This window comes from Pantoea sp. RIT-PI-b (assembly GCF_001187905.1).
GTDB lineage: Bacteria > Pseudomonadota > Gammaproteobacteria > Enterobacterales > Enterobacteriaceae > Pantoea > Pantoea nemavictus.
Genome location: NZ_LGIS01000016.1, coordinates 115,343 through 160,750 on the forward strand (window position 1 = coordinate 115,343; position 45,408 = coordinate 160,750).

General features: G+C 55.7%; 41 protein-coding genes and 1 pseudogene (1 of these 42 running past the window's edge). 17 read left to right on the top strand and 25 right to left on the bottom strand.

What is annotated here, in order from left to right; translation table 11 throughout:
• Together betB and betA are read left to right on the top strand one after the other, a co-directional pair.
• Nucleotides 1-1,309: the 3' portion of a betaine-aldehyde dehydrogenase gene (gene betB / locus AC790_RS10155; protein ID WP_049851695.1), read on the top strand. 164 nt of this gene lie to the left of the window's left edge; the window shows 1,309 of its 1,473 coding nt (coding positions 165-1,473); its start codon lies beyond the left edge, outside the window; it ends in the stop codon at nt 1,307-1,309.
• A 15-nt stretch (nt 1,310-1,324) separates the two neighbouring features.
• Nucleotides 1,325-3,004 (top strand): choline dehydrogenase, encoded by a 1,680-nt coding sequence (gene betA, locus AC790_RS10160; protein WP_049851696.1) that lies wholly within the window; start codon nt 1,325-1,327, stop codon nt 3,002-3,004.
• A gap of 199 nt (nt 3,005-3,203) precedes the next feature.
• Here the strand turns inward: betA and AC790_RS10165 are convergent, their stop codons facing one another.
• The gene (locus AC790_RS10165) at nt 3,204-4,337 is read right to left on the bottom strand and encodes an MFS transporter (protein WP_072093417.1); all 1,134 of its coding nucleotides are present in this window, start codon (nt 4,335-4,337) and stop codon (nt 3,204-3,206) included.
• Nucleotides 4,338-4,474: 137 nt separating this feature from the next.
• On the opposite strand from AC790_RS10165, the gene AC790_RS10170 reads away from it, so the two are divergent.
• On the top strand, nt 4,475-5,224 hold the full coding sequence (locus AC790_RS10170) for an IclR family transcriptional regulator (protein ID WP_007890151.1): 750 nt from the start codon (nt 4,475-4,477) through the stop codon (nt 5,222-5,224).
• On the opposite strand, the gene AC790_RS10175 is transcribed toward AC790_RS10170, so the two are convergent.
• The 5 genes from AC790_RS10175 to AC790_RS10195 all read right to left on the bottom strand — a co-directional run bounded on the left by AC790_RS10175 (nt 5,221) and on the right by AC790_RS10195 (nt 8,522).
• The gene (locus AC790_RS10175) at nt 5,221-5,532 is read right to left on the bottom strand and encodes a cupin domain-containing protein (protein WP_007890152.1); all 312 of its coding nucleotides are present in this window, start codon (nt 5,530-5,532) and stop codon (nt 5,221-5,223) included. The two genes, AC790_RS10170 and AC790_RS10175, sit on opposite strands and share 4 nt — an antisense overlap.
• Nucleotides 5,533-5,674: 142 nt before the next feature.
• Nucleotides 5,675-5,890 carry a YdgH/BhsA/McbA-like domain containing protein gene (locus tag AC790_RS10180; protein WP_007890153.1) on the bottom strand — a complete coding sequence of 72 codons (216 nt, stop codon included), beginning with the start codon at nt 5,888-5,890 and terminating at the stop codon, nt 5,675-5,677.
• A 196-nt stretch (nt 5,891-6,086) separates the two neighbouring features.
• A complete protein-coding gene (locus AC790_RS10185; RefSeq protein WP_007890154.1) occupies nt 6,087-6,302 on the bottom strand; it encodes a YdgH/BhsA/McbA-like domain containing protein in 216 nt (71 codons plus the stop codon).
• A gap of 121 nt (nt 6,303-6,423) precedes the next feature.
• A complete protein-coding gene (locus AC790_RS10190) occupies nt 6,424-7,317 on the bottom strand; it encodes a dihydrodipicolinate synthase family protein (RefSeq protein WP_049851698.1) in 894 nt (297 codons plus the stop codon).
• A gap of 116 nt (nt 7,318-7,433) precedes the next feature.
• Entirely contained in the window at nt 7,434-8,522 is a 1,089-nt protein-coding gene (locus tag AC790_RS10195; protein WP_049851699.1) for a YncE family protein, read from the bottom strand.
• A 462-nt stretch (nt 8,523-8,984) separates the two neighbouring features.
• Between AC790_RS10195 and fhuE the strand changes: the two genes are divergently transcribed.
• Nucleotides 8,985-11,147: a ferric-rhodotorulic acid/ferric-coprogen receptor FhuE gene (gene fhuE / locus AC790_RS10200; RefSeq protein ID WP_072093418.1), complete on the top strand. Its 2,163-nt coding sequence runs from the start codon at nt 8,985-8,987 to the stop codon at nt 11,145-11,147.
• Between the two features lie 416 nt (nt 11,148-11,563).
• Here the strand turns inward: fhuE and AC790_RS10205 are convergent, their stop codons facing one another.
• Nucleotides 11,564-12,115, bottom strand: coding sequence for a C40 family peptidase (locus AC790_RS10205; RefSeq protein WP_007889009.1), 552 nt, complete (start codon nt 12,113-12,115; stop codon nt 11,564-11,566).
• A 239-nt stretch (nt 12,116-12,354) separates the two neighbouring features.
• Nucleotides 12,355-13,329, bottom strand: coding sequence for an isopenicillin N synthase family oxygenase (locus AC790_RS10210; protein WP_007889007.1), 975 nt, complete (start codon nt 13,327-13,329; stop codon nt 12,355-12,357).
• A gap of 507 nt (nt 13,330-13,836) precedes the next feature.
• Here AC790_RS10210 and AC790_RS10215 point away from each other — a divergent pair.
• On the top strand, nt 13,837-14,805 hold the full coding sequence (locus AC790_RS10215) for an ABC transporter substrate-binding protein (protein ID WP_049851700.1): 969 nt from the start codon (nt 13,837-13,839) through the stop codon (nt 14,803-14,805).
• A gap of 6 nt (nt 14,806-14,811) precedes the next feature.
• A complete protein-coding gene (locus AC790_RS10220; RefSeq protein ID WP_049851701.1) occupies nt 14,812-16,230 on the top strand; it encodes an amidohydrolase family protein in 1,419 nt (472 codons plus the stop codon).
• Nucleotides 16,231-16,237: 7 nt separating this feature from the next.
• On the opposite strand, the gene AC790_RS10225 is transcribed toward AC790_RS10220, so the two are convergent.
• A complete protein-coding gene (locus AC790_RS10225; RefSeq protein ID WP_049851702.1) occupies nt 16,238-17,758 on the bottom strand; it encodes an MDR family MFS transporter in 1,521 nt (506 codons plus the stop codon).
• A gap of 79 nt (nt 17,759-17,837) precedes the next feature.
• On the opposite strand from AC790_RS10225, the gene AC790_RS10230 reads away from it, so the two are divergent.
• From AC790_RS10230 to AC790_RS10255, 7 genes and pseudogenes are all read left to right on the top strand, one after another.
• Nucleotides 17,838-18,515 carry a TetR/AcrR family transcriptional regulator gene (locus tag AC790_RS10230; protein WP_049851703.1) on the top strand — a complete coding sequence of 226 codons (678 nt, stop codon included), beginning with the start codon at nt 17,838-17,840 and terminating at the stop codon, nt 18,513-18,515.
• A 147-nt stretch (nt 18,516-18,662) separates the two neighbouring features.
• Complete coding sequence (hipB, locus tag AC790_RS10235; protein ID WP_049851704.1) at nt 18,663-18,905, top strand: type II toxin-antitoxin system antitoxin HipB; 243 nt, start codon at nt 18,663-18,665, stop codon at nt 18,903-18,905.
• Between the two features lie 20 nt (nt 18,906-18,925).
• Nucleotides 18,926-19,051, top strand: a pseudogene (locus AC790_RS24175) (HipA N-terminal domain-containing protein); the annotation flags it as partial.
• Between the two features lie 210 nt (nt 19,052-19,261).
• Nucleotides 19,262-19,828: a peroxiredoxin gene (locus tag AC790_RS10240; RefSeq protein WP_049851705.1), complete on the top strand. Its 567-nt coding sequence runs from the start codon at nt 19,262-19,264 to the stop codon at nt 19,826-19,828.
• A 15-nt stretch (nt 19,829-19,843) separates the two neighbouring features.
• A complete protein-coding gene (locus AC790_RS10245; RefSeq protein ID WP_049851706.1) occupies nt 19,844-21,079 on the top strand; it encodes a protein-disulfide reductase DsbD in 1,236 nt (411 codons plus the stop codon).
• A gap of 17 nt (nt 21,080-21,096) precedes the next feature.
• On the top strand, nt 21,097-21,654 hold the full coding sequence (locus AC790_RS10250) for a sigma-70 family RNA polymerase sigma factor (RefSeq protein ID WP_049851707.1): 558 nt from the start codon (nt 21,097-21,099) through the stop codon (nt 21,652-21,654).
• The gene (locus tag AC790_RS10255; RefSeq protein ID WP_049851708.1) at nt 21,641-22,270 is read left to right on the top strand and encodes an NrsF family protein; all 630 of its coding nucleotides are present in this window, start codon (nt 21,641-21,643) and stop codon (nt 22,268-22,270) included. The genes AC790_RS10250 and AC790_RS10255 overlap by 14 nt, the downstream gene beginning before the upstream one ends.
• A gap of 40 nt (nt 22,271-22,310) precedes the next feature.
• On the opposite strand, the gene yiaK is transcribed toward AC790_RS10255, so the two are convergent.
• Nucleotides 22,311-23,330 (bottom strand): 3-dehydro-L-gulonate 2-dehydrogenase, encoded by a 1,020-nt coding sequence (gene yiaK / locus AC790_RS10260; protein ID WP_049851709.1) that lies wholly within the window; start codon nt 23,328-23,330, stop codon nt 22,311-22,313.
• Nucleotides 23,311-24,876 (bottom strand): MFS transporter, encoded by a 1,566-nt coding sequence (locus AC790_RS10265; RefSeq protein ID WP_049851710.1) that lies wholly within the window; start codon nt 24,874-24,876, stop codon nt 23,311-23,313. The genes yiaK and AC790_RS10265 overlap by 20 nt, the downstream gene beginning before the upstream one ends.
• Before the next feature lie 427 nt (nt 24,877-25,303).
• Here AC790_RS10265 and yahO point away from each other — a divergent pair, with 427 nt between their 5' ends.
• Entirely contained in the window at nt 25,304-25,573 is a 270-nt protein-coding gene (gene yahO, locus AC790_RS10270; RefSeq protein ID WP_007888991.1) for a DUF1471 family periplasmic protein YahO, read from the top strand.
• A gap of 136 nt (nt 25,574-25,709) precedes the next feature.
• Here yahO and AC790_RS10275 read toward each other — a convergent pair whose 3' ends face one another.
• Nucleotides 25,710-26,777, bottom strand: coding sequence for an SDR family oxidoreductase (locus AC790_RS10275; RefSeq protein ID WP_049851711.1), 1,068 nt, complete (start codon nt 26,775-26,777; stop codon nt 25,710-25,712).
• A gap of 100 nt (nt 26,778-26,877) precedes the next feature.
• On the opposite strand from AC790_RS10275, the gene AC790_RS10280 reads away from it, so the two are divergent.
• Nucleotides 26,878-27,780 carry a LysR family transcriptional regulator gene (locus AC790_RS10280; protein WP_049851712.1) on the top strand — a complete coding sequence of 301 codons (903 nt, stop codon included), beginning with the start codon at nt 26,878-26,880 and terminating at the stop codon, nt 27,778-27,780.
• Nucleotides 27,781-28,564: 784 nt separating this feature from the next.
• Here AC790_RS10280 and AC790_RS10285 read toward each other — a convergent pair.
• The 7 genes from AC790_RS10285 to AC790_RS10315 all read right to left on the bottom strand — a co-directional run bounded on the left by AC790_RS10285 (nt 28,565) and on the right by AC790_RS10315 (nt 36,740).
• Nucleotides 28,565-29,215, bottom strand: a complete 651-nt coding sequence (locus tag AC790_RS10285) for a methionine ABC transporter permease (protein ID WP_049851713.1) — start codon at nt 29,213-29,215, stop codon at nt 28,565-28,567.
• Nucleotides 29,199-30,299, bottom strand: coding sequence for a methionine ABC transporter ATP-binding protein (locus AC790_RS10290; protein ID WP_009128400.1), 1,101 nt, complete (start codon nt 30,297-30,299; stop codon nt 29,199-29,201). The genes AC790_RS10285 and AC790_RS10290 overlap by 17 nt, the downstream gene beginning before the upstream one ends.
• 2 nt (nt 30,300-30,301) lie before the next feature.
• Nucleotides 30,302-31,108: a MetQ/NlpA family ABC transporter substrate-binding protein gene (locus AC790_RS10295; RefSeq protein ID WP_049851714.1), complete on the bottom strand. Its 807-nt coding sequence runs from the start codon at nt 31,106-31,108 to the stop codon at nt 30,302-30,304.
• Between the two features lie 20 nt (nt 31,109-31,128).
• A complete protein-coding gene (locus tag AC790_RS10300; RefSeq protein WP_049851715.1) occupies nt 31,129-32,490 on the bottom strand; it encodes an LLM class flavin-dependent oxidoreductase in 1,362 nt (453 codons plus the stop codon).
• The gene (locus tag AC790_RS10305; RefSeq protein WP_049851716.1) at nt 32,487-33,689 is read right to left on the bottom strand and encodes an SfnB family sulfur acquisition oxidoreductase; all 1,203 of its coding nucleotides are present in this window, start codon (nt 33,687-33,689) and stop codon (nt 32,487-32,489) included. The genes AC790_RS10300 and AC790_RS10305 overlap by 4 nt, the downstream gene beginning before the upstream one ends.
• 9 nt (nt 33,690-33,698) lie before the next feature.
• On the bottom strand, nt 33,699-34,904 hold the full coding sequence (locus AC790_RS10310) for an SfnB family sulfur acquisition oxidoreductase (protein ID WP_049851717.1): 1,206 nt from the start codon (nt 34,902-34,904) through the stop codon (nt 33,699-33,701).
• A gap of 405 nt (nt 34,905-35,309) precedes the next feature.
• Complete coding sequence (locus AC790_RS10315) at nt 35,310-36,740, bottom strand: hypothetical protein (protein WP_049851718.1); 1,431 nt, start codon at nt 36,738-36,740, stop codon at nt 35,310-35,312.
• Nucleotides 36,741-36,934: 194 nt separating this feature from the next.
• Here AC790_RS10315 and AC790_RS10320 point away from each other — a divergent pair, with 194 nt between their 5' ends.
• Complete coding sequence (locus AC790_RS10320; RefSeq protein ID WP_049851719.1) at nt 36,935-38,329, top strand: amidase; 1,395 nt, start codon at nt 36,935-36,937, stop codon at nt 38,327-38,329.
• A 118-nt stretch (nt 38,330-38,447) separates the two neighbouring features.
• On the top strand, nt 38,448-39,395 hold the full coding sequence (locus AC790_RS10325; RefSeq protein WP_049851720.1) for a helix-turn-helix domain-containing protein: 948 nt from the start codon (nt 38,448-38,450) through the stop codon (nt 39,393-39,395).
• Here the strand turns inward: AC790_RS10325 and AC790_RS10330 are convergent, their stop codons facing one another.
• From AC790_RS10330 to AC790_RS10355, 6 genes are all read right to left on the bottom strand, one after another.
• Complete coding sequence (locus tag AC790_RS10330) at nt 39,396-39,962, bottom strand: ANTAR domain-containing response regulator (protein WP_049851721.1); 567 nt, start codon at nt 39,960-39,962, stop codon at nt 39,396-39,398.
• Nucleotides 39,963-40,178: 216 nt separating this feature from the next.
• Complete coding sequence (locus AC790_RS10335) at nt 40,179-40,883, bottom strand: ABC transporter ATP-binding protein (protein WP_009128387.1); 705 nt, start codon at nt 40,881-40,883, stop codon at nt 40,179-40,181.
• Nucleotides 40,876-41,607 carry an ATP-binding cassette domain-containing protein gene (locus AC790_RS10340; RefSeq protein ID WP_049851722.1) on the bottom strand — a complete coding sequence of 244 codons (732 nt, stop codon included), beginning with the start codon at nt 41,605-41,607 and terminating at the stop codon, nt 40,876-40,878. Before AC790_RS10340 ends, AC790_RS10335 begins: the two co-directional genes overlap by 8 nt.
• The gene (locus AC790_RS10345; RefSeq protein WP_049851723.1) at nt 41,604-42,635 is read right to left on the bottom strand and encodes a branched-chain amino acid ABC transporter permease; all 1,032 of its coding nucleotides are present in this window, start codon (nt 42,633-42,635) and stop codon (nt 41,604-41,606) included. The genes AC790_RS10340 and AC790_RS10345 overlap by 4 nt, the downstream gene beginning before the upstream one ends.
• A complete protein-coding gene (locus AC790_RS10350) occupies nt 42,635-43,504 on the bottom strand; it encodes a branched-chain amino acid ABC transporter permease (protein ID WP_049851724.1) in 870 nt (289 codons plus the stop codon). The genes AC790_RS10345 and AC790_RS10350 overlap by 1 nt, the downstream gene beginning before the upstream one ends.
• Nucleotides 43,505-43,515: 11 nt before the next feature.
• Nucleotides 43,516-44,757, bottom strand: a complete 1,242-nt coding sequence (locus AC790_RS10355) for an ABC transporter substrate-binding protein (protein ID WP_049851725.1) — start codon at nt 44,755-44,757, stop codon at nt 43,516-43,518.
• Between the last annotated feature and the right edge of the window lie 651 nt (nt 44,758-45,408).

The following is a 45,408-nucleotide window of genomic DNA, read 5'->3' on the forward strand; positions in this document are numbered from 1 at the left end:
CGGCCAGCGTATCTGGGCGGCAATGACCGCCACCGAGCGCTCGCGCATTCTGCTGCGAGCCGTTGCTATCCTGCGTGAACGCAATGACGAGCTGGCGGAGCTGGAAACCCTCGATACCGGCAAACCCTACTCTGAAACCTCCGCCGTGGATATCGTCACCGGCGCCGATGTGCTGGAGTATTACGCCGGACTGGCGACCATCATCGAGGGTGAACAGTATCCACTGCGCGACACCAGCTTCTTCTATACACGTCGTGAGCCGCTGGGCGTAACGGCGGGTATCGGCGCGTGGAACTATCCGATTCAGATCGCGCTGTGGAAATCTGCACCGGCGCTGGCTGCCGGCAACGCAATGGTCTTCAAGCCAAGCGAAGTCACGCCGCTCAGCGTGTTGAAACTGGCCGAAATTTACACCGAAGCCGGCCTGCCAGACGGCGTATTTAACGTGGTACAAGGCGCCGGACGTGAAGTGGGCCAATGGCTGACCGAACATCCGCGCATTGCGAAGATCTCGTTCACGGGCGGCATCGAAACCGGCAAAAAAGTGATGGCGAGTGCGGCAGGATCAACGCTTAAAGACGTGACCATGGAGCTGGGCGGCAAATCCCCGCTGCTGATTTTACCGGATGCCGATATTGAGCAAGCCGCAGATATCGCCATGATGGCGAACTTCTACAGCTCCGGCCAGGTGTGCACCAACGGTACACGCGTCTTCGTGCATCGTTCGCAAAAAACGGCGCTGGAACAAGCGCTGCTGGTGCGCGCTCAACGTATCCGTCTCGGTCAGCCAATGGATGCCGATACAAATTTTGGTCCGCTGGTGAGCTTCGCGCATATGGAAAATGTCCTGCGCTACATCGAACTCGGTAAGCAGGAAGGCGCTAACGTCCTGATTGGCGGTGCGCGCGAAACGCAGGGTGCCTACGCGCAAGGCGCATGGGTACAGCCGACCATTTTCACCGATTGCGAAGATCATCACACCATCGTCAAAGAGGAGATCTTTGGCCCGGTGATGAGCATCCTGACCTATGACGACCAAGAGGAAGTGATTCGCCGCGCGAATGATACGCACTTTGGCCTGGCGGCGGGTGTGGTAACCCGAGATCTGGCCACCGCACACCGCGTGATCCACCGCCTTGAAGCGGGCATCTGCTGGATCAATAGCTGGGGCGAATCACCGGCGCAAATGCCGGTTGGCGGTTATAAGCAATCCGGTGTTGGCCGCGAAAACGGTATTTCAACCCTTGCCCATTACACCCGTATCAAATCTATCCAGGTTGAACTGAACCCGTTCAGCTCCGTGTTTTAATCGAAGGAACGCATGATGAGCATCACCAGGGAGTATGACTACATTATTATTGGTGCCGGTTCAGCCGGTAACGTGCTGGCCACGCGCCTGACCGAGGACGCGAACGTCAGCGTGCTGTTATTAGAGGCCGGTGGCCCGGATTACCGTCAGGATTTCCGCACGCAAATGCCTGCGGCCCTCGCCTTCCCTTTGCAGGGACGCCGCTATAACTGGGCGTATCAGACCGATCCTGAACCGCATATGAATAATCGTCGCATGGAGTGCGGACGCGGCAAAGGACTTGGCGGTTCGTCGCTGATCAACGGCATGTGCTACATCCGTGGCAATGCAATGGATTACGATAACTGGGCGAAGCAACCGGGTCTGGAAAACTGGAGCTATCTCGACTGCCTGCCCTACTTCAAAGCCGCAGAGCGCCGCGATATTGGTGGCAATGATTATCATGGCGATTGTGGCCCTGTAAGCGTAACCACCCCTAAATCCGACAATAACGTGCTGTTCCACGCGATGGTGGAAGCCGGCGTGCAGGCGGGCTATCCGCGTACCGATGATCTGAACGGTTATCAGCAGGAAGGGTTTGGTCCGATGGACAGAACGGTGACGCCGAAAGGCCGTCGCGCCAGTACTGCGCGCGGCTATCTCGATCAGGCCCGTTCACGTCCCAACCTGACGATAGAAGTGCACGCGCTGACCGACCGCATTGTGTTTGATAACAAGCGCGCCTGTGGCGTCAAATGGCTGCAAAAAGAGGTGCCGCATGAGGCGCGTGCGCGTCGTGAAGTGCTGCTGTGCGCGGGAGCGATCGCCTCACCTCAGGTGTTGCAGCGTTCGGGCGTAGGTCCAGCGGACTTATTGAAAAGTCTGGATATTCCGTTGGTTCACCACCTGCCGGGCGTGGGCGCCAACCTGCAGGATCACCTGGAAATGTATCTGCAATATGAGTGTAAGCAGCCGGTTTCACTGGCGCCTGCGCTTAAACTGCACAATCAACCTGCGATTGGTGCCGAATGGCTATTTAATGGCAGCGGTATCGGTGCCAGTAATCAGTTTGAAGCGGGTGGATTTATTCGTTCTGACGAAGAGTTCGAGTGGCCGAATATTCAATATCACTTCCTGCCGGTAGCGATTAATTACAACGGCTCGAACCCGATTAAAACGCACAGCTTCCAGGCGCACGTCGGTTCAATGCGATCGCCCAGCCGTGGACGCGTTCACGTCACGTCGAAAGATCCTAACGCGCATCCGAGCATCTTGTTCAACTACATGTCGGACGATCAGGATTGGCGTGAATTCCGCGCAGCGATTCGTCTTACCCGTGAAATTATCGCTCAGCGTGCCCTGGATCCGTTCCGTGGCCGCGAGATATCGCCGGGTTTGGCGGTACAAAGTGACGAAGAGCTGGATAAATTCGTGCGCGAACACGCAGAAACCGCTTATCACCCGTCGTGCTCGAATGCCATGGGCTATCACGACATGGCCGTGGTGGGTAATGACGGTAAAGTGCATGGCGTTGAAGCTCTGCGCGTGGTGGATGCCTCGATCATGCCGCAAATCACTACCGGTAACTTAAACGCGCCGACCATAATGATCGCCGAAAAAATTGCCGATATGATTCGTGGTCGTCCTGCTTTACCGCGCGTAACAGTGCCTTACTACGTTGCCAATGGCGCGCCGGTGCGCTGCCAGCCGCAGTAATCAAATCAAGCTGAAAGGGTTCATTGAATATGAACCCTTTTTTCTGCGGATTGGTCCGCCTTCCACGTAAAAAAACCAACCACTCAAGGTTATCCACAATCCCCGTGCGTAGAGTCGACGTTATCCTGTGGATAAAACTCGCATCACTGCATACAGCGCTCGTTGCACGCATGCGGTCATTTTTCGCACGATTCATTAATCAGAGGGAGGATGCCCGACCAACTTTGCCCATGGCAAAAACGTTGATTGCCGCGAGCACCGCCGCTGCCACAAAGGCGCTGGCGAAGCCTCCGGGCAGCCAGGCCATGAATGCCGCGAGAAACTGACCAGAGAAGATTGCCATCGATAAACGTGCCAGGTGGCGCCCCCTTGCGTGTGGCTGGCTGATGTTCACCGTCATATGATTAACCAGCGGAATCGACAAGCCGAACCCCATCCCCAGCAATATACCGCCCGGAATAAACAGCACCATGTTAGGAGCCGCGGCAAACTCCAGATGCGCCAGCAGATAACAGACAAATGCCATCACTAACGTCGTATAACTGCCGAATCGCTGCGCGACATCCGGCATGATCGCCGCCGCCAGCACCGCCACCAACGAAACAAACGAGAGAAAATAACCAATGTGCGCGGCATCAATCCCCATCATGGCAAAGCGCTGCGGCAGCATAATGACGGCGGTAAAAAAGCACATCATCGAACAGAGCGCGGCCAGCAACACCGGGCGCAGTTGGCGATCGCTGTTCTGCGCTGAATGATTAATCTCCAGAGAAGCTGGCGGCTGCGGCGGACGCGGCACGGTGATCACCACCATTAGCAACATCAGCCAGGCAAAAAGATAGAGAAAATAGGGCCAGCGCCAGCTAATGGAAGCCAGAATGCCGCCCAGAAAAAGAAACAGTACGCCGCCTAACTCTATGGCCATGCCCTGCCGCGCCATCATCGCTAAGCGAGTCTCTCCCGCGTAGAAACTGGCAATCAGGCTGGTGCCCGCCGCCATCACGACCGCCGTGGCGCCTCCCAGCAGTAAACGGTCGATAACTTGCAGCCCTGCGCCTGGTAACCACGCGCCGGCGACACCGAGCAAGCCATAACAGAGCAATCCGATCAGCAAAAGCGTATAAGCGCCCCAGCGATCGATGGCGCGGCCCGCGAACGGACCCGCCAGCACCACGCCGAGTGAAGGGAGTGTGACCAGCCAGTTGGCCATATTACTGACGCCAAGCTGTGCGGCGATTTCGCTAAGGCCGGGCACGATGACACATCCCACCATAATCGTCAGGCAGCTGACCGCCAGCAGCGAAAAGGCGCCGGTTCGTTTAATGGATGACACACACTCTCCTGATGTCCGAATAATGGACATAAAACCAAATAATGGACACCAGTGTTGGAGGAATTGCTAGCGCTGTCAATCACCGCACCGCAACATGCTATAGTGATGCCAGCTAAAATCGCGCGGAATGATAAAAAATGAGTGTGGAAACAGAGAGTAATGGATCACAAGTTATTGCGCGCGCTGCAACCATTCTGCGGGCGCTGGAAGATCGTCCGGCGGGATTATCGATCGCCGCGTTAGCGAAGATCACCGACCTGCCGCGCACTACTGTGCATCGGCTGGTGTCTTCATTGATCGCGCAGCAGCTTTTATTGCAGGATAGCGACGGCATCAAACTCGGCCCGGCACTGGCGCGTCTTGCCGCCTCAGCACATACCGATATTATTACGCTGTCGCAGCCAGCGATGGCGACGCTGGGACGCCGCACACGCGAAACGGTTGACCTCTGCGTCTGGCGCGGCACGCATACCGTGCTGGTGAGTCAGGTGGTTTCGGATCAGGAGTTGCGCGTGGCGTCGCCGGTCAGCACCGCATTTCCTTCGCACTGCGCGGCGCATGGCAAAGCATTACTGGCGGAGCAAGCAGAAGATACGCTGCAGGCGCTGCTGCCACAGTTGCAGGAGGTTCGAACCGGGAAGACGATGCAGGATCGTAAGCTGCTGCTTAAAGAGATAGCGATTATCCGCCAGCAGGGTTATGCGGTTGATCGCGAAGAACATGCACGCGGAGTGTGCGGCATCAGCGTGGCGCTGCAAACCGGCGTCGGCGAGCGCTATGCCTTAGCCATTGCCGCACCGGCATTACGTTTTGATGAGCAGTTTGCGCATTTACTGGCTGCACTGCTACAAGCAAAAGCGGAAATTGAGGCGCTGCTGGCGCGTTAAATCGAATCTTCTTTTTCAATCACCAGAACGCGTGCTTCTCCCTGCGGATGTGCCACATGCTCAGTACCGATGCTGGCGTAAAAGATGTCGCCCGTATTGAGCAGCACTTTCTTCACGTCACCGCTTTCGCGGTAATGCATTTCCACCGCACCATCCAGCACCGCGAAGACCTCTTCGCCATCATTGATATGCCATTTGTAGGGTTGATTCGTCCAGTGTAAGCGCACGCTGGTGCCGGCGAAGTTAGCGATGTCTAAGGCTTGCCAGGCTTTGGGCGGGGTGAAATTTTTAGTGATGATGGTTTTCATGCGATGTCCGATTAAGTAAGTGCTGCGTTGATGATACACACAGTATTGAGCTGTCGCGGGACACACGCAGACCATTTACGGACATTCAGAAACAGCAAAGCCGCCCGTAGGCGGCCTTAACACAACTACTTGTGTAGCTAACTTATTTGTACAGCTCTGCAGTCATGTGTACGCGGTTGTTGGTGTTAGCTTCAGTAATTTTGTACTGAGCGCCCTGCTCTTGTGCCTGAGCAGCAATTTTGGCTTCTGCACCGTCAAGGGTAGAAGACTCAACGGATACGCTCTGTGCAAAGCTGGCAGCAGACATCATTGAAAGAGCAGCAACAGCGGCGATAGACAGTGTTTTGATGGTTTTCATGGTCATAATCCTTAGTGGTTTAAATAAGAAGGCTGTGTGCCTTCGATGGAAACAATAATAACCCTAGTTATCGTTTCAAGATTAACCATTAGTGCGATCACGATAACTTACGTAACTATACGCTTAGATGGGTTTCATATACAAAAAAGGCCGCCCGTAGGCGACCTGTTCTGGCATATCCGTATGCAACCATCCGTTATTTGTAAAGTTCAGCAGTCATATGCACAACATTACCGTTGCTGGCTTCCAAAATTTTGTACTGCTCGCCATTCTGTTTAGCCTGCGCAGCAATTTTAGCTTCAGCACCATCAAGAGTAAGTGAAGTGGCTGAAACAGTTTGTGCGAAGCTAGCAGCAGACATCAGTGAAAGAGCAGCGGCAGCAGCGATAGTCAGTGTTTTAATCGTTTTCATGGTCATATTCCTTTGGTTGTTTGATGTGAAAGCTGTGCGCCTTCGATGGAAACAATAATAACCATTGAAACTATTACCAGATTAACTATTAGTGCGATCACAGTTAATCAGCTAACTATAACTATGCCAAATCCAGCTTGGCGATCACTTTTTGTATCTCTGCCACATCCGCCGCCGCCAGCGAGCGCAACGGTCGCGGTAAACAATTCATCTCAGTTAATCCCAGGATGCCCGCTGCCGCGGCGATGACGCGCAAACTGCCGCCGTGTCGGGTAAATAGCGCCCAAAGCGGATCCAGACGCTGCGCCTGGGCAGCAACGGCCGCGAAATCTCCAGTCATCGCAGCATCAGCCAATGCTTTGGCGGTACGCGGGAACAGTCCACCACATACCGAATACCACAGGTCGCAACCGGCGATCAGACCGGGTCCCGCAAACGCATCGCCGCTGACGCCAATCGTGACGCTGGCGGGTAATTGAGCGCGCAGCGACTTTACACGTTGCGTGGCGGCGGCAATATCTGCCGGTACGCCTGGAATTTTGATTGAGGCGATATTGGGCAGCGTAGCGATTCGCGCATGCAGCGCATCGGAAAACACAACGTGGGTGGTACCAGGATTGTCGTAAATGCAGATCGGCAGCGAAACCTGTCGCGTGACATCCTGATAAAGCCCAAACACCTCTTCATCACTGAGTTTCTGGTAAGAAAGCGCCGGTAATAATAACGCGCTGGCACCGGCCTGCTGCGCATCATCTGCCAGTCGCAACACTTCATCTGTGCTCATCGCGCCAATGCTCACCATCACCGGAATATTATCCGCATGCTGCACCGCCAGCGTCGCAATACGCTTGCGCTGTTCACGCGTGAAATAGGCATAACTGCCGGTTGAACCCAGCACGCCGAGCGAATCCACTTTCGCATCGGTTAAGCGTTTGAGGATGTTGAGAAACGCTTTTTCGTCAATACCTGAAGCATTCAGCGGAGTTAGTGGAAACGCACTCAGTCCTGTAAACATAGCCAGCGCCTTATAGAGAGATAAAAGTGAGAAAAATCATATCCAGCAAGGTTATAAGCCATCAGAAACAAAAATGCCCTCTTCCGAGGGCATGATTTTACGCTGAAACTAAAATCTTATTTCAGGGCGATACGTGCAATCTGATCCTGGCCTTTGGTTGAGGAGTCTTTGTTGAACTCCGCTTTCAACGTGACATACAACGTATTGTTATCTGGGCCAATCAGCAGGCTGTTTGGATTATTATCAAACGACCAGCTGTTTTTCACTGCGTAAGTTGTCGCATCGAGCTGCAACACTTTCTTCGATTCGCGCTGGCTGATGTAGATCTCATTACGCTTGGCGTTGAACTTGATACCCAGCGCATCACCTTCAATACGTTTAATCACTTTGCCGGTGCGCTCATCAAACACCAGCGTAGCTTTGCCTTTGGAATCGTCGGTGACAAACAGACGACCGGTTGCAGGATCTTCCGCCATATTCAGGAACAGGTACTCTTTGCCGTCGCCTGCAGTCCAGCGCTTCTCAATCTTGTGGTTACGTGGATTGATCACCAGAATCTCGCCCGCGCCGTTGGTGGCGTAAATGCGCTCAGTCAGCGGTGAATAGATGATGCCGGTTACCCATTTGCCCGCATTCTGGATGGTGGCCTTCAGCTTGAAGGTTTTCACGTCAACTACCGAGATATAACCCGGATCGGCCACGCGACCAACGTACAGCTCATTGCCATGCCACAGCACTTCACGTGCGCCTGCTGGATATCCTTCTTTATCTTTCTTGCCCGGGAAGACTAAACGTTCGAGCACTTTGCCGCTGTTCGCATCCACTTTTGAGATCGCGCCGTCCAGTGAGTTGGTGGTGTAGAACACGCTACCTTGCTCATCAATCGCGGTGCCGAAGTTTTTCAGATCGGTATGCGTTACGCCCTTCGTCTCTAATGAAGTGGGGTCGAGACGATAAATCACGCCACCGTTGACGTCTTTAAAGCTCTGCGCGCTGGCAACGTATAACGCTTTCGCAGCTGGCGAGTACGCCATTTCATACAGGCCATCGCCTAAAGTGCGTTGGGTCAGCGCAGTATCAACCGGCTTAGCGGTGGCGGCTGGCGCTTCGGCTTTTTTAGCAGGGGCCTGGCATGCGGTCAGGCTGCATGCGGCGACGATTGCAGCGGCAACGGCGGCTTTGCGCGGGCTAAATAACGATTTCATGCTCAACTCCATCAATGGATGAACGGCTCCGTTACGCGTCTACGCGCACGGAAGAATACAAGAAGAATGAGAATCATACGCATTAGCATGAACTTAGCAACTTTCTCGACGCTTTAAGCTGTCCTGCGTTATTTCATGCGCAGGCTAACGCCCTTTCTCAACCAATTTTTGCGCTAAAACTTCCTGTATTTGCCAGCAATATAATGAAAACGTGAGTTATTAACGGGTTATATCTACGCATATCTTATTGATATAATTCATGTTTACATATTATTACAATTACAAATGAAACCTTCCGAGATTCTTTAAAGCAAATGATTATCATTGGCCTTCTCATTAAATGCGTAGTGGCATCTTACGCGACCTTCCTTCTGCCCTCTTAGGCTGATGCGTAAGGACGCACACCATAAAAAACTGAAGCGAATCAGCTTCATATAACTTGCGTTATCTACAGGAATTTTTATGTCAGGCATCAGGAAAACCTTCACCGTCTCCATGCTGGCTATGGCGATTCATGCCCTGCTTAATCCAGCATTGGCGCAGGCCGCAGCCAGCAGCAGCGAGAATCAGCAAGATTTAGTGGTCGATGCCTCCGCCGCTGGCGAGGGTGATAACAATGAAAAACAGGATTACGCAGTGAAAACCACGCGAGCCGGCACCAAAATGCTGCTGACTCCGCGTGATGTTCCGCAATCGTTGAGCGTGGTAACGCAGCAGCGTATGCAGGATCAGAATCTGCAATCGGTAAACGATGTGCTGACCAATGCCACCGGCATCTCCACCAATCTGATCGACAGCGAACGTTCGGAATACTATTCACGCGGCTTTAGGGTCAGCAACTTCTCTTTCGACGGCATCCCAACCTCGGTCAATGACACCTGGAATTACGGTGATGCCGCGTCTGATACCGCGATTTACGATCGGATTGAGATCGTGCGCGGCGCCACCGGTTTGATGAGCGGCGCGGGAAGCCCGTCAGCCTCGATCAACATGGTACGCAAACACGCCGACAGCAAAACCTTTACCGGCAGCGTAAGCGCCAGCTATGGCAGCTGGAATAAACAGCGTTACGTTGCCGATCTCTCGGCACCGCTGAATCAGGATGGTAGCTTACGCGGGCGCGTAGTAACCGGTTATAGCGATGAAGACAGCTGGCTTGACCGCTACCATAAAACCAAAAAATTCCTTTACGGCGTGATAGATGCCGACATCACCGAGCACACCACGCTGTCGCTGGGCTACGACTACGAAGATGCCAACACCGGCAATCCTACGTGGGGCGGCTTGCCGATGTTCTATAGCAACAACGCCACCACGCATTACGATCGCAGCCTCAACTCCGCGGCAAACTGGGCGCGCTACAACACCAATTCACGCAAAGTGTTCGCCGACATCGATCATAACTTTGATAACGGTTGGAACATTCACGTCAATGGCACGCACGCGGAAAACACCTTCAACGATAAGTTGCTGTATGTGATGGGCAGTGCCGATCAGGATAGCGGTGCAGGCACCACCGGTTACGGCAGCATGGATCGCGGCAAACGTCAGATGGACTCCTTCGACGGTTACGCCAGCGGCCCGTTTGAACTGCTTGGTCGCCAGCATCAGTTGATGGCGGGCGTCAGCTACAGTCGCCAGCATAACGCGACCTACAGCCAGGATGGCGTTACCGATCTGGAAAACTATGACATCGCCACAGGCGATATGGGCATTTTCAATAACAGCTGGAACGGCAATATCGCCGAGCCACAGTGGCAAGGTTGGTACCAGAATGCGGACGATACTATCCGCCAGAAATCGGCCTACACCGCCGCGCGTTTCTCGCTGGCCGATCCGTTGTCGCTGATTATTGGCGCGCGCTATACGCAGTGGAGCACCAACGGCAGCAGCGGCAACATGACCAAAAACAACACCACGCCATACGCCGGGTTGGTGTATGACATCAACGACACCTGGTCAGCGTACGGCAGCTATACCTCGGTCTTCCTGCCACAAACTTATCGCGATACCAGCGGCAAATATCTGTCGCCGGTCACCGGTAAAAGCTATGAAACCGGCCTGAAATCCGCCTGGTATGATGGTCGTTTAACGGCAACGATGGCGATATTCCGTATCGAACAGGATAACGTCGGTGAGGCGATTAATGGCGTCTACCTGAGCGGCAACGAACAGGCTTATGCGCCGGCAAAAGGTGCGGTGAGTAAAGGTGCGGAGTTTGAGCTAAACGGTGCGCTAACGGATAATCTGCAGCTCACTTTTGGTGCGACTCGCTACGTGGCGCGTGATAAAGATGGCCGTTTCAACAGTTATCAGCCGCAAACTTCCTTCAAACTGTTTACGCGTTATCAACTGCCGATGTTGCCGGATCTCACGGTCGGCGGCGGCCTGAACTGGCAGAATCGCGTGTTTGAAGATACCACCAATGCCAGCGGCGATACCGTACGCGTTTATCAAGGCAGTATTCCACTGGCATCACTGTTTGCGCGTTATCAGGTCACTAAACAGGTGGCGGTACAAGCAAACGTGGATAACCTGTTTGACCGCGAATATTACAGCTACATGAACAGCTACGTTTATGGCGCGCCGCGCAGCTACTCAGTCAGCGTTTCGTATCAGTTCTGATCATCCGGGTCGCCATGAATGGCAACCCTACAGGCGTTATAGCGATGATAATTCACGAATAGGCATTGCTGCTGCAGCGCGGGTGTTGAGGCGACATCCCAACCCGCTGAGCGAGAGAGGGATTCCAGGGCGAGCCGCAGGGATGCGGCGAGAGGCTGCGCTGAGCAGGAGCGAATCGCCGCCGGTCCGTCAGGAATCGCGAGAGAGCGAAGGCACCGCGAAGCGGCGGGATGGGCTGGCGCAGGGCCCGGGAGTGCAGAGGGCGCGGCCAGGCGTCCTCTGCTCGGTCGCCGCACGGCATGACTGAAACTGCCTCAGCCGATGGCGAACGAAAGTCGCTCAGCGCTTAACTGATCGGCATTACGCCATAAATGGCGACCCAATTCCCGGAGGTGCGCATTAATGCGCACCTCGATTCAGACTTTGTTTTTATAATTGAAACTAATCTGAGAGTTCTGTTCTTTCGGCAAGCGTCGTGCCTCTAAATAAACCGATTTCCAGTACGGATTATTTAACGATGAGCGCATAACGCCCTGGCTTACTGACGCATGCAGGAACTGATGATCGGTGTCATAAAAGCCGACGTGCAGCTCGCGTTTAATACGGAAGAAGACTAAATCGCCGGGCTGTAAATGCGCTTGATCCACCGGCTTGCCCATGGCAATTAACTCTTTGGTGGTGACGCGATCCATTGGAATATTGAAGCGATCTTTTAGCGTGCGCCAGACAAATCCGGAGCAATCAACACCGGTTAATTGCGTGCCGCCCCACTGATATTTGGTCCCTTCCCACGAATGCATCTGATCGTGCAGCGCGGCAATCACCGGAATTAAATCGGGCTGCTTGCCGCCCTCTGCCGAGGTATCAACGCTCTCTTCAGCAGGCACATGCGAAGACTTAGAAGAACAACCGGCCAGGGTGAAAATAAACAGGCAGGCGATAACTTTGCTGGCGGCAGAATTGATCATGTGTCGGTGTTTTCGCTGAGGGAAACTGGGATGAGTGATTTATACCGTAAAGAAGTTGCAGAAATAAATAGCCTCGCGCTGAAATCTTTTAATTGCCGCTTGGTTTTACCTAAGTTTACGCTTCGGTAACATCTTGTATTTGAGTTAAAAATCTATTTTCCACACTGCTAATTTTTTGTGCAGGAGAATATTTGTTCTCCTGCACAGAATGGCATCACTTTCGGCTTACAACTGTAAGTTTAATACTTGCCGGAGAAATTCGCGCTAATACGCTGGGCCAGATAATCCTGCGCGGAAATAGGCGGATATTTTTTCTCCGGTCCCTCAATAATGACATCTTCATTGGCCTGGCAGAAAAATGCCAGGCTGTAGCGCGCCGGCACCGATTCTCCCGGCAGCGGATTACTAACGCGATGGAAATTTGACGGCAGTTTATCGTCACTCCAGCGCATTAACATATCGCCGATATTACAGGTGATTACGCCTTCGAGCGGCGGGATCGGCGTCCAGATTTGCTCCTCCATCTCTCTGCCCGGACACACCTGCAAACCGCCCTGCCCATCGCGCTGGAACAGCAACGTCAGGCAATCAAAATCGGTATGTGCACCGGCGCGCCACGGACCATCTGGCTCACCGCTGATGGCAAAATAATGCAGCATACGCAGCGTGCTTTGGTAGGTCTCGCGCGAAGGCTCATGCGCTTTAGCAAAGAAATCGTCGGGGAACCCTAGCTTCAGAGCAAAACATGAAAGCAAACGCATGCCGACTTCCCAGCACTGACGTTCAAACTGCAGCACATCGTGCTGGAAGTCGGGCAAAACGTCATCAGGCCATAAACCTTCCATACGCGGACGCGTTACCTGATATGACTCTTTTTGATCGGGTTTGCCGGTGGAAGGACGAATTTGTGCGCGATATTCCCAGCCCGCATTGCGGCGCAGCGGATGGCGAGCTTTAGCGCTTTGCGGCAACGCAAAAAAGCGTTCTGCATTAGCAAAGGCCGCAGTGATATCGTCGAGTGGAATGCCGTGTCCGGAAACCTGGAAAAAGCCAATTTCGGTGGCGGCCTGCCACAGTTGATCGGCAATTTCCGCTTTACGTTCGGCAAAATTGGAGAGATCGATGATGCGCACATCGCGCGCCGCCTCGATGCCGCGCGCGCCCATGCGCGATTCTTTGGTCAGTTCATGCATAGCAAAAGTGGTCTTTTCCATTAGTGCACCTCGTTATTGAGCAATAACGGATGACCTGCCAGCAAAAGGCGGTCATCCCCGCGCCTGGCGAATGCCACAGGCGATCGAGCAATGACCCACCGAATGAAACCACGGCTGACAGCTTCTACTCACTTTAAGCCAAGCAAAGCCTGTGCCAGCTCCACATGGCATGTGGAATCAATGAGTTGAATCCAGTGACGCGCCCCACCTGCACAAAACAAGTGCAAAAAGAGTTAGGATGCATCTTTAATGCGCAACGGTTGAGAGAAATGTGACTTTCTCGCCACTGTAAAGAGAATATATTCATAGAGTTACATGCATGGCATGCGCTTTGCTAAATCCCCACTGAGTATAAGCGGTCAGCGTGACATCAGATTCACGCAGGACATTGCTCTACAGCAATAGCTGTACCTCGTCAGGGGGCGGTGCTTTTTAGGCACCGTGATGCATGTCATACGCTGGCATCCCCTGATGACGACAACAAACTCAACGTTTATTGGGGGTTTTATGACAATGTCGCGTTTCCGTTTCTCTTTATTTATTGCGTTACTGAGCACTTCTGCACTGTCGCATGCCGCAGACAAACTGGTATTGCAAACCACCTGGGTCGCGCAGGCGGAGCAAGGCGGCTATTACCAGGCTGTTGCGACGGGCATCTATAAGAAATATGGGTTGGACGTTGAGGTGCGCTCCGGCGGCCCGCAGCTGAATAACATGACGCTGCTACTGGCGAATCGCGCCGATGTGATCGTCAGCTATGACCTGCAAGTGTTGCAGGGCGTTGAACGCCATTTCCCACTCAAAGCGATAGCCGCGCCGTTTCAGTTCGATCCGCAAGGCATTGTTACCCATGGCGATGTGAAGTCATTGGATCAGCTCAAGGGCAAAACCGTGCTGGTGTCAGCCAGTGGTCAAGCCAGCTGGTGGCCGTGGCTCAAAGGTAAATATCAGCTGCAGGATGGTCAGGCGCGCACTTATACCTTCAACATGCAACCTTTCCTCGCCGATAAAAACACCGCGCAGCAGGCTTACGCCACCTCTGAAGTTCAGCAAATCAAAGCCGTCCAGCCCGACAGCCAATTCTATCTGTTTGCCGATTATGGCTATCCGGCGTACGGCGGCATCCTGGTTACGCGTGACGATTTGCTGCAAACACAGCCCGACGTGATGAAGCGCTTTGTCACCGCATCGATGGAAGGCTGGAAATCTTACCTCGCCAATCCGGCGGCGGGTAATGCGCTGATCAAAAAAGAGAACCCGCAAATGACCGATGCCATTCTGGCCTTTGGCGTGTCACAAATGAAAGCGCTGCACCTGATTGACGGCGGCGATGCGGCGAAACAGGGGCTGGGCGTGATGACGGATAAACGTTGGCAGGCGACGCGTGACTTTATGGTCAACGCCGGTTTGTTGAAAGCCTCAACCGATTGGCAGAGTGCTTTTAGCACGCAGTTCGTCCCGGCAAAAACGGAGTGAGGTGACATGAGCCATCTGTTAATTAAAAACTGTGCTGCGATACTGACCGGCGACAAACAGCATCCACGCAGCAGCGCGCGCGATATTCGCATCCGCGATGGCCTGATTGTGGAATTGGGTGAACTCAACGCCGTCAGTGAGGAAACCGTGATCGACGCGCGTGATTGCGTGGTGTATCCCGGCTGGGTCAATACGCATCATCATCTGTTTCAATCGTTGCTTAAAGGCGAGCCGCAGGGTCTGAATCTTAGCCTTGGTGGCTGGCTTGCAGCGACGCCGTATCGTTTTCGCGGCGCATTCGATGAAGAGACGTTTCGCATTGCCGCGCGCGTCGGTCTGGTCGAGCTGGTACGTTCCGGCTGCACCACCATCGCCGATCACCACTATCTTTATTGGCCCGATATGCCGTTTGACGGTGCAGACATCCTGTTTGAAGAGGCCGCGAAACTCGGCGTACGCTTCGTATTGTGTCGCGGCGGCGCGACGCAAACGCGCGGGCTGGAGAGCGACTTGCCCACCGCGCTACGTCCGGAAAACTTCCACAGCATGATGGCTGATGTTGATCGCCTGGTGGCGCGCTATCATCAACCGCACGATCGGGCGATGCGCCGCATCGTGATGGCGCCCACCACCACCCTGCACTCCACCACCCCGCAGGAGCTGCGTGAAAGCGCGCGCCTGGCTCGCCAGCTCGGCATTCGCCTGCACAGTCATCTCTCCGAAACCGTTGATTACCTCGACGCCGCCCAGGCGAAATTTGGCATGACACCGCTGCAGTTTTGCGCTGAGCATGACTGGATTGGCGACGATGTCTGGTTCGCGCATCTGGTGAAACTGTTGCCGGAAGAGATTGCCATGCTGGGTGCAGCGGGTAGCGGTATCGCACACTGCCCGCAAAGTAACGCGCGTCTTGGCAGCGGCATTGCCGATTTAGTGGCGCTGGAACACGCCGGCGTGAAAATTTCCATTGGCGTGGATGGCGCTGCATCGAACGAAGCGGCAGATATGCAAAGCGAAACCCATGCTGCCTGGCAGCTACAGCGCGTACGCAAAGGTATGCTGGCGCAGCCGCGTTATGCGGGCGGAACCTATGAGGGCGGTGGCGATGCTGCCAGTATTGAAGAGGTAGTGCGCTGGGGCACGTCCGGTGGTGCGCAGGTGTTGGGGTTGCGCACCGGTCATATTGCGCCAGGCATGGCCGCCGATATTGCCGTCTATCGTCTGGACGATCCGCGCTATTTCGGCCTGCATGATATCGCCATCGGCCCGGTTGCCAGCGGCGGACGCGCCCGGTTAAAAGCGCTGATCTGTGATGGGAAACTGCTGATGCAGGATGACGTCATCCCAGGGTGCGATCTAGCGGAACTCGGCCGCGACGCTGCGCAAGCGGTGAAAAAATTGCAGCAGCGCGCGGGCGTTTTATAAGCCGTATTTACGCCGCTGTGTTTTTCTTACGCAGCGGCGCTTCTGGCAGAAACAGTGAAAGCACAAAGGCCAGCAGCATCACGCCGGTCGCCATTTGGAAGGCAGCGTGCACCGCACCGCCAAACACCTGAAGATAGGCTTGCTGTACGTCATACGGCAGTTGATGCACGGCATTGGGATCGAGCGCGCGCGGCAGTTCTTTGCCTTGCTCCACCAGCGTCGTCAGACCCGATTTCAGCACCTGACTAAACACTGCGCCAAACAGCGCTACGCCAATCGAACCGCCAACTGAACGGAACAGCGTTACGGATGAAGTTGCTACGCCAATGCTGTCTGGCGTCACCGTGTTCTGCACCGCTAGCACCAATACCTGCATCACCATCCCCATTCCCATGCCCAATACGCAGGCAAACAGATAGATATGCCACAGCGGTGCAGAAAGGGTCAGCGTGGTGAGCAGCGCCATGCCGATGGTGGCCAGCAACGTGCCAGCAATCGGGAACAGGCGATATTTGCCAGTGCGGCTAATAATGCGCCCGCTGACGATAGATGTGATGAGTAATCCTCCCATCAGCGGCAGCAGCTGTAAGCCCGCTTCTGTCGGCGTTGATCCTTTTACCACCTGCAAATAGAGCGGTAAAAAAGTGACGCTACCAAACAGCGACATACCGACGATAAACGCCATCAAACTGGCGAGCGAGAAGCTGCGATTGCGGAACAGCGATAGCGGAATAATCGGTTCCCACGCACGGCGTTCTTCATAAATAAAGCCGATCACCCCAATCATACCAAACGCCAGGATGCACCACAGCAGCGGATCGGACCAGGCGCGCAAGGTGCCGCCTTCGCTGGTAAACAGCGTGATGCCGACCAGCGCCATGCTAAGAAATACTGCGCCGGGATAATCAATCTCGTGCGGCTTGCGCTTATTGTCGGTTTTGAACACCGCATTGATGATCACCAACGCAAACAAGCCCAGCGGCAGATTGATATAGAAAATCCAGCGCCATGAGGCGTGCTGCACGATAAAACCGCCCAGCAGCGGACCAATAACCGTCGCCAAACCAAAGACGCCGCCAAACAGGCCCTGATATTTGCCGCGATCCTGCGCTGGAATGACATCCGCGACAGCGGCCATACTCACCACCATCAAGCCGCCGCCGCCCAATCCTTGCAGCGCACGCGTGAAGATGAGCTGCTCCATATTCTGCGCCAGACCGCACAGCGCCGAGCCGATAAGGAACAGCACCACCGAGATTTGCAGCACAGTTTTACGGCCAAACAGATCGCCAAACTTACCGTACAGCGGCACCACGATGGTGGAGGCCAGCATATAGGCGGTAACGATCCACGACAGGCGATCCAATCCACCCAGTTCGCCGACAATGGTGGGCAATGCGGTTGAGACAATGGTTTGATCCAATGCAGCGAGCAGCATGACCAGTAATAAAGCGCTCATCAGTAAACGGACGGAAGGAGGATTCTCCTCCCTGCGGTCCGACTGCGGCGCGCGTGTTTGGGGTTTCATAACAGACACCAATTGAAATTAATTAAATACACAATTAATATTGATCGCAGTCTGACATGAATCAAGTGAGCGAGTAAAGATGACCGCACAAAAAGTCCCTGCTGACAAAATGGCCAATGCTGCCAAACCACGCCGCCCGGGTCGTCCACGCGGCGGTGCGATCAACGTGCAGCAGCGCGAGCACCTGCTGGATATCACGCTGGAGCTGTATGCTGAAAGCGGTATTGGCGAGACATCGCTCAATGCGATTGCGCGCAAAGCAGGTGTCAGCCCGGCGATGCTCAATTACTATTTTCAATCACGTGAATCGCTACTGGATATTGTGGTCGAGGAGCGTTTTTTACCGTTACGTCAGCGGCTGGTTTCCCACTTCATGGACGACCCACGTGACCCTGTCACCACTTTTAGCGCCTTTATCCGTGAAGTGGCGGATATTGTCACCACCTATAACTGGTTTGCCCCGCTGTGGATGCAGGAAGTGATGCAAGGCGAAGGGGGTTTAGGCCAGCACATTAAAAAGCGCTTTGGTCACGGCGAGCGTGATGAAGTGAAAAAATTGATTGAGGGCTGGCAGCAGCAAGGATTACTCAATGCGGATCTGGAGCCACAGCTGCTGATGACGTCGATTCTCAGCCTGGTGCTGGTGCCCTTCACCCGCTTTGCTAACGATCCCGCTTACAATCGCGACATCATCGTCCAGCATACCTTGAGTCTGTTTTGTCAGGGGATAAAACCAAAAAAACTCGCCGCATTTTAGAGATTGAATAGTATCTCCTATATTTCAATTGGTTATCCAAAAATGGCCGAGTACAAATCTTTCATCCTCTCTAAGGGATAAGGTCACCTATATCCGCTACTGAGGATAATCACCCTCAATCATGCTTCACTACGATGAGAATTCGAAATGATTTACAGTCCACGCCAACTTGCAAATCATGTCAGGCTGATTCGACAGAAGAACCAATGGACACAAAGTGAACTGGCGCAAAAAGTGGGTCTCAAGCAATCCACCATTTCTCACTTTGAAAACAATCCCGATCTGACCACGCTGGCAACCTTATTCAAGATTTTACAATCGCTTGATGTGAGCATGGGTGTGCAGGAAAAAGGCGAGGACGCTGCGCCAGCTCAGGAGGATGACTGGTGAAACAGAAATTAATCACCCGGATGAACGGCGAACGAGTTGGTGTACTTACTCGCAATACCAACGGTGCACATACGTTTCAGTACGATCCTGGCTGGTTGGGAAATAGGCTGGCGAGGCCGCTATCACTTTCATCACCATTACAGCGACCAAAATGGCGCAGTTAATTGAACGCGTGGCGAAAACCCTGTCCAAGGATTTTCCGCTGCATATCGCTGAATCCCTGTTTGAGAACAGCTTGCGCATGTTGGCACGCCTGCAAAAATAATTTTTCTCTAGCGAAACTTTCCTCTCTGCTCCAGCGAACTGAAAGACTGAGTCACCCAAATCGGAACTCCCCTACTTCGCAGGAGCAGATAATGAAACGCATGAAATCCCTCGTTTGTACCCTGACCATCACGGCAGCACTTGGCTTGTCCGCGTTCAACGCCGGTGCCGCATTGCCGGTCGGCGCGAAAGCACCTAACTTCGAACTGCAGGGCGCGTTAGCCGGTAAGCCGTTGACCTTCTCGCTGGATAAAGCGCTGCAGAAAGGCCCGGTAGTGCTCTATTTCTTCCCGGCGGCGTTTAGCAAGGGCTGCACCCTCGAAGCCCATGATTTTGCTGAAGCCACCGATAGCTTCACCAAAATGGGCGCCACGGTGATTGGTGTTACTGCGGGCAATACCGATCAGGTTAGCGACTTCTCCAAACTGGAGTGCCGCGATAAATTCACCGTAGCAGCCGATCCCGGTGCGAAAGTGGCAGCGCAGTACCAAACCACCATGCAGATGAAGGGCAAAACCCTGTCCGATCGTACCTCATACGTGATCGCCCCCGATGGCAACATTCTGCTGAGTTACACGGATAGAAACCCCGATACGCATATCGAGAAAGCGCTTGCCGCCGTTAAGCAGTACGACGCTTCTCACCCGCAAACTCACTAAAAAAAGAGGCCAGCGATGTTAACCGCCATGCTGGCCGCCTTCATCGGCGGCATCATTCTCAATCTCATGCCCTGCGTGTTTCCGGTGGTCTCGCTGAAAGCGCTCGGCCTGTTACGCCATACTGACAACGCCGCCAGCGCGCGCCGTGAAGGTTTGGGTTTTTTACTCGGTGTTGTGGTCACCATGATGGCGCTGGCAGGCATCTTACTGGCAGCGCGTGCCGGTGGTGCGGCGGTGGGCTGGGGCTTCCAGCTGCAATCCCCGATGGTTATCGCCTTGCTGTCGCTGGTGATCCTTGCTGCCGCGCTTAACTTGCTCGGCGTGTTTGAAGTGGGCTTATCGGTTCAGCGTGTGGGAGGCTCGGTTGATGTGGGTCGCGGTGCGTTTACGCGCTCAGCCCTGACCGGCGCGCTGGCGATTATCGTCGCGACACCCTGCGCCGCACCCTTTATGGCCAGCGCCATCGGCTATGCACTGGTACAACCGCCTGCCGTAGCCTTGGTGATTTTCTTCGCACTGGCGCTTGGCTTTGCTGCACCGTTCACGCTGGTTTCACTGTTCCCAGCCCTGGCGAAATTCCTGCCGCGTCCCGGTGCGTGGATGGATGTACTCAAACGCGGCCTGGCGTTCCCAATGTTTGGCGCTTACGCGTGGCTGGTGTGGGTGCTGGCACAGCAGGCGGGTAGCGCAGCGCTGGCCACCTTGCTGGCAGCCTCGGTCGTTGTCGCCTTTGCCGGCTGGTTGTACGGTATGGCGCAACATCGTCACTTTGCCGGTAAAAGTCATAAAGTGCTGTTTGCGGTAACGGCAGTGCTGATTGTCGCGGTCATCGCCCCGCTCCCCAGCCTGATGAAACCTGGCGCGGGACTGGCCGGCGATCAACTTACGGCCGACGTCACTAAAGCCAAATGGACGCCGCAAGCCGTCGCAGCACAGCGTGGACACGGTAAAGCCATCTTCGTCGATTTCACCGCTTCCTGGTGCATCACCTGCCAGGTGAATGAGAAGACCTCACTCTCCACCCAAGCGGTGAAAGATGCCTTAGCCAAGACCGGCACGCTGTACATGGTGGCAGATTCCACTAAATTTAACCCGGACGTGGATGACACCATGAGTGAGTTCGGTCAGGGCGGATTACCGATGTATCTGGTTTACCCCGCCGACGGCGGACCACCGAAAGTGCTGCCGCAGGTGCTGACACCGAGCATTGTAGTGAATGCGCTAAACCAGGCGGCGAGCAAGAAGGCGTAAGAATAACAAGGCGGATTATGCAAACAAGCGATAGCGCGCGCGAAAGTTGGCCCGCGCTAATGGAACAGGCGCAGGCGGGCAATCAGCTCGCCTATACCCGACTGCTAAAAGCGCTGGTGCCGGTGATTCGTTCGCAAGTGCGTAAACAGATCTCTGATGAGGCGCTGGTTGAAGATGTGATTCAGGATGTGCTGCTAACGGTGCATCGGGTGCGTCACACCTATAATTCCGCCTACCCTTTTTTACCCTGGCTGCTGGCAATTATCTCGGCGCGCGCCATTGATGCACTGCGGCGACGGGGTCGTCATCAGCAGTGGGAAGTGAATGACGAGGCACTACCGGAAGCGGCCAGCGCCCCCATTGCGCCGCGGCAGGAGTCGCAGGAAGAGCTGGCCAGTTATCTGCGACAGCTACCGGCGCGTCAGCGCGACATTGTCGAACATGTGCATCTGCGCGAAATGAGCCTGACGGAAGCGGCCGCGCATAACAATTTAAGTGTGTCGGCGGTGAAATCGCTGCTGCACCGCGCATTAACCAATCTGCGCCGCTTTGGAGCCAATCATGACCGATCATGAGCTGTTAATTGAAAAACTCGGACGCGAGATGCGCCCAGTTAAGCCGCTGCGATCTACCGGCTGGCGCGTCTTCGCCTGGCTGCTGCTGGCGTTACCCTGCGGGATTGCCGCCAGCCTATTGGTGCAGCGCAGTTTCACCGACTGGGCACAGCCCGGCGCGCTGCAGGCAATGTCTCAACTGGCGCTGGCCTTTGTACTCGGCACGCTAGCGATCCGCAGCGCCTTTGATATGAGCATCGCTGGACGTCGCAGCATCAGCTGGAAAGCGCTGCTGCCGATCGGTTTTCTGTGGCTGGGCATGAGCATCAGCCAGATTCCCGGCGAAGTGCCGCTGGTGCACGACAACGACAGCACGCGCTGCTTTACCTTTCTGTTGGTGGTCAGTGCGCCCATGATGGTGCTGATGATCGCCAGCCTGCGCCGCACCCGCGCGCTGCATCCGGTACGCAGTTTAGCCATGGCAGGATTGGGCGTTTCTTGCATGGCGGTGACGCTGCTGGCGTTTTGTCATCCGGTGCATCTGCATCCGCTGGATTTTGTCATGCATCTGGCGGCGATCGTGACGATCGTGGCGATGACGGTGCTGGTGGGGAAGCGCTGGGTGACGCTGAAGTGAAGACCAAATAAACAAGGGGGATTTTAATCCCCCTTGCATCTCAACCGCCCGCTGCCAACTGCTGCACTTCACGCCAAACGCCCTCATCCACTGGAATGCCTGCCGATCTATTACGCTCACGAGTGGCTTTTTGACGCTGACCCGGCCAGGTGACGCTGCTAAATCCTTCCGCCACAGCGGATCCATTCACATACTGCTGGATAGTTTCAGCCAACTGCTCAGTAAACGCTTTGCCGCTTAGCTGCGCGGGATCGAACACCATAAAGATCTGACTAGCGCCGGTACAGCTGCCTTGTTGGATAGCATCGATCTCAGCAGTACAGCTGCCCCCCGACAGCAGCGCAGCCATCGCATCCAGCAAAATCGCCATGCCGGAGCCCTTCCAGAAACCGGTGGGCAGAATGCGCATGGATTGCTCGATGGGCGCGGGATCGCGGGTCAGGTTTCCTTGCTGATCAAAGCCGCCAGGATACGGCAGCTGTTCTCCTTGCAGACGCGTCACCTGCAGCTTGCCATACGAATATTGTGACATTGCCATATCCAGCACCAGCGGCCCCTCCTTGCCTGGCACCGCCATCACAAAGGGGTTATTGCCGAGGCGAGTATTTTTACCCCCCCATGCCGGCATGCAGGATTCGGTGTTAGTCCAGCAAATCGCTGCCATGCCCTGCTCTGCCGCACGCCACCCATAGGTGCCTCCACGCATCCAGTGCGTTGTGTTGCGCATGGCCACCAGCCCCATCCCGTGCTCACGCGCTAACTCTGTCGCGCGATCGACAGCCAGAACAGCATTGGTAATGCCCGCTCCGCGCTGTCCATCCCATACTTCCATTACGGAAAGACTTTTTACCCGTTCCGGCACCGCATGCGCATCAACCCACCCCTTTTGCAGGTAATCGACGAAGCGCGCTACCCGGTTAAGGCCGTGCGACGGAATACCGTCACAGCTGGTTTCAGTATGAATTTGTGCGCACAGTGCCGCGGGTTTAGCCGCCATTCCAGCGTTGAGCAGGGCCTGTTCGATGGTGGACTGCATGATCTCAAAGGTTATGCGTGTCATGTTGCTGGTTTCCTTTAGCCGTAAGGTTTTCAGCGCGTGGATCAATGCGCTGCATAATATCGTTATTGCCCCATAAACTGGCCCACGGCCAGCCGGTAAGTTTTTCGGCCACTGCGCGCGTCTCAGCGGACGCCTCAGCGCCAGTGCCACCTGCATGACGACGCTGGATCTCGGCGATTAACAGCGCGTGATTGTGGCGATTCAGGCTGAAGCCGCGCGCGCTAAATAGGCCGACGACGAGGAAGATCAGCGCGCCAATACCAAACACCAGCGCGATGCCGTGAACGGCTTCAGGTGGCTGGCTCACCGCACCTTTGCCGGCAAAACCATAGGATTGCAGTACCAACCCAACGATAAACAGCGCCACCGCCTGCACCGCTTTGCGCACAAACGTCATCACGCCAGCAAAAATGCCTTCGCGACGCTGGCCCGTCAGCATTTCATCCACGTCAGGAATAAAGCTGTAGATGTTCCAGCAAACGTACTGCGTCCCCGAACGTCCCATTCCCATCACAATGGCCGCACCCCATACCATCCACATCTGCGCGCTAATGCCAAACGCGTAGAAACTGATAAACAGCGCCACGCTGGTCAGCATCAGGTACTGCGCCAGCTTATACGCCGCGCCGTTGCCAATATGAATGCAGAAGGGAATCCACGCCGCGATGCAGAAGAACTGCACTACTGACATAAAGGTCATGCTGTTAGCGGCATCAATGGCGCTATGGCCCAGGACAAAGATGATGTAATACGCCAGCACGGCGCCAAGTACATCGAGCGCCACATAAGCCCCGAGATACATGCCAACATGCTGACGGAAAGTACGCACCTGGAAGGTGGAGAGCAGTGAACGAAACAGCGCTTTCATATCGCGCTTGAACTCAACCGGCGCAGGCTTCTCAGTGATTTCAATGGCGCGCTCCCAGGTAAAGAAGTAGAGCCCAAAAATCACGATAGCGAAGAGCGTGGCAAAGATAACCGCCATATACAGGAAGGAGGATGACGCATCATCACCCAGCACAGCAATAATTGCCCCTGGAAGCCAGGCGGCAAGAATGCCCGCGCCCATGGAAAAGAACATGCGGACGCCGGTGAGACGGGAGCGCACATGGAAATCGTGGGCCATTTCTGCCGCCAGCGTTTCGTAAGGCACGATAACCAGCGTGTAGCAGGCGTAGAACAAGATGTATGTGGCGAGGTAGTAAGCGAATCCCATGTCGCTCACCCACATCATGATGTAGCTGAAGAACACCAGCGGTGCGCCGATCAGGAAGAAAAAGCCACGGCGACCAAAGCGCTGACCAAGACGATTGCGCCAGAAGTTGTCTGTGACATAGCCCATTAACGGATCAAAAAAGGCATCCAGCAGACGTGCGAAAGCGATAACGGCACCGGCTTCTGCCGGGCTTAATCCGCCGTAAGTGGTGTAAAAATACATTAGCCAGAGGCCAAGTATCGTGAAACTGCCGCCACCAAAAACATCGCCGCCGCCATAGGCCAGCATGTTTCTCAACTTGATGGGTTTCTCTTCGGAACGGTTAATCATCAGCAGCACCTTGTCAGGAGTTATGCCTTAATGATTTACATTTGATTAACTGCCATACAAGAATGTTTCTAATATTTTGTGAGACTCAACCACTTTTCACCATGAGGGGGCGATTAAATTGTGACCGGTAAGAGATTTTGGGGATAACCATGAAATTGCGGATTGACCAGGCGGTCCTGTGAGCTGCACTGACGATGAGAAAAAGAACGCTCCAAATCGATATCGGCGTGCTACCAGAATAGCTCTCCTGGATGGGGCGGTACTGAAGTGAAGTAGTAATACCTATAAGGTTATTGTTTTGATGCGAGAGACACGAAGCAGAAGATTAAAAATTAGCGCAGTCACATGGTAAAGGTCACATTTGTAAACTATAAAATAATAGCAATAAGAGAACTATTCCCATCATTTACCTCATCCAAGGACATGTATGAAAAAATTAATTTTCGTATTATTAGCAAGCTCATTATCATTTAGCGCCTTTGCTGCAGAGCTAATGACAAAAGTAGAGTTTGAAAAGGTAAAAGATCAGTATGTTGAGGTGGGCGAGATTTCTACCTCAGGTGAAACCGATGCTGCCAGTGCTAAAGAGGAGTTGTCGAAAAAGGCCGATGAAAAAGGTGGCGATATTTATATTGTTACCTCAGCGAATACCAATAACAAAATATATGGTACCGCCATCGTCTACAAGAAAAAGTAATGGCAAAAACGGCCTTAGCATGGCGTTATAATATAACTAAGGCTTAGGCCGTTCTTTTTTCTTTATAAGTCTGGCCCACCGTATTGCAATAAAAAAGGGCGATTCCAGCGAACCGCCCTTTTAATTCAGCGAACTTTTACTGCGGAATGACCTTATCCGCCTTCAGCCGATCAAACAGCTGTGTGAATGAATCCAGCGTGGAACGATAGCCGGTGAAGCCCGCTTTGCGGCTTTTGCTCATGTCGGTAAAAGCTTCCATCGGACGGCCCAAATCGGCATCGGTGTGCCACCAGGATGCGAGCTTAGTAATGTCCGCTTCGCGCAGCTGATAACGCGCTGCCACATCACGCCAGGCGTCCGCCGCTTCCTGCATGCGCCCTTCCAGCGGCATCATCTGCGCCGGATAGTCCGCCGCTTCCACGCCGAAATAGGCCGCCAGACGTGGCCACAACCAATTCCAGCGGAACACATCACCGTTGACTGCGTTGAAATCCTGATTGGCCGCTTCGGCCGCCGTCGCCGCCCACAGCAACTGCTCGGCCAGCAAACCGGCATCGGTCACATCGGAAACACCGTTCCACTGCTCTGGCGAGCCTGGGAAGATAAACGGCAAGCCCTGCTCGCGACACAGCGTGGCGTAAACCGCCAGCGTCTGGCCCATATTCATCGCGTTACCCAGTGCAAAACCGACGATGGAGTGTGGACGATGCACGCTCCAGCGATAGCCATATTTCTCCGCACCGGCAAAGACTTCGTCTTCCTGCGCGTAATAGAAGTTATCGACCGGCTGACGCCCCTGCTCCTCGCGGAATGGCGTAACCGGTACCGCGCCTTTACCGTAGGCTTCGAAGGGACCGAGGTAATGCTTCAGGCCGGTTACCAGCGCCACATGCGCGCCATTCAGGCGTTCACCCAGGGCTTCAATCACGTTACGCACCATGCCGCCATTAACGCGAATGTTCTCTTTCTCATTTTCCTGACGCGACCACACGCTAAAGAACAGGGCATCCGGCTTCTCCTGCGCCAGCGCGGCACGCACCGCGTCTGCATCCGTGAGATCGGCGGTCAAGCTGCGACAGCCTTCCGGCACCGCGCCGCGTCCGCGTGATAAGCCGCTTACCTGCCAGCCTTCGCGCTGCAGTTTTTCTGCCAGCGCACGTCCAATCACACCGCTGATGCCTACAATCAATGCCTGCTTTTGCATTTCAATTCTCCTCAGTTTCAGTAATGATGAGTTTAATAGAGAATTAAATTCCTATCTCTGGCATTAATTCACGGCATTCACAACCTGAGTTCACCAATCGATGCACGATCAACGCCTGAAAGATATCGTCCCCTTTGTCGCCAGCGTGGAGAGCGGCAGCTTTGCCGCGGCTGCCGAGCGTCTGCACTTAACCGGTTCCGCAGTGAGTAAGAGCGTAACGCGGCTGGAAACACGCCTCGGCTCGCGCCTGTTGGAGCGTACCACGCGCAGCCTGAAACTCACCGACGCTGGCAACGCTTATTACCAAACCTGTTTGCGCATTATGGAGGAGCTGGCTGAAGCCGAAGCGGTGCTGGCGGCGCAGCGCACCATTCCCTCTGGCCGCTTGCGCCTCGCGGTGCCGAATACTTACGGTCGCCTCGGCGTGATGCCGCTGTTGATTCCCTTTTGTCAGCAGCATCCGGATGTCGAACTGAATCTGACGTTTTCCGATCGTTTTATCGATCTCTTTGACGAGGGAATTGACGTGGCGGTGCGCATTGGCGGATCGCCCGATCTGCCCGCCTCGCTCGGCTGTCGCCAGATGGGTCGCGAACGCATGGTGTTTTGCGCCTCAGCGGATTATCTGGCGCGCGTCGGTCGACCGAACAGTGAAAGCGAGCTGTTACAGCATCAGGCGATCCTGTATGAACGCGTCGATGGCAGCACCAAACCGTGGTTATTCACTACCGAAGATGGTTATCCACACTGGCGCAACGTGCCGCACCGTATGGCGCTGGGCGATGTGGATGCACAAGTGCAGGCGGTGTGTGGCGGGCTTGGCGTCGCGCAGATGCCATCATGGTTGATACGTGAGCCGCTGGCGCGCGGCGATCTGCAGATCATTCTGCCCGAACAGCAGCCGGACGGTTTAGCCTTAACGCTGATCTGGCCGCGCCGCAAACAGCTGCTTCCCAAAGTCGATGCGTTGCTGGCAGCGCTAGAAGGATTATCGATCCGTTAAATTGCGGGTGCGCATTAATGCGCACCCTACAGTGTGTTTCGTAGGGTCGCCATTTATGGCGTAATGCTCGTCAGTTAAGCAGCGCACTGGCTCCGCGGGGGTTCCGCCCGCTAAGCATATGGCAGTTTCAGAATGTGTGAAGCAGGCGGCCGGGCTAAGGTCCGAAGGCGCGGACCTTAGCAATCCGCGCCTGCGCCGTCCTCGCTGTTCCCTCGCTTATCACTCCGGCCTGACGGACCGCGCGGATTCGCCATCCCTGGCTCATGCCGCGCTTTCGCCGACGTCGTGTCGGCTCATCCTGGCCGTCACTCTGCGCTCGGCGCTGCGGATAGCGCCTAACACCGTCGCCTGTCATTACCGTATCTGATTTGAAATTTTGCTGACTGAAGATTTTGGGTTACCTGGTCGCCATGAATGGCGACCCTACAGGCGCTACAGCGATGATGATTCAGGAATAGGCATTGATGCTGCAGCGCAGGTGTTGAGGCGACATCCCAGCCCGCTGAGCGAGTGAGGGATTCCAGGGCGAGCCGCAGGGATGCGGCGAGAGGCGGCGCTGAGCAGGAGCGAATCGCCGCCGGTCCGTCAGGAATCGTGAGGGAGTGAAGGCACCGCGAAGCGGCGGGATGGGCTGGCGCAGGGCCGGGGAGTGAAGAGGGCGTAGCCCAGACGCCCTCTTCTCGGTCGCCGCACGGCATAGCTGAAACTGCCCCAGCTAAAGGCGAACGAAAGTCGCTCAGCGCTTAACTGATCGGCATTACGCCATTTATGGCGACCGCTCATATCAGCGGTGATTTAGCCTGCGCGACAACCTGTCGCCAAAAAACTGCAATACCGTGACCAGCGCCACCAGCACCACAATCACCGTCAGCATCACCTGCATATCAAAGCGCTGATAACCATAGCGATATGCCAGATCGCCCAAACCACCGGCACCAATCGCGCCGGCCATCGCGGAGGCATTAATCATCGTCACCAGCGTAATGGTAAATCCGCTGACGATGCCCGGCCGCGCTTCGGGCAACAGCACATGCCAGATAATATGCCAGCGATGAAAACCCATCGCCTGCGCCGCTTCGGTCAATCCTTTATCCACTTCACGCAGGCTCACTTCGGCGATACGCGCAAAGAACGGTGTTGCCGCCAGCGTGAGCGGCACTACCGCCGCCCACACGCCGTAGGTGGTGCCGACGATCCAGCGGGTAAAGGGGATCAGCGCCACCATCAGGATCAAAAACGGAATCGAACGGAACAGGTTCACCACCCAGCCAAGCACACGATTCAGCAGCGGACTGGGAAACAGATCGCCGCGTCCAGTCACCACCAAAATCACCGCCATCGGCAAGCCCAAGGCCAGCGCCAGCAGCGACGACACGCCAACCATCAGCAGCGTATCCAGCAGCCCCACCCATAAACGATCAATAGCCAGTGACATAGCCCGGAATCTCCAGTTGGTCAGCAACAGAGGTTAATAGTGCACGCGCAGCGTCAGATTCATGGCGCGCATCCAGCAGCAGCAACATCTGCCCGGTCGGTTTGCCATCCACCCACTCCACCGCGCTAAACAGCAGAGTCAGCTCACCGGCAACGCGCGTACTGAGCGCGGCCAAGTCCGGCTGCGCGCCTTGTCCGGTGTAGCGCAGCCGCACCAGCAGACGCGAATCGGTGCGCTGGCGCGTCGGCGTCAACAGCGGTTGAATTGCTTCCGGCAGCGCGCTGAATTGCGGATTCAGCAGTTGCCGCGTGGTCTCCTGCTGTGGATCGCTATACACCTGCCACACCGGCCCGCGCTCAATAATTTCGCCCTGATCGATCACCGCCACCTGATGACAAAGATCGTGTACCACGTCCATCTCATGGGTGATCAAAATGATGGTGATGTGGCGCTGTTGATTGATCTTCTTCAGCAACGCCAGAATCGCGCGCGTGGTTTCCGGATCGAGCGCCGAGGTTGCCTCATCGCACAGCAGCAGTTCGGGATCGTGCACCAAGGCGCGCGCAATGCCGACCCGCTGCTTCTGGCCGCCGGACAGCTGCGCAGGCCAGGCGTGCTGGCGCTGTTCCAGCCCCACCAGCGCCAGCAGTTCATCCACCTTGCGCCGCCGCTCAGCCGCAGGCACGCCCGCCACTTTCATCGGCAGCTCAATGTTTTCACGCACCGTTTTGGCAGAGAGCAAATTGAAGTGCTGAAAAATCATGCCGGTACGACGTCGCCAATCTACCAGCTGACGATCGCTCAGGCTGCCGAGATCGATGCCGTCAATCACCACCTGCCCGCTTGTCGGATTTTCCAGCCGGTTAAGGCAGCGAATCAGCGTTGATTTTCCGGCGCCGCTGCGGCCAATAATGCCGAAAATCTCGCCGCGCTTAACCTGCAGATCGACCGCTTTCAATGCGTCCAGGCTTTGTCCGGGATAGCGTTTACTTAAGCCGCGAATCTGCACGTGCACTCTCCCTGCCGTCTCGGCCGTCGGTGACAGCAACGCATCGCGCTCGCCGGGTAGCGTCAGGCTAACCATGCTTACTGGCTCCAGCCCGGCTGATACAGCTTGCCGTAGAAGTCATCCAGTTTGGCGCGCACTACCGGTGAATGCTGGTAGATATCGACAAACTTCGCCAGGCGCGGATCGTTCTGATGGCCATCACGAATCACGAACTGAATCACATATTCCGGATGCTCAAGGCCATCAAACAGCAAGGCCTTGTTGGGATCGATGGTCTTCGACAGGCGCAGATAGTGCGGATAGCCTTGCGCTAAATCGACTTCATCCAGCGATCGCGACAGCTGCACCGCTTCCACTTCGATAATCTTCAGATGCTTTGGATTGCTGACAATGTCATCCACGGTCGATTTGAGGCCCGCGCCCGGTTTCAGCGTAATCAGTTTGGCTTTTTGCAGCAGCAGCAGGCCGCGCGCGCCGTTGATCGGATCGTTAGCAATCGCTACCGTGCCGCCATCGGGAATCTGGTCAATCGCAGTATGTTTTTTCGAATAGAGGCCGATATTGTTGATGATGGCGGGTGCAAAAGGCACCAGATGGAATCCGCCCTGCTGGTTGGCGTTCTCAAGGAACGGCTTATGCTGGAACAGGTTGACGTCGATGTCGCCGTTTTCCACGCTGACGTTTGGCGCCGTCCAGTCGGTGAACTCCACCAACTCAACGTTCAAACCCTGTTTCTTCGCTTCGGCCACCGCGGTTTCCAGCGGCGGCGCAAAGGCTGCGGTGGTGCCGACTTTAAGCGGTCCGCTGTAGTTCTCGGCAGCGACGGCGCTAAACGCCAGCAGTGCGACGCTGGCAGCCAGCGCGAATTGACGTGCAATTTTCATATCAGATCCCTGAGGTTAAATTAACGAAGGTTAACGCCGTCGCGCCAGCGTGCCGCCGGATGACGATCGGGCAAACGGTCTTGCTGTTGAAAGATTTTTTGCCGTAACGAACCGGGCTGATAGGCGGTTTTAAAGCGGCCGCGCTGCTGCAATTCCGGAACAACCAGATCGATAAAATCACGGTAGCTCTGCGGGTTGAGGATGCGCGTCAGGTTAAAGCCGTCAATATCGCCTTCATCGATCCACTTGATCAACGCATCGGCGACCTGGCTCGGATTGCCGACGATCAGCGGATAGCGGCTGCCCATCGCGTGCTGCTCCAGCAAGCGACGACGCGTCCAGCCGCTAAAGGCTTTGCTTACCGATTCTATCGCGCGCGTGTCGCCGGTCTGAATCGGCTCATCCAGCTCGAAGGCCGCCAAATCCAACCCAATCGAGCTGGAGAAGTGGGCGATGCCGGCTTCCGGGCTGGCATAGTCGAGATAGCTGCGCTGCTTCTCCTGCGCCTCACGCTCGGTAGGCGCCACAATCACGCTGACGCCCATAAAGATGCGCAGATCGTCAGGATGGCGTCCGGCAGCCACCGCCGCCTGACGCAGACGCGTGGATTGCTCGCGCATCGCCGCCGGTGACGCCGCATTAACAAAGCTGCACTCGGCATGACGCCCGGCAAACTGCACGCCGCGCGTCGAGGAACCGGCCTGAAATAGCAGCGGCGTGCGCTGCGGTGATGGGCTGCTGAGGTGATAGCCCTGCACCTGATAAAACTCGCCCTGATGATTGATTTTCTTGATCTTGCTGGCATCGGCGTACAGACGATTGGCCTTATCCTGCACCAACGCATCGTCCTGCCAGCTGCCTTCCCACAATTTGTAGGTGACATCCAGAAACTCATCGGCCTGATCGTAGCGGCGGTCGTGCGCCAGCAGTTGTTGCTGGCCCATGGCGCGCGCGGCGCTATCAAGATAACCGGTGACGATGTTCCAGCCGATGCGCCCATTGGTCAGGTGATCGAGCGTGGAAAGTCGGCGCGCGAACGGATACGGCGCTTCATAACTCAGGTTGGCGGTGACGCCAAAGCCCAGATGCTGCGTAACGCTCGCCATCCCGGAAATCAGCATTAGCGGATCGTTAACCGGCAGCTGAATCGACTCTTTGGCGGTCAGGCCAATGCCCTGCTGATAGACGTCATACACACCGAGAATATCGGCGATAAACAGCCCATCAAATAGCCCGCGCTCCAGCAAACGCGCCAGATCCAGCCAGTAATCGAGCGAATTGAAATCCACTGAACGATCCTGCGGATGTGTCCACATGCCGTGATGAATGTGCCCAACGCAGTTCATATTGAAGGCGTTAAGCAGAATCTGTTTTTGACTCATATCGTTCCCCGACGCGGTGGCAGCACGCCATTCAGCAGGTAGTTGCCAATCGCCGGATATTTCCAGCGCACCGGATCGTGCAAGGTGTGGGTGCGCGCATTGCGCCAGTGGCGGTCAAAGTTATGTTCGCGCAGGCTGGAACGCGATCCGCCCAGTTCAAACAGCAGATTACTGGCCTCCAGCGACACTTCAGTGGTCCAGGCGCGCGCCTTCGCCACGTCGACTGAAGCTAGCGCCACGTTTTCCGCACTGGGTTCGCGCTGCGCCACGTCAACGGCGTCACCGGCAATTGCCAGCAGCGCATCACCTGCGCTAAGTCGCGCGGCAAGGCGACCGGTACGATCGAGCGTCAACGGATCGTCGCTGGCGCGTTCCACACCGCTGTCCGGCCACGGACGTGCACGCTGGCGCAGAAAATCAAGCATGTCATTAAAGGCTGCACGCGCGATGCCTTGATCGATGGCGGCATGCATAATCTGCGCAAATGGCCCAACGGTGCTCGGCCGTTCAAACGCCGTCTGGAATGGCACCACATCTTCCGGCGCAATCGCCACATCGCGGAACTGCACGCTGCCGCTGCCGGTGGTGCGCTGACCAAAGCCGCTCCAGTCATCGATCACGTTGACGCCCGGCTGCTGGCGCGGCACAAACACCAGCTGTTCTTTACCGTCATCAGCAATCGCCAGCGTCGGAATACGATCGGCGTATAACGCGCCGGTGCAGTAAAACTTGTTGCCGTTGAGACGCAATCCCTCAGCCTGCTGCGAAACTGCAGTTGATCGCTGATGCGCGGCCGGCGAGCTGAACTCCGCCAGCGCATTGCCGTGATGCACGCCGTCCAGCACCTCGGCATACAGCCGTTTTTTCTGCGCCTCACTGCCGTTGATGCGCAGCACTTCCAGCGCGTAAAAATGGTTCTGCGGCACCTGACCAATCGAACCGTCGGCAGCGCTTAACATCACGAAAATCTCAGCCAGTTCAGCGCTAGAAATTTCAATGCCACCGAAGGCGCGCGGCACGGTGATGGCGCCTAGCCCGGATTGAAACAGCTGCTGCAACTCGGTGTGCGGCAGCTCACGTTCGCGGTCGCGCTGGGACGAACCGGCACGAAAACGCGCTGCTAATTCCTGCGCCACCTGTAACGCTTGATGGGCTGTCGCGATGCGCGTCGCGCGCTGTTTAGGCAATACCTGTGTCATGGTTGCTCCTTAAATCCACGCATGACGCGCAGGCAGCGCATCATTGAGGTAATAGTTGCCGATAGCGTGGGTTTTCCAGCGCACCGGATCGTGCAAAGTGTGGGTGCGCGCATTGCGCCAGTGGCGATCGAGCCCGTGGCGCAGCAGCGTGCCGCGACTGCCGCCCCATTCAAGCAATTTCTCACTGGCACGCAGCGCAACCTCGGTGGTGAGCACTTTGGCTTCCGCCACCGCAATCGACGCGCGCGCGCAGTTTTCAGCGGTCAGCGCTTGCCGATCGATGCTGTCCAGTACGCGGGCGGCACGCGCCAGCAGCGCATTGGCGGCGCTCAGTTCGGTGCTGATGCGGCCCACGTCGGCGAGAATATAGGGATCGTCGGCATTGCGGCTGACATTGGCATCCACCCACGGTCGCGAGCTGCTGCGCACAAACTCCAGTGCCTCATCCAGCGCGCCCTGAGCAATCCCGGCATCAATCGCTGCCTGAATCAACTGTGAAACCGCGCCGCGCAGCGTCGGCTTTTCCGGCGCAGGCAGCGACATCAGCAGCGCCGGATCCACCACCACCTGCTGCAGTTTCACCGTGCCACTGGCAGTAGTGCGCTGTCCGATGCCGGACCAGTCATCGACAATTTCTACGCCCTGCGCTGGCAACGGAATAAACGCCATGGTCGGCTGCTGGTCATGCATGGCGGTGGTGACCAGAATGTCGGCGAATAGCGCGCCGGTAGAGTAGAACTTCTCCCCAGTGAGCTGCACACCTTGTGACGTTGTCACCAATTGCGCTTGCACATCGCGCGTGTGTTTGGTGTTTTTCTCTGGCCCTCCATTGCCAAGGCGCTTGCCGTCGACCACCGCATGCAACAACTGCTGTTGTTGCGCTGCAGAACCTTCACCGAGGATGAACTGAATCAGGCCAAAGTGGTTTTGTGGGATTTGCCCGAGCGACGGATCGCTGGCGGAGATCAGTCGAAATACCTCGGCTACCGTCTGGAACGACAAGCCTGCGCCGCCAAATTCACGCGGCACGCTGATGCTACCAAGGCCCAATAAGGTGAATTGGTTTAGCAGCTCAATCGGGTATAGACGTTGTTGATCGCGCTCAACTGCACCGCTTTTCGCCTGTTCGGCTAAATGGCGTGCGGCGGCAATCGCCTGTGCATCGCTGCTTAATACCGCGGCGCGGTTAATAATCTCGTCACTGTTTTGCGTCATAGCTGATTTCACTTTTACTGCACAGCGAATAGTAAGCCTGCACTGAATAAGCCAGCAGGCGGTGGAATTAATAACGGGTTGAAAGCGATGATAATCAGCGGAGTTTAAGCAAGTAAATAGCGCGGTTATGCTATATCTGGCAATGGGTTGCCACTATTAAGCTATCGATTTATTTAGGCACAACAAAGGGCTACAGGCGGCGCTGCGAGGAGTAGCTGAGTATAAAAAAGCGGCGAGTAATTCTTAAGATCAAATAACGCTAAGAAAAGTTTTATTTTGCAAATAATGATGTTTGCACATACTCGTAGCGGCGCAATTTATTGCGCGTCTCAGTTTAAACGTCAAAAGAGCGCGATAAATCGCGCCGCTACAAATTGTGCGAAGGTTAATAGCGGCGCTGGACTATTAATTATTTAATTGCGCATCAAACTGCGCGGCGGCGAATGAACGGCTCGATTCGCTTTTCGCGCTGTGCGGGATCTCTACGCTGTCGATTAACTGCGCCAGCTGATAGGTTTTCACCGTCTCATTTTGCGTCAGCTGCTGCGAATAGTTTGCAGTCAAATCCCCTTTCTTATTCTGCGTCACCGACGTCTGGCTGCGCTCTTCATCATCAATCAGATGATATTTGTAGTTCTGCGACGATTTCTGTTCGGTAAGTTTCACCGCTGAGGCGGAATCCAGCGCGGTATGGAAACTGGCTTTCAGTTTAAACAGCGTCTGCTGGCTCAAATCCTGGCTATCGCCATGCTGCTGCGTGGTGGTTTTTTGCGCCACATTGAGTGAGAAGCTATCTTCCTCTTCCGGCTTATACGGATTACCGGAAATCGGCGTCTGCTGATAAGTGGCGGAAAAATCGGCCAGTCCGCTGATCGCGCCACTCTTCGCCGCATTGGCATCAATCGCTTTCACTCGCTGCGTGTTGATACTTTCGGCCGCTTTGCCCTCGGTGGTATTGAGCGCACGGAAGCTCTCTTTAAACAGCGACAGCATGGCACTGTTGCCATGACCGCGTGCCGCCGCCTGGTCAAGTTTGGTGCTCCACTGATCCAGCGCCGCGGCCTGCTGCGCCGCGCTACCCGCCTGCGTCAGTTTCGACATATCGGTGTCCAGTTTGATGCTGACATCACCATTGTGGAAACCGAGCCAGCGCTCTTGATCGTCGGCATGCAGATTCAGCGACTGCGTGACATTATTGCCGTTGCGCAGATCGGTCTTCAGATCGACGCTTTTCAACACCGAGCTATCAAATTTCATCAGATCGCTGATATCAAGTTGAGTGGTGCTGGCATCAAGGCCATCCAGCGCCTTCTGCAAACCCGCTGACAAGCTGCCAATCGCCGCAGCTTCATCGTTATTCAACTGGCCACCGCTGGTTTTCAGCTCCACCACCATGCCGCCCTGCTGGCGCGTCATTTGCAGGCTAACCTGCACGCCAGATTGGGTGGTGATGGTCAACGCCAGCGCACTTTGGCTGCTGCTTTGTGCGCTGTTAACCGTGTCGGTTGCGGGAACACTCAAGGTCACATCACCGCGATTGCTGGCCAGATTACTGAGCATGGATCTGCCCAGACCGTTCATGCCAACGCCTTTCGCCTGCGCGGCACCGTTCAGCTGCGCTTGCAGGCTGCTGGTGACATCCACTGAGCTTTGTACCTGTGCAGGCACGATTTTGTAGATCGCGGCGATGGCGTCACTCGCCTCGCTGAAGGTCACTTTGGTGGAGGCTTCTGCCGTTAAGGCATTTTGCGCGGTTTTGCTGTTGACCGTCGGTGTAACCACCGCGTTAGAAGCGATTAAATTTCTCAGTACGCTGCTGCCAATCCCATTTAGCATGAAAATAATCCTCGTTATGTACTATTCCGCTATGTTATCGGCGAGAATTTCGGCAGCTTTAGTGTTTTGTCACCCGCACCGCACCACGGGTTGGCATTTCTGGCACAGCATCTGTCTGGTTAAACACAGCCCGCACCACGCACCTGACTTAGGTTATTCATCAGCACATCTCTCACTCACGAGGAAAGGTCAGGATGAATAATCTGCATTACAAAAGCTTGCTGGAAATTGGCCGTCTGATTCAGTCGGGCGACATCTCCTCGCTTGAGGTCACGCAAACGCTGCTGGCGCGTATCGATACGTTGGATCGTGACTTACACAGCTACTTCTACATCATGCGTGATAGCGCGCTGAAGCAGGCGGCCGAAGCCGATGCAGAGATTGCCCAGGGCAAAATGCGTGGCCCGCTGCACGGTGTGCCGATTGCGTTGAAAGATCTGATTTGGACCAAAGATGCCCCCACCAGCCACGGCATGATCATCCACAAGGATCACTATCCAGACGAAAACTCCACCGTGGTGGAACGCTTCCGCGCGGCGGGTGCGGTGATTCCCGGCAAGCTGACGCAAACCGAAAGCGCCTTCGCCGATCCCCATCCCGAAATCACCCGCCCCAATAATCCATGGGGCAGCTCGTTGTGGACCGGCGTCTCCTCCAGCGGATCCGGCGTCGCTACCGCAGCGGGCTTGTGCTTTGGCTCGATTGGTACCGATACCGGCGGTTCAATTCGCTTCCCGTCTAACGCCAACGGCCTGACCGGCATCAAACCAACCTGGGGTCGCGTGACACGTCACGGCGCCTGTGAACTGGCGGCATCCCTCGACCATATCGGCCCTATGGCGCGCAACGCCGCTGACGCCGCTGCCATGCTGCAAGCCATTGCCGGTCGCGATGACAAAGATTCCACTTCCAGCAGCGAACCGGTACCTGATTATCTGGCGCTGATGACGCGCGGTATTAGCAAAATGCGCATCGGTGTCGATAAAAGCTGGGCGCTGGAGAAAGTGGATGAAGAGACGCGGGCGGCGCTGCAAGCGGCTATCGCCACGTTGAGTTCGCTCGGTGCCACATTGGTGGATATTACGCTGCCGGATACCGAACAAGCCGCCGCCGAGTGGAGCGCGCTGTGCGCCGTGGAAACCGCGCTGGCACATGAAAAGACCTATCCAGCGCAGAAAGATCAATACGGTCCGGGTTTGGCGGGTCTGCTGGATCTCGGTCACAGCGTCACCGCACTTGAGTATCAGCGGCTGCTGCTCAATCGTGCGGCGCTGCGCGGCGATATTTCCGCACTCTTTACTCAGGTCGATTTGATTCTCGCTCCCGCGACCGCCTATGCCGGATTAACCTGGGACACCATGACCCGTTTTGGTACCGATCAGGCACTGTTTAACGGCGTGCTGCGCTATACCAGTGCATTCGATGCCAGCGGACATCCCACCATTACCTTGCCGTGCGGCATGACGGCAACCGGCGCGCCTATTGGCTTCCAGCTGGTGGCGGCACATTTCGCTGAAACCACCATGATTCAGGGCGCGTGGGCCTTCCAGCAGGTTACCGATTGGCATAAACAGCATCCTGCGCTGTAAATCTTTCGCCTTTGCCGCCTCGACAGCATCGGGGCGGCCCTTTCACCCGCTGATGGCCTGAAACTTGCTTTAACTCCTCTACTTCCGCCCTTTTTCGCCATGTTTAGGGGATGCTGATATGAAAGAGCTGTTCACCACCGATGATCTCGATAATCGTCATCGCTTCGATGCCTGGCGCGATGCGGTGTGCTCACGTTTGATCAAGGCCGAAGCGCGGCAAATGCACGCCGGTGCGTTTTCCGGCAGCTTCGCCTATTCGATGTTAGGTCAACTGGACATCGCTAATCACGTATCGCATACCGCGCTGATGTGGCAACGCACGCCGGAGTGCATTCGCCGCCATCCTAATCACGATTTCTATCTGGGTTACGTCAGTGCGGGCAGCGGTACGCTGCGTCAGAATGGTCACCAGTCACGCGTTAGCGCCGGCGACGTGGTGATTTACGATGCAGCCACGCCGTTTGATTTTGCGATGGACAATGTCGCCATCAATATCGTGCATCTGCCGCGTCACATTATGGAGAAAGAGGCACCTGCCACGGCAAAACTGGCGGGTAAAACGCTGGACCTTACGCGTCCCGGCATGACCTCGCTTAAACAACTGCTGCAGGAAGCCTTTGTATTTAACGCCGAGCGGGAGAATGCGTTTCTGGCCGCGCAGTTTGCTAATACGCTGCTGAATATGATTTCGGTCAGCGTTAATTTGCAGCACAGCGAACAGGCGTTGAAACCCGATCTCTATTCGCGCGTAGTGCTTTTTTTGCGCCAGAATCTGCAGGAGCCGGAGTTGTCGGTGGCGCAGATAGCCAATGCGCATCACGTTTCTCCGCGCACCATCAGCCGGGTGTTCGCCGCCCACGGCACCACCCCGATGAACTTCCTCTGGCAGGAGCGCCTGCACGCCTGCCGTCGCATTCTGGCGGAAGGCAAAGCGCGCAATATCACGCAGGTGGCGCTGGATCATGGCTTTAGCGACATGTCGCATTTCAGCCTGGCGTTTCGCAAAGCCTTTGGTTATACGCCCAGCAGCCTGCTGCGACAGCCGGACGCTCAGGCGCAGGAGTAACTACTTTTGCAGAGTATTAATCACGCGTTGCGCGGTAAATTCCAGGCTGCTGCGCGTGTTCATCGCTTCACTGCGCATTAAACGATACGCGCCAGACTCATCAAGGCCAAAGGTTTGCATTAACACGCCCTTGGCCTGCGCTAACCTTTCACCACGCGCTCTGCGCACCTGCAGCAGCTCGCGCTGGCGCACGGTTTTTAACGTGCCGATGATCTGCACAATCAAGGCAAAGGGATTGATTTCTCGCTCGGCGATGGCGCTGGGCTGAAGTTGTAGCAGCAGCGGAAACAGCCGCGCATTGTGGCAATCGGCCAGCGCAACAAGGGGGATGTCCCGCTGCTGGGCGCTGCTGAAGAGGCCAGGCAGCGCTTGCTGCTGATGGGCGTCAATCGCCACCAGCAGCAGTTGTGTTTCCGCAGGGAATGACGCCGCGGGCGGCCAACTGTGTTGCGCATGACAGCCCAGCTGCGCCAGCGAGGCGCAAAACGCGCGCACGCTTTGTGAGTCAGGATGGAAAATATGCAGCCGAACACCAGAAAGCGTTGCCAGTAATGATTGTTCAATCATGATTCATCCTATGCGCATCCCGAAAAAGGAAGCTTCACAGTAAGCGAGCGGATGAGTTAACGCTTTGCTGATGCTGCCGGGTGCTGTGTCAGGGAGGACAAACGTGCCGCCAGTCCCTCACCCTAACCCTCTCCCGCAAGCAGGAGAGGGAACCGTTCGGCGCGCTTTCCCCCATCTCCCGCAAGCGAGAGATGGCTGGGGTGAGGGCAATCTACCTCACACGTGAAACCCCAAAAACTGCTCCGCCACGCTGGCGCTCGACTGGGTTTTCGGATCGATTTTCTGCACAATCTGCCCCTTCTCGATCACATGAATCTGGTCGGAAAGCGCATACAGAAACTCAATATCCTGCTCCACTAAAATGATCGAAATATCCATCTCATGGCGCAGCCGCTGTAACGTCGCAATAATCTCCTCGCAAATATTCGGTTGAATGCCCTCCGTCGGCTCATCCAGCAGCACCAGCTGCGGTTGTCCGCACAAGCAGCGCGCCAGTGCCAGCAGTTGCTGCTCGCCACCCGAAAGCGCGCCGCCGGGCTGTGCCAGCAGACGTTTCAGGCGCGGAAAGATCTCCAGCATCTGCTCGATAATCTGCCCAGCGCGTGAGAAGTGTTTCACGCAGCCCATGCGCAAATTCTCTTCTACCGTTAGCAGCGGAAAAATCTGGCGCCCCTGCGGCACAAATCCAATCCCCGCCGCCGCGCGCTGGTGCGCCTGGTAACGCGTAATGTCGATGCCATTCAGCGCAATGCTGCCCTGCCAGGCAGGCAGTTCGCCCATAATGGTGCGCAGTAGCGTGGTTTTGCCCATGCCGTTGCGGCCCAGCACTCCGGTAAAGGATTTAGCACCGACAAACAGCTCGGATAGGTTCAGCACCGGTATTTTGTTATAGCCCGAGACCATCTCTTTTATTTCAAGCATGTTTAATCTCCAGATTGCCGAGATACGCCTCTTTCACCAGCGGATTTTGCGTCACCTCGCGGAAACTACCCTCCGCCAGCACCGCGCCCTGATTAAATACCGTTACCCGCTGCGCAATCATGCTGATGAACTCCATGTCGTGCTCCACCACCACCACCGTGCTCTGCTGGTTAATGGTTTTGATCAGCTGCGCCGTTTTGCGCACCTCCTGATGCGTCATGCCTGCCGCCGGTTCGTCCAGCAGCACCAGCTGCGGTTTTGAGATTAGAATCATGCCCAACTCCACCCACTGCCGCTGACCGTGTGCCAGCTCCGAAAGCACCGCATGCTGCAGTTCGGCGAGCCCGATATCCTCCAGCACCCGATCAATCGCCGCCGGCAACGCGGCTTTTGCCAGCTTATTCGCCGCCGCCTGCCACAGGTTTTCCCGGATGCTTAAGCCCTCGAACACGCTCGGCACCTGGGTTTTGATGCCGATCCCCAGACGTGCAATCTCCCACGGCCGTTTACCGGAGATCACCCGATCGCGATAGCGACACTCGCCGCGCGTTGGCGTCACCTGCCCGCTTAACATTTTAAAAAAGGTACTTTTGCCGGCGCCGTTCGGGCCGATCAGGCAGCGCAACTCACCTTCATGCAGAGTAAAATCCACCTCTTTTACCGCATGAACGCCACCAAAGCTGACGCCCATCTTGTGGGTTTCCAGCAACACATTGGCCGTCATGGTTTCACCTCACTCACCTGCGCACGGCTGGCCGTGGCGCTCATCGTTCGCTTGCGCCGCACCAAACGCTGCAGCGTGGGCAAAATGCCGCCCGGAATCAGCAACACAAACACCGCCAGGATCACTCCCAGCACTAAATTGACGTCCACGGTTTGCTGCGCACCCAGCCGCGTCACCATCCACTGCAACAGCACGCAGCTGATCACCGGGCCTAGCAGCGTGCCGCGCCCGCCGACAATCACCCAAATAATGATCTGTGCTGACTGGCTGATGCTGAACACGCCAGGACTGACAAACGCGCCCCAGTTGACGTATAGACAACCGGCTAAACCGGCAATCGCTGCGCCGATGGCAAAGGTCGCCAGCTTATGTGCCGGCACGTTATAGCCGAGCAAACCGGCGCGCTGTTCATTCTCGCGGATCGCCACCACGGTTTTGCCGAAACGGCTCAGCAGCACAAATTTCAGCAAGGCGTAACAGAGCGCCAGACAGCCCGCCGTGACCATAAAGATCGCTTCCGGTGACAAAATAGCGTCGGGCTGGAACGGCAGGTTGAGCGTCGGCACCGACGGAATCCCATTGAAGCCGCCCAGCAGCGCCTCACCAAGGTGATACTCGCTACCGGAAGTGGAGTTGATCCAGTTAAACAGCACCAGACTCACCGCCAGCGTTATTGCGCCGAGATAAACATCGCTGACGCCGCCATAGAAAATCACATAGCCGAGCAGCAGCGAGAACAGCGTAGGCAGCAGCACCGCCATCACCACCGCCCAGGTGGAGTCGCCCCAGTTAATCGCGCAGATGGCATAGGTGTAAGCGCCCAGGCCGAAAAACGCCGCCTGGCCGAAGCACAAAATACCGCCGTAACCCCAGATAAACGCCAGACTGAGTGACAGCAATCCCATCACCAGAAACACCGTCAGTGATAGCAAGGTGTAGAGCTCAATCGTGCCGGAGAGCCACAGCGCCACTAGCACCATTACTAGCGCGGTAAGCACAATCTGGACTTTCTCAGAGAAAAATTTCATTACAGCGATCTCCTGAAGAAGCGTCCGGTGATGCCCTGCGGCATCAGGCGGAGCAACACAATCGCACTCAGCAGCAGCGCCACCGCCCCGAACACCGGCGTGGAGGCATAGGTCACCAGCTGGGAAATGGTGCCGAACAGCGTTGATGAGGAGAGCGTGCCGGCGATAATCGCGCTGCCGCCGCCGATCACCGTGATAAAGGCTTTGGCAATAAAGCTGACGCCAATGGTTGGGATGACGCCGGTAATCGGCGCTAACAGCGCGCCGCCTAAACCGGAAAGCGCCGCGCCGAGTCCAAACGTCAGGCTGTAGATTTTGCCCGGATTGCTGCCAAGCGCCGCGGCCATGCGGGCGTTTTGCATGGTGGCGCGAGCGCACAACCCTAAGGTGGTAAAGCGCAGCAGCAGCCACAGCGCCCCGATCAAGCCCAGCGCAAACACAATCATGAACAGCGAATAGCCGCTGGTGCTGTAGTTGCCCACGTTAACGCTCGGCAGCGGTGAGCTGATGCCTAAAGTGGTGTTGCCGAACAGCATGGTGGCGGCACCAATCAAGGCCAGGCTCAAGCCCCAGGTGGCCAACATGGTGTCGATCATCCGCCCATACAGATGTCGAATGATCACGCGCTCCACCACCGCGCCGAAGACGCCCACAGTGAGCGGTGCGATCACCAGCATGGCGATCCAAATCGGCACGCCCCACTGGTTGGTTGCCAGAATCGCGCTGTAGCCGCCCAGCATCATGAATTCGCCGTGCGCCATATTGACGATTTTCATCATGCCGAATACTACCGCCAGCCCAACGCTCATGATGATCAGTACGGCAATGGCATTGAGCACTTCAATGCCGTAGATAATGAACAGATCCATAGCGGCTCCTGTTACAGCTCAATTTGATACTGTTTGGTATCGCGCGGATTTTTCTTCAGATCGCACACCATCGCGGTATCCACCGGTGCTTGATTGGGGAAGGTTTCCAGGATTTTCATCTGATGGTTTTCCACTTCGGCGATGTGCACATCCAGCGAACAGTGATGGGTAGCCGGATCGACGCTGAGCTTGCCGCTGGGCGACGTTAACGTGATGCCGGATTCCAGCGCCTCAATCACCTTCATGCGATCGATATCGCCCGCTTTGCGCACCCCTTCTGCCCAAATCAGCATGCCCTGATAGGCGCCCATGGCTAAATCGCTGATATACGGCGTATTGGCACCGTAGCGTGCATGGAATTTTTCGACAAAGGCCTGGTTCTCTGGCGAGGGAATTTCCTGCATATAGTTGGCCGCCACCAGAATGCCGTTGCTCTCTTCCGGCGATAGAATGATGTGTTCGTTGCCGCCGCCAAACACCGTCGAGGCAATCGGGATCTTGCCGCTCATACCGGCGGCATGCCACTGGCGGTAGAACGAGATGTGCGCGCCGCCCACCAGCGCCGACCACACCATGTCGGGTTTTGCGCTCTGGATTTTAGAAATTGCGGCACCAAAATCGGTGACATCCAGCGGGAAGAATTCCACGGTCATCACTTCGCCACCGTTATCACGCACCGATTTTTTCACCCAAGCAGAGACGATCTGGCCGTAGTTATAATCCGCCGCCAGCACGTAAACTTTTTTACCCCACTTTTTCACCGCATAAGGCACCAGCTTTTCCACGGTTTGTGCCGGAGTAGAACCTGAGGAGAAATAGTTGCGGTCACACACTCCACCTTCATACTGCGCCGGATAAAAATAGAGCGAGCGAAAACGATCCAATACCGGACGAATTACTTCGCGTGAGGCTGAGGTTATTCCACCGTGCACCACTGCCACTTTGTCTTTTAGCGCCGCCTGCTGCGCATATTGCGCATAAAGCTGCATGTTGGACTGCGCATCGTAATTAATTACCTGCAGTGGACGCCCTAATAATCCACCTGCGGCATTGATCTCTTCCGCGGCCAGATTAACCGCATTCGACATCGGCTTACCGTAGATATCGAGGCCGCCGGAGAGGTCGAGAATACTGGCGACTTTAATGGCGTCCTTGCTATCGGCGGCGAAAGTAAATTTAGGCGCTACGCCCGCAGCTAATCCCAATGCCGATACCGCTGAACCCTGGATAAATGAACGACGACTAATAGCCATAACATCCCCTTAAGGAAGTAAAGAAAAATAATTGGGAGGTTTCCGGGAGGCCGGAGAGAATAAGAGAGATCGGCAGACGGCGTTGTCTACATTTACCAGAGGGTTGCCACAGCGTTGGGGCGTTATTTTTTATAAAGCAAGAAGTGGGCCAAATAACATAATCCCCGCGCATTGACGTAATAGCGTGATTTAATGCGCAATAAATTGCGCCGCTACGGCAATGTGCGCACTGTTAAATGGCAATGGGCACCAATAAGGTGCGAAAGATTAAATATAAATTTAATGCAGACTGTCCGTTTAAATATAATGGATGGCACGACTAACCAAGCGGTTATTAACGGTCGCTATAAATGGCGACCCTGCAGGCGTTATAGCGATGACGAGTCATGAAGACACATTGATGCTGCAGCGCGGGTGTTGAGGCGACATCCCAGCCCGCTGAGTGAGTGAGGGATTCCAGGACGAGCCGCAGGGATGCGGCGAGAGGCGGCGCTGAGCAGGAGCGAATCGCCGCCGGTCCGTCAGGAATCGCGAGGGAGCGAAGGCACCGCGAAGCGGGGGGGTGGGCTGGCGGAGGGCCCGGGAGTGCAGAGGGCGCGGCCAGGCGTCCTCTGCTCGGTCGCCGCACGGCATGGCTGAAACTGCTCCAGC

Excerpts from the sequence above, each read along its gene's own strand:
- betA (WP_049851696.1), top strand. The coding sequence starts at position 1,325 with ATGAGCATCACCAGGGAGTATGACTACATTATTATTGGTGCCGGTTCA.
- AC790_RS10170 (WP_007890151.1), top strand. The coding sequence starts at position 4,475 with ATGAGTGTGGAAACAGAGAGTAATGGATCACAAGTTATTGCGCGCGCT.
- AC790_RS10175 (WP_007890152.1), bottom strand. The coding sequence starts at position 5,532 with ATGAAAACCATCATCACTAAAAATTTCACCCCGCCCAAAGCCTGGCAA.
- AC790_RS10180 (WP_007890153.1), bottom strand. The coding sequence starts at position 5,890 with ATGAAAACCATCAAAACACTGTCTATCGCCGCTGTTGCTGCTCTTTCA.
- AC790_RS10185 (WP_007890154.1), bottom strand. The coding sequence starts at position 6,302 with ATGAAAACGATTAAAACACTGACTATCGCTGCTGCCGCTGCTCTTTCA.
- AC790_RS10190 (WP_049851698.1), bottom strand. The coding sequence starts at position 7,317 with ATGTTTACAGGACTGAGTGCGTTTCCACTAACTCCGCTGAATGCTTCA.
- AC790_RS10195 (WP_049851699.1), bottom strand. The coding sequence starts at position 8,522 with ATGAAATCGTTATTTAGCCCGCGCAAAGCCGCCGTTGCCGCTGCAATC.
- fhuE (WP_072093418.1), top strand. The coding sequence starts at position 8,985 with ATGTCAGGCATCAGGAAAACCTTCACCGTCTCCATGCTGGCTATGGCG.
- AC790_RS10205 (WP_007889009.1), bottom strand. The coding sequence starts at position 12,115 with ATGATCAATTCTGCCGCCAGCAAAGTTATCGCCTGCCTGTTTATTTTC.
- AC790_RS10210 (WP_007889007.1), bottom strand. The coding sequence starts at position 13,329 with ATGGAAAAGACCACTTTTGCTATGCATGAACTGACCAAAGAATCGCGC.
- AC790_RS10215 (WP_049851700.1), top strand. The coding sequence starts at position 13,837 with ATGACAATGTCGCGTTTCCGTTTCTCTTTATTTATTGCGTTACTGAGC.
- AC790_RS10220 (WP_049851701.1), top strand. The coding sequence starts at position 14,812 with ATGAGCCATCTGTTAATTAAAAACTGTGCTGCGATACTGACCGGCGAC.
- AC790_RS10225 (WP_049851702.1), bottom strand. The coding sequence starts at position 17,758 with ATGAAACCCCAAACACGCGCGCCGCAGTCGGACCGCAGGGAGGAGAAT.
- AC790_RS10230 (WP_049851703.1), top strand. The coding sequence starts at position 17,838 with ATGACCGCACAAAAAGTCCCTGCTGACAAAATGGCCAATGCTGCCAAA.
- hipB (WP_049851704.1), top strand. The coding sequence starts at position 18,663 with ATGATTTACAGTCCACGCCAACTTGCAAATCATGTCAGGCTGATTCGA.
- AC790_RS10240 (WP_049851705.1), top strand. The coding sequence starts at position 19,262 with ATGAAACGCATGAAATCCCTCGTTTGTACCCTGACCATCACGGCAGCA.
- AC790_RS10245 (WP_049851706.1), top strand. The coding sequence starts at position 19,844 with ATGTTAACCGCCATGCTGGCCGCCTTCATCGGCGGCATCATTCTCAAT.
- AC790_RS10250 (WP_049851707.1), top strand. The coding sequence starts at position 21,097 with ATGCAAACAAGCGATAGCGCGCGCGAAAGTTGGCCCGCGCTAATGGAA.
- AC790_RS10255 (WP_049851708.1), top strand. The coding sequence starts at position 21,641 with ATGACCGATCATGAGCTGTTAATTGAAAAACTCGGACGCGAGATGCGC.
- yiaK (WP_049851709.1), bottom strand. The coding sequence starts at position 23,330 with ATGACACGCATAACCTTTGAGATCATGCAGTCCACCATCGAACAGGCC.
- AC790_RS10265 (WP_049851710.1), bottom strand. The coding sequence starts at position 24,876 with ATGATTAACCGTTCCGAAGAGAAACCCATCAAGTTGAGAAACATGCTG.
- yahO (WP_007888991.1), top strand. The coding sequence starts at position 25,304 with ATGAAAAAATTAATTTTCGTATTATTAGCAAGCTCATTATCATTTAGC.
- AC790_RS10275 (WP_049851711.1), bottom strand. The coding sequence starts at position 26,777 with ATGCAAAAGCAGGCATTGATTGTAGGCATCAGCGGTGTGATTGGACGT.
- AC790_RS10280 (WP_049851712.1), top strand. The coding sequence starts at position 26,878 with ATGCACGATCAACGCCTGAAAGATATCGTCCCCTTTGTCGCCAGCGTG.
- AC790_RS10285 (WP_049851713.1), bottom strand. The coding sequence starts at position 29,215 with ATGTCACTGGCTATTGATCGTTTATGGGTGGGGCTGCTGGATACGCTG.
- AC790_RS10290 (WP_009128400.1), bottom strand. The coding sequence starts at position 30,299 with ATGGTTAGCCTGACGCTACCCGGCGAGCGCGATGCGTTGCTGTCACCG.
- AC790_RS10295 (WP_049851714.1), bottom strand. The coding sequence starts at position 31,108 with ATGAAAATTGCACGTCAATTCGCGCTGGCTGCCAGCGTCGCACTGCTG.
- AC790_RS10300 (WP_049851715.1), bottom strand. The coding sequence starts at position 32,490 with ATGAGTCAAAAACAGATTCTGCTTAACGCCTTCAATATGAACTGCGTT.
- AC790_RS10305 (WP_049851716.1), bottom strand. The coding sequence starts at position 33,689 with ATGACACAGGTATTGCCTAAACAGCGCGCGACGCGCATCGCGACAGCC.
- AC790_RS10310 (WP_049851717.1), bottom strand. The coding sequence starts at position 34,904 with ATGACGCAAAACAGTGACGAGATTATTAACCGCGCCGCGGTATTAAGC.
- AC790_RS10315 (WP_049851718.1), bottom strand. The coding sequence starts at position 36,740 with ATGCTAAATGGGATTGGCAGCAGCGTACTGAGAAATTTAATCGCTTCT.
- AC790_RS10320 (WP_049851719.1), top strand. The coding sequence starts at position 36,935 with ATGAATAATCTGCATTACAAAAGCTTGCTGGAAATTGGCCGTCTGATT.
- AC790_RS10325 (WP_049851720.1), top strand. The coding sequence starts at position 38,448 with ATGAAAGAGCTGTTCACCACCGATGATCTCGATAATCGTCATCGCTTC.
- AC790_RS10330 (WP_049851721.1), bottom strand. The coding sequence starts at position 39,962 with ATGATTGAACAATCATTACTGGCAACGCTTTCTGGTGTTCGGCTGCAT.
- AC790_RS10335 (WP_009128387.1), bottom strand. The coding sequence starts at position 40,883 with ATGCTTGAAATAAAAGAGATGGTCTCGGGCTATAACAAAATACCGGTG.
- AC790_RS10340 (WP_049851722.1), bottom strand. The coding sequence starts at position 41,607 with ATGACGGCCAATGTGTTGCTGGAAACCCACAAGATGGGCGTCAGCTTT.
- AC790_RS10345 (WP_049851723.1), bottom strand. The coding sequence starts at position 42,635 with ATGAAATTTTTCTCTGAGAAAGTCCAGATTGTGCTTACCGCGCTAGTA.
- AC790_RS10350 (WP_049851724.1), bottom strand. The coding sequence starts at position 43,504 with ATGGATCTGTTCATTATCTACGGCATTGAAGTGCTCAATGCCATTGCC.
- AC790_RS10355 (WP_049851725.1), bottom strand. The coding sequence starts at position 44,757 with ATGGCTATTAGTCGTCGTTCATTTATCCAGGGTTCAGCGGTATCGGCA.